49 protein-coding genes, 8 tRNA genes and 1 pseudogene (2 of these 58 cut by a window edge) are annotated in these 57,671 nt (G+C 52.2%); 42 read left to right on the top strand and 16 right to left on the bottom strand.

Features of this window, described 5'->3' with window-relative positions; translation table 11 throughout:
- A protein-coding gene (locus E1N14_RS14980; RefSeq protein ID WP_025889111.1) for a GGDEF domain-containing protein crosses the window boundary here: on the bottom strand, positions 1-854 show its 5' portion. Its footprint begins 703 nt before the window's first position; 854 of the gene's 1,557 nt are visible here — the first part of the coding sequence; the start codon lies at positions 852-854; the stop codon falls past the left edge of the window.
- Between the two features lie 160 nt (positions 855-1,014).
- Complete coding sequence (locus E1N14_RS14975; protein ID WP_062793950.1) at positions 1,015-3,162, bottom strand: tetratricopeptide repeat protein; 2,148 nt, start codon at positions 3,160-3,162, stop codon at positions 1,015-1,017.
- Between the two features lie 128 nt (positions 3,163-3,290).
- On the opposite strand from E1N14_RS14975, the gene E1N14_RS14970 reads away from it, so the two are divergent.
- A complete protein-coding gene (locus tag E1N14_RS14970) occupies positions 3,291-5,105 on the top strand; it encodes a M61 family metallopeptidase (protein WP_025011998.1) in 1,815 nt (604 codons plus the stop codon).
- Positions 5,106-5,165: 60 nt separating this feature from the next.
- On the opposite strand, the gene E1N14_RS14965 is transcribed toward E1N14_RS14970, so the two are convergent.
- The gene (locus E1N14_RS14965) at positions 5,166-6,353 is read right to left on the bottom strand and encodes an MFS transporter (RefSeq protein ID WP_051547198.1); all 1,188 of its coding nucleotides are present in this window, start codon (positions 6,351-6,353) and stop codon (positions 5,166-5,168) included.
- 94 nt (positions 6,354-6,447) lie between these two features.
- Here E1N14_RS14965 and E1N14_RS14960 point away from each other — a divergent pair, with 94 nt between their 5' ends.
- Positions 6,448-7,335, top strand: a complete 888-nt coding sequence (locus E1N14_RS14960) for a LysR family transcriptional regulator (RefSeq protein ID WP_025012000.1) — start codon at positions 6,448-6,450, stop codon at positions 7,333-7,335.
- Positions 7,336-7,385: 50 nt separating this feature from the next.
- On the opposite strand, the gene rdgC is transcribed toward E1N14_RS14960, so the two are convergent.
- A complete protein-coding gene (gene rdgC / locus E1N14_RS14955) occupies positions 7,386-8,297 on the bottom strand; it encodes a recombination-associated protein RdgC (RefSeq protein ID WP_025012001.1) in 912 nt (303 codons plus the stop codon).
- A 292-nt stretch (positions 8,298-8,589) separates the two neighbouring features.
- Here rdgC and E1N14_RS14950 point away from each other — a divergent pair, with 292 nt between their 5' ends.
- The 5 genes from E1N14_RS14950 to E1N14_RS14930 all read left to right on the top strand — a co-directional run bounded on the left by E1N14_RS14950 (position 8,590) and on the right by E1N14_RS14930 (position 14,054).
- A complete protein-coding gene (locus E1N14_RS14950) occupies positions 8,590-9,522 on the top strand; it encodes a porin (protein ID WP_025012002.1) in 933 nt (310 codons plus the stop codon).
- Positions 9,523-9,684: 162 nt separating this feature from the next.
- Positions 9,685-10,131, top strand: coding sequence for an IS200/IS605 family transposase (tnpA, locus tag E1N14_RS14945; protein WP_025012174.1), 447 nt, complete (start codon positions 9,685-9,687; stop codon positions 10,129-10,131).
- A 524-nt stretch (positions 10,132-10,655) separates the two neighbouring features.
- Positions 10,656-11,345, top strand: coding sequence for a phosphate regulon transcriptional regulator PhoB (phoB, locus tag E1N14_RS14940; RefSeq protein ID WP_025011640.1), 690 nt, complete (start codon positions 10,656-10,658; stop codon positions 11,343-11,345).
- Between the two features lie 74 nt (positions 11,346-11,419).
- Positions 11,420-12,721, top strand: a complete 1,302-nt coding sequence (phoR, locus tag E1N14_RS14935) for a phosphate regulon sensor histidine kinase PhoR (protein ID WP_025011641.1) — start codon at positions 11,420-11,422, stop codon at positions 12,719-12,721.
- A gap of 361 nt (positions 12,722-13,082) precedes the next feature.
- Positions 13,083-14,054 (top strand): PstS family phosphate ABC transporter substrate-binding protein, encoded by a 972-nt coding sequence (locus tag E1N14_RS14930; protein WP_025011642.1) that lies wholly within the window; start codon positions 13,083-13,085, stop codon positions 14,052-14,054.
- 48 nt (positions 14,055-14,102) lie between these two features.
- Here the strand turns inward: E1N14_RS14930 and E1N14_RS14925 are convergent, their stop codons facing one another.
- On the bottom strand, positions 14,103-15,005 hold the full coding sequence (locus tag E1N14_RS14925) for a LysR family transcriptional regulator (RefSeq protein ID WP_025011643.1): 903 nt from the start codon (positions 15,003-15,005) through the stop codon (positions 14,103-14,105).
- Between the two features lie 224 nt (positions 15,006-15,229).
- Here E1N14_RS14925 and E1N14_RS14920 point away from each other — a divergent pair, with 224 nt between their 5' ends.
- From E1N14_RS14920 to E1N14_RS14910, 3 genes are all read left to right on the top strand, one after another.
- Complete coding sequence (locus E1N14_RS14920) at positions 15,230-16,183, top strand: AEC family transporter (protein ID WP_025011644.1); 954 nt, start codon at positions 15,230-15,232, stop codon at positions 16,181-16,183.
- A gap of 92 nt (positions 16,184-16,275) precedes the next feature.
- A complete protein-coding gene (gene recN, locus E1N14_RS14915; protein WP_062793900.1) occupies positions 16,276-17,937 on the top strand; it encodes a DNA repair protein RecN in 1,662 nt (553 codons plus the stop codon).
- Positions 17,938-18,086: 149 nt separating this feature from the next.
- Entirely contained in the window at positions 18,087-18,404 is a 318-nt protein-coding gene (locus E1N14_RS14910; RefSeq protein ID WP_025011645.1) for a phage portal family protein, read from the top strand.
- A gap of 29 nt (positions 18,405-18,433) precedes the next feature.
- Here the strand turns inward: E1N14_RS14910 and E1N14_RS14905 are convergent, their stop codons facing one another.
- Positions 18,434-18,796, bottom strand: a complete 363-nt coding sequence (locus tag E1N14_RS14905; protein WP_025011646.1) for a hypothetical protein — start codon at positions 18,794-18,796, stop codon at positions 18,434-18,436.
- A gap of 203 nt (positions 18,797-18,999) precedes the next feature.
- Between E1N14_RS14905 and E1N14_RS14900 the strand changes: the two genes are divergently transcribed.
- A complete protein-coding gene (locus E1N14_RS14900) occupies positions 19,000-20,424 on the top strand; it encodes a bifunctional diguanylate cyclase/phosphodiesterase (RefSeq protein ID WP_025011647.1) in 1,425 nt (474 codons plus the stop codon).
- A gap of 185 nt (positions 20,425-20,609) precedes the next feature.
- Here the strand turns inward: E1N14_RS14900 and E1N14_RS14895 are convergent, their stop codons facing one another.
- The 7 genes from E1N14_RS14895 to barA form a co-directional block, all read right to left on the bottom strand.
- On the bottom strand, positions 20,610-20,885 hold the full coding sequence (locus E1N14_RS14895; protein ID WP_025011648.1) for a hypothetical protein: 276 nt from the start codon (positions 20,883-20,885) through the stop codon (positions 20,610-20,612).
- A gap of 209 nt (positions 20,886-21,094) precedes the next feature.
- A complete protein-coding gene (locus tag E1N14_RS14890) occupies positions 21,095-21,622 on the bottom strand; it encodes a hypothetical protein (RefSeq protein WP_025011649.1) in 528 nt (175 codons plus the stop codon).
- An 812-nt stretch (positions 21,623-22,434) separates the two neighbouring features.
- Complete coding sequence (locus tag E1N14_RS14885; RefSeq protein ID WP_025011651.1) at positions 22,435-22,815, bottom strand: DNA methyltransferase; 381 nt, start codon at positions 22,813-22,815, stop codon at positions 22,435-22,437.
- The gene (locus E1N14_RS14880; RefSeq protein WP_025011652.1) at positions 22,784-22,996 is read right to left on the bottom strand and encodes a hypothetical protein; all 213 of its coding nucleotides are present in this window, start codon (positions 22,994-22,996) and stop codon (positions 22,784-22,786) included. The genes E1N14_RS14885 and E1N14_RS14880 overlap by 32 nt, the downstream gene beginning before the upstream one ends.
- Positions 22,997-23,273: 277 nt before the next feature.
- Positions 23,274-23,648: a DUF3319 domain-containing protein gene (locus E1N14_RS22195; RefSeq protein WP_025011653.1), complete on the bottom strand. Its 375-nt coding sequence runs from the start codon at positions 23,646-23,648 to the stop codon at positions 23,274-23,276.
- Between the two features lies 1 nt (position 23,649).
- On the bottom strand, positions 23,650-24,249 hold the full coding sequence (locus E1N14_RS14870; protein ID WP_045283864.1) for a YjaG family protein: 600 nt from the start codon (positions 24,247-24,249) through the stop codon (positions 23,650-23,652).
- Complete coding sequence (barA, locus tag E1N14_RS14865) at positions 24,239-27,022, bottom strand: two-component sensor histidine kinase BarA (protein WP_025011654.1); 2,784 nt, start codon at positions 27,020-27,022, stop codon at positions 24,239-24,241. The genes E1N14_RS14870 and barA overlap by 11 nt, the downstream gene beginning before the upstream one ends.
- 99 nt (positions 27,023-27,121) lie before the next feature.
- Between barA and rlmD the strand changes: the two genes are divergently transcribed.
- From rlmD to rpoS, 13 genes and pseudogenes are all read left to right on the top strand, one after another.
- Complete coding sequence (gene rlmD, locus E1N14_RS14860) at positions 27,122-28,459, top strand: 23S rRNA (uracil(1939)-C(5))-methyltransferase RlmD (RefSeq protein WP_025011655.1); 1,338 nt, start codon at positions 27,122-27,124, stop codon at positions 28,457-28,459.
- A 126-nt stretch (positions 28,460-28,585) separates the two neighbouring features.
- Entirely contained in the window at positions 28,586-30,796 is a 2,211-nt protein-coding gene (gene relA, locus E1N14_RS14855; protein WP_044734857.1) for a GTP diphosphokinase, read from the top strand.
- 122 nt (positions 30,797-30,918) lie between these two features.
- On the top strand, positions 30,919-31,728 hold the full coding sequence (mazG, locus tag E1N14_RS14850; RefSeq protein WP_313906108.1) for a nucleoside triphosphate pyrophosphohydrolase: 810 nt from the start codon (positions 30,919-30,921) through the stop codon (positions 31,726-31,728).
- Between the two features lie 157 nt (positions 31,729-31,885).
- Positions 31,886-33,523 carry a CTP synthase gene (locus tag E1N14_RS14845; protein WP_028781516.1) on the top strand — a complete coding sequence of 546 codons (1,638 nt, stop codon included), beginning with the start codon at positions 31,886-31,888 and terminating at the stop codon, positions 33,521-33,523.
- A 147-nt stretch (positions 33,524-33,670) separates the two neighbouring features.
- Complete coding sequence (gene eno, locus E1N14_RS14840) at positions 33,671-34,966, top strand: phosphopyruvate hydratase (protein ID WP_025011657.1); 1,296 nt, start codon at positions 33,671-33,673, stop codon at positions 34,964-34,966.
- 99 nt (positions 34,967-35,065) lie between these two features.
- Positions 35,066-35,368 carry a cell division protein FtsB gene (ftsB, locus tag E1N14_RS14835; protein WP_025011658.1) on the top strand — a complete coding sequence of 101 codons (303 nt, stop codon included), beginning with the start codon at positions 35,066-35,068 and terminating at the stop codon, positions 35,366-35,368.
- Between the two features lie 28 nt (positions 35,369-35,396).
- A complete protein-coding gene (ispD, locus tag E1N14_RS14830; protein ID WP_051547152.1) occupies positions 35,397-36,149 on the top strand; it encodes a 2-C-methyl-D-erythritol 4-phosphate cytidylyltransferase in 753 nt (250 codons plus the stop codon).
- Between the two features lie 15 nt (positions 36,150-36,164).
- Positions 36,165-36,644: a 2-C-methyl-D-erythritol 2,4-cyclodiphosphate synthase gene (gene ispF, locus E1N14_RS14825; protein WP_062793898.1), complete on the top strand. Its 480-nt coding sequence runs from the start codon at positions 36,165-36,167 to the stop codon at positions 36,642-36,644.
- Between the two features lie 34 nt (positions 36,645-36,678).
- Positions 36,679-37,743 (top strand): tRNA pseudouridine(13) synthase TruD, encoded by a 1,065-nt coding sequence (gene truD, locus E1N14_RS14820; protein ID WP_025889137.1) that lies wholly within the window; start codon positions 36,679-36,681, stop codon positions 37,741-37,743.
- Positions 37,740-38,486, top strand: coding sequence for a 5'/3'-nucleotidase SurE (gene surE / locus E1N14_RS14815; RefSeq protein WP_044734853.1), 747 nt, complete (start codon positions 37,740-37,742; stop codon positions 38,484-38,486). Before truD ends, surE begins: the two co-directional genes overlap by 4 nt.
- A complete protein-coding gene (locus E1N14_RS14810) occupies positions 38,483-39,118 on the top strand; it encodes a protein-L-isoaspartate(D-aspartate) O-methyltransferase (protein WP_025011661.1) in 636 nt (211 codons plus the stop codon). Before surE ends, E1N14_RS14810 begins: the two co-directional genes overlap by 4 nt.
- A 54-nt stretch (positions 39,119-39,172) precedes the next feature.
- Complete coding sequence (locus tag E1N14_RS14805) at positions 39,173-40,084, top strand: peptidoglycan DD-metalloendopeptidase family protein (protein ID WP_062793901.1); 912 nt, start codon at positions 39,173-39,175, stop codon at positions 40,082-40,084.
- A 78-nt stretch (positions 40,085-40,162) separates the two neighbouring features.
- A pseudogene (rpoS, locus tag E1N14_RS14800) lies at positions 40,163-41,115 on the top strand (RNA polymerase sigma factor RpoS).
- A 94-nt stretch (positions 41,116-41,209) separates the two neighbouring features.
- Here rpoS and mutS read toward each other — a convergent pair.
- Positions 41,210-43,768, bottom strand: a complete 2,559-nt coding sequence (mutS, locus tag E1N14_RS14795; RefSeq protein WP_371874331.1) for a DNA mismatch repair protein MutS — start codon at positions 43,766-43,768, stop codon at positions 41,210-41,212.
- Positions 43,769-44,084: 316 nt separating this feature from the next.
- Here mutS and recA point away from each other — a divergent pair, with 316 nt between their 5' ends.
- From recA to E1N14_RS14715, 16 genes are all read left to right on the top strand, one after another.
- On the top strand, positions 44,085-45,149 hold the full coding sequence (gene recA / locus E1N14_RS14790; protein ID WP_025011663.1) for a recombinase RecA: 1,065 nt from the start codon (positions 44,085-44,087) through the stop codon (positions 45,147-45,149).
- A gap of 11 nt (positions 45,150-45,160) precedes the next feature.
- Positions 45,161-45,592: a regulatory protein RecX gene (locus E1N14_RS14785; protein WP_371872948.1), complete on the top strand. Its 432-nt coding sequence runs from the start codon at positions 45,161-45,163 to the stop codon at positions 45,590-45,592.
- A 463-nt stretch (positions 45,593-46,055) separates the two neighbouring features.
- A complete protein-coding gene (alaS, locus tag E1N14_RS14780; protein ID WP_025011665.1) occupies positions 46,056-48,680 on the top strand; it encodes an alanine--tRNA ligase in 2,625 nt (874 codons plus the stop codon).
- 22 nt (positions 48,681-48,702) lie between these two features.
- Complete coding sequence (locus tag E1N14_RS14775; protein WP_062793996.1) at positions 48,703-49,941, top strand: aspartate kinase; 1,239 nt, start codon at positions 48,703-48,705, stop codon at positions 49,939-49,941.
- 116 nt (positions 49,942-50,057) lie between these two features.
- Positions 50,058-50,255 (top strand): carbon storage regulator CsrA, encoded by a 198-nt coding sequence (gene csrA, locus E1N14_RS14770; RefSeq protein WP_025011666.1) that lies wholly within the window; start codon positions 50,058-50,060, stop codon positions 50,253-50,255.
- A 204-nt stretch (positions 50,256-50,459) separates the two neighbouring features.
- Positions 50,460-50,551, top strand: a tRNA-Ser gene (locus E1N14_RS14765).
- A gap of 18 nt (positions 50,552-50,569) precedes the next feature.
- Positions 50,570-50,646: transfer RNA gene (locus E1N14_RS14760), tRNA-Arg, on the top strand.
- Between the two features lie 31 nt (positions 50,647-50,677).
- Positions 50,678-50,754 (top strand) — tRNA-Arg (locus tag E1N14_RS14755).
- A 29-nt stretch (positions 50,755-50,783) separates the two neighbouring features.
- Positions 50,784-50,860: transfer RNA gene (locus tag E1N14_RS14750), tRNA-Arg, on the top strand.
- Positions 50,861-50,903: 43 nt separating this feature from the next.
- A tRNA-Arg gene (locus E1N14_RS14745) sits at positions 50,904-50,980 on the top strand.
- Between the two features lie 30 nt (positions 50,981-51,010).
- Positions 51,011-51,087 (top strand) — tRNA-Arg (locus tag E1N14_RS14740).
- A gap of 8 nt (positions 51,088-51,095) precedes the next feature.
- Positions 51,096-51,187 (top strand) — tRNA-Ser (locus tag E1N14_RS14735).
- Between the two features lie 46 nt (positions 51,188-51,233).
- Positions 51,234-51,310 (top strand) — tRNA-Arg (locus E1N14_RS14730).
- Between the two features lie 664 nt (positions 51,311-51,974).
- Positions 51,975-52,241, top strand: coding sequence for an OadG family transporter subunit (locus E1N14_RS14725; protein WP_025010953.1), 267 nt, complete (start codon positions 51,975-51,977; stop codon positions 52,239-52,241).
- A 26-nt stretch (positions 52,242-52,267) separates the two neighbouring features.
- On the top strand, positions 52,268-54,067 hold the full coding sequence (gene oadA / locus E1N14_RS14720) for a sodium-extruding oxaloacetate decarboxylase subunit alpha (RefSeq protein WP_025010952.1): 1,800 nt from the start codon (positions 52,268-52,270) through the stop codon (positions 54,065-54,067).
- A gap of 9 nt (positions 54,068-54,076) precedes the next feature.
- Complete coding sequence (locus tag E1N14_RS14715; RefSeq protein ID WP_025010951.1) at positions 54,077-55,210, top strand: sodium ion-translocating decarboxylase subunit beta; 1,134 nt, start codon at positions 54,077-54,079, stop codon at positions 55,208-55,210.
- A 172-nt stretch (positions 55,211-55,382) separates the two neighbouring features.
- Here E1N14_RS14715 and E1N14_RS14710 read toward each other — a convergent pair whose 3' ends face one another.
- Positions 55,383-55,550: a hypothetical protein gene (locus E1N14_RS14710; RefSeq protein ID WP_025010950.1), complete on the bottom strand. Its 168-nt coding sequence runs from the start codon at positions 55,548-55,550 to the stop codon at positions 55,383-55,385.
- Between the two features lie 49 nt (positions 55,551-55,599).
- A complete protein-coding gene (locus tag E1N14_RS14705; RefSeq protein WP_174539811.1) occupies positions 55,600-56,565 on the bottom strand; it encodes a PD-(D/E)XK nuclease superfamily protein in 966 nt (321 codons plus the stop codon).
- A 202-nt stretch (positions 56,566-56,767) separates the two neighbouring features.
- On the opposite strand from E1N14_RS14705, the gene E1N14_RS14700 reads away from it, so the two are divergent.
- Together E1N14_RS14700 and E1N14_RS14695 are read left to right on the top strand one after the other, a co-directional pair.
- Positions 56,768-57,193 carry a YqaA family protein gene (locus E1N14_RS14700; RefSeq protein ID WP_025010949.1) on the top strand — a complete coding sequence of 142 codons (426 nt, stop codon included), beginning with the start codon at positions 56,768-56,770 and terminating at the stop codon, positions 57,191-57,193.
- A gap of 38 nt (positions 57,194-57,231) precedes the next feature.
- Positions 57,232-57,671, top strand: partial view of a M16 family metallopeptidase gene (locus E1N14_RS14695; protein WP_025010948.1) — the start only. The gene runs 2,416 nt beyond the window's last position; only the first 440 of its 2,856 coding nucleotides appear in the window; it begins with the start codon at positions 57,232-57,234; its stop codon lies off the right edge, out of view.

The raw sequence follows: 57,671 nt of genomic DNA, 5'->3' as shown, positions 1-57,671 counted from the left end.
CCGACATTGTCTACCTGGGCGTTGAGTTCACGATTCAGTTGGCTCTTGAGCTGATGGCTGCGCTGGGATTGGTTATAAGAGTCGCTGACCACTTCACGCACGGCGCTAAGGGCGTCGTTGAGGGCAAACAGAAACTCCTGTGAGGCGGTTTTTTCGCGGGCTATGTTATCCAAAAGCAGCGAGAGTATGGTTTGATAGGCCTCCAGCAGGGCATCGATATCTATCTCGGCCGAGGCCAACTGCTCTTTGATTACCAACACCTGGTCACGCTGATCTTTGCGAAACTCTATGTTGGAAATCATCTGCGCCAGCTCGTGACCCAGTTGTCTGTGCTTGGGTAATACCGCGATGGGGGACTCAGATTCAAACTGGTTGTCCAGCAGCTGCTCGTAAAACCCCACCAGTTGCTCGACCTTGGGAATATAATCCCAGACGGTATGGAAAGGTTTGCCCAGCTCCTGCTTGAAATAGCTGACCTCTTTTTTGAGGCGCTCAGGCATGGAGTCGACTCGTTGCAGTTGGCGGCTGAACTTGCTCAGGCTGGAGCGGCCTTCTTCCAGTTGGCCCATCACATGATGGTATTGCCCCTTGAGCAGACGCTCTACCTCGACCAGATCCGGCAACACATCATCGATACGCTCGTAGGTTCCCAGGTTATGTCTGAGCTTGGCCAGTTTATTGTCCAGCTCCAGGTTTTGCCCCTTACAGGCCAGACTGAGGTGACCAATAAACTGCAGCAATGCCTGCAGCTTGGCATTTCTGTCCTCATTCATTTCATCCAACGCGGCTTTGGTGGAATGCAATTTCTGCTTGAGTACACCTAGTTGCGACACCGTTGCGTTTGAGTCCTTCATTCCTGTAATTTTCCTTCGATGCGCGATCGAATCTATAGTCGGGTCATGAGTGGCTCGAAAACCCCACGACTCCAGTTCCAGACACTTCTAAATGGTATCGCAATCCGGCAGGAGTGCAAATCTGCCATCCAGTTGTTGTGACAAAGTTTTGTCGTTCAGATCAAATTATTGACACAGGTTCGGCTCTGGACTGCTGTTGTGACTCCGGCCAGCAGATCTTATCTTTCTCACCATTGGTCTCCACTCTTATCAGGCCGCGGATAATACTCTTTTGCAATTGCAGATAGAGCGGGGCCGAGAAAATGGCGGCCGGGGTGAAGTCCAAAGTACTGAAACCGACATAACTGCCTTGGCTGTTTTTCAGGCTGATGGCACCAGCAAGGGCCAATTGCGCCGTTTCAAACAGGACTTCCACCGACAGCTTGATATCCGGGTTACCCAGGAGCGGCAGCGGAATATAACCCAGCGACGGTTTGAGCATCTGCCCCTGGAATTGCCAGGCACTGAGCCGGTGGTAAAGTTTGGCTGGGCCCGTGTCTTCGGCAAGGGTCAGGGCAAATAGGCCGGGTCTGAGCAGGAATACCTTGGCGCCGGTGAGGGCGGCAATCTCCTCGGCTTGCTGCACCAGTCTCGGCGCCGCGAGGCTGTTGCCCAAGGTGAAGTCAGAGTTGAATTCCTGCTCCAGAGACAATAGCGCCAGGCCTTTGGTTTTACTTGAAATACTGCCAAGCAAGGCGCGATAACCGGGCAGGCCGCTCATGGGCTCCAGTTGCATTTTCGCCTTTTGAGCCTGGTTCTTTTTCGCCATTTGTTTGCGCAATCTATACTGCTGCATCGCCAATGCCAGCAACAGCAGGCAGAGCCCCAGGCTGATTGCCAGCAGAATATTACGGGTATGCAGCGCGTCTTGTCTTTGCAGTTGATCTTGCCTGAGTTGGCCCACTTCCAGTTTCAGCTTCTGCTCTGTGACGGCGGATGAATTAACGTCCGAGGTGGTTTGCTGCTCTTTTTCCAACATGGCCTGTTGCAGTTGGATGCTTTCCTCTTGGCTTGCCAGTGCCTGCTGAAACTTACCCTGCGCCTTGTAGGCCGCGGTTTGGTAGCCAAGGGCTTCTATCTGCTCATCCGGCAATTCCAGCAACTTGGCCAGTCGCAAGGCTTCTATGGCGTGCTGCATGGTCAAGGGCCAATCCTCCATGGCCTGGCCCACCTCGGCTATCAGCATCTCGTTATAAACCAGGTAGTGGTTGCTCTTTCTGTCCTTGAATATTTCGTTGGCCTGGAACAGGTAGTCGAGCGCGACCTGATAGTCGTTCAAATGGAAATACGCCTCGCCCAGGTTGTGGAAGTTCAGCCCCTGGGCGATGAAGTTCTTCAGCTCGGCATCTATCTGCTGGGCATTGAGGTAGTAGTCAATCGCCTTGTTCCACTCGCCTGTGTTGCCATACACCATGGCGATAACCGTCATGGTATGGGACAGGAAAGAGCCGGAACCCATGGCTTTATAAGCGTCGGCGGCGCCGTGGGCGTATTCCAGCGCTTCATCCCACTGTTCCATGTCCCGGTATAGTTTGGCCAGGTTAAGCTGCAGCAGTGCCTTTTGATTGGGATGGTTGTAACGGCTGGCCAAACGGAAGGCCTCGGTATAGTGCTGCAGCGACTTGGTGCGCTGGCCGTTGATATTGTAATACTTGCCCAAAGCCGCTTCGGCATTGGCTATCAGGTAGTCATTGCGCAGCCGGTAGGCGGTATCTCTGAGCAGGTTGTAGGCGTTCAGAGACGGAATAGCCTGTTTGGCTATCAGGTTAACTGTACCCAGATCTTCGTAGATGACATACCTGAGCAGTTGGCTGCGTTTGTCCTGGGCATCGCCCAACTGCTCGAGCGCCTGCTGATTGAGGGCGACGGTTTGTTCATACTGTTGGTCGACCCGGCCGAGATAACGGCCTTCAAGATTATAGAGGGCGGCTTTTTCATAGTCGCTGCGGGCGATGATCTTCAACTGCTCAATGATATCTTGTGCCTGTTCCAGCCGCCCGGGAACCAGCACTTGGGCATCCAGATCCAGCCGAGCCAGCAGAATGAGTTTGTCCATCAGCTGATCCGGGGCAAAACCCACTTCCAATGCGCTGGACTGAAACTGTTCAAGCGAGGGATATTGCAACGACTCAGGCAGTGAACTGACCACAGTGCTGTGGAGCTGCCTGGGCTGCTCCCTGAAACTTATCTCTATATCATCCAGTTCGTCGGCGTGCGCCAGACCCATAAGCAGCATGGATGCGATGAACATAACCCTGAAAAAGTACATATATTTGCCTCTGTCCCATTCTGCGGGGACTTAATTGTTAGCTTTTATTAGCAACGGGTGAGGTGACCGCCCCGAATTGTTATACTCGGCCGATTTTATAACAACAATGACATAAGAAGGAATTACGAGTGAAATCCGCTGTTTTGTCAATCATATCTTACTCTTCCCTACTGACAACTCTGGGCATGGCATCTTCAGCCTGGGCTGACGTCGATTATCAGATAGATCTTAAAAGCCCGGAACATCATCTGGCTCAGGTCAAGGTCACCTTCCCGCAACATTCAGGGCAACAGCTCAAGGTCAATCTGCCGGTTTGGCGCACCGGCAAGTATCAGGTATTGCCGCTGGCGGACGGGGTTCGCCGTTTTCATGCCACGGACGAGCAGGGCAACAGCCTGCCTTGGAAGCGCAGTGCCAGCGGTGAATGGACTGTGGTTTTGTCCAAGCCAACAGCGGTCACCGTCAGCTATCAACTCTATGCCAACGAGTTGGGGCAAAGAGTCAGGCATATTGATGCCAGCCACGCTTTTCTGGATGCCAGCGGCGTATTCATGTACAGCCCCGAGTTTCGCCAAGAGCCGCTCAAGGTAACACTGGATGTGCCGGCCGACTGGCGCAGTTACTCAGGAATGGCAGCAGCGGATAAGCCCCATTCGTTTGTGGCCGCCAACTATGATGTATTGGTCGACTCGCCGATTGAAACCGGGCTCAGTCAGCACCGCGCCTTCAAGGCCGATGGCAAACAATATGAGCTGGTGGTCTGGGGTGAGGGTAACTATGATTTGGAGCAGATAGAAGCCGATCTCGGTAAGTTATCCGGTACGGCGGCGGCCATTTGGGATGACTATCCCTTTGAGCGTTATGTTTATATGGTGCACGCCACTTCGGGGGCCCGCGGCGCCACCGAGCATTTGAACTCAACCATTATCCAGCTGCCGAGATTCAACTTCCGTGAGCGCCAGGATTACCTGCGTTTTATCAGCACGGCTTCCCATGAGTTTATTCATACCTGGAACGTCAAGGCCTATCGCCCTGAGGGACTGGTGCCCTACGACTATCAGCAGGAGAATATGACCGAGCTTTTATGGATGGCGGAAGGCTCTACCAGTTATTTTCAAAACCAGTTGTTGCTGCGTGCCGGGATCATGACGCCGAAAGAGTTTATGGAGGACCTGGCCAAGCGGGTCAATGCCAATCAGCATAAACCGGGGCGGGAAATTCAGTCGGTGGCCGAGGCCAGTGCCGGTCAGTGGGTCAGCACAGGCGGCGATTACGCCATCAACCACAGTGTGAACATCTATTCCGAAGGTTATCTGACTTCGCTGGCACTGGACTTTTCACTGCTGCAGGACACAGATAAAGAGGTGTCCTACCGGGATGTGCACCGGAGTCTCTATCGTGAGCATAAGGTCCCCAAGGGATACAATGTCACGGATGTGAAACGTATTTTGAAAAACTTATCCGGCAAGGACTATGAGTCTTGGTGGCAGAGCCATGTCAATGCCCCCTTGGTGCTGGACTTTGACAAACTGCTGAGTCAGGCAGGGCTTAAGACCGCCTACGGCCAAGACAGTAAGGAGCAGGCCTTTGCCGGTATGACACTCATTTCCGGCTCTTTGGTGTTGCAAAGTGTTGAGCGCGGTGGTCCGGCTTGGCAGGCGGGCATAGTCGCCGGCGATCAGTTGCTGGCTATCAATGGCTTGAAAGTCAGCGCCGAAGGTTACGCCAAACGTTTGGCCGACTTTAACGCGGGTGATGAGTTGACTGTGACCCTGTTCCACGACGATAAGCTCATAGAGCGGCGTGTGACTCTGGCTTCAGAGCAATCCGGCAAGCTGCAAATTAAGCCTAAGGAAAGAGTGAGCCGCGCCCAGAAAGCCTTCTTCAAGGCCTGGCTCGGCATAGACTGGCCGTTTGACGCTCAGGGTAACTATAAGTCCTGAGTCTGATTGTCCCGAAAACGCCGGCGCATCTTCACTTGCGCCGGTGTTTTTTTATGGCGCTTATTTTATCTCAGCGCAGGGGACTTCTGCTCGGGAACTTGCTGACAGAAGCCGAGGCAGACCTAGGCTCAGTAATCCCAGTAGCGCAATCAGCATGGCAATCCATATGGGGGCATAGAGGTTGGCTCCCCGGGCGAGCGCATAGCCGCTGATAAAACTGCCTCCCATGACACCCAGGGTGATAACCGAAGTATGCACAGTATTAACCAGTGCCCGGCTGCCCTGGGGAAGCTGCATCAGACGGCTCACCATGGCGGGGTTCATGCTGACACCGCTGAAACCTATTCCCAGTACCGCCACCGCTGCCAATAGTGGGTACTCACTGCCTTGGGCCAGCAGCAACAGGAATAATGCCTGCAGCAGCAATCCCAGCGCCTGGAGTGTTAAGTCGTTGCGGCCACAGAAGCGGGACACCAAATGATTGCCCAGCAACATACTCAAGCCATAACCAAAGAGTAACAGGGTGATAGTCTGACTACTGAAACCCGCCAGCTCGGACAGAATGGGGACAAAATAGCTGAACGCAGCATAAGTGGTACCGATAATACAGAAACTGGTGGCATAGATGGCCCAGAGTCTGGCGCTGGCAAAAGCCTTGAGTTCCTCCTTGAGTGGCAGTGGCGGCTGGGAAGGCAGTGAAGGCAAGAAGCGAACACTGAGCAGCGCGGCCATTAAGCCGCAGAGCCAGACCAGAAAGAACCCAGTGCGCCAACCGAAATACTCGGCACTGAGGCTGGCCATAGGCAGGCCCAATATAGTGCCGAGCATGATCCCGGCCAAGAGCACTGCGATGGCGCGCATTTTTTGCGCTTCGGGTACCAGCTCGCCGACTCGGCCGACCGTGATCCCAAAGAAAGCGCCTGCGGCTGCGCCTATGATGATCCGGGTGACCACAAGCAGCCAATAGTCCTGCGCCATAATCGCAACCCCTTGGGCCAGTAAAAACAGACTGTAGAGAATGAGCAAGGCCTGTTTCGGCGGCCGGCCGGATAGGCAGAGGGTTAACACGGGACCGGCCAGCGCCATGGCGCCGGCGTAGAAGGAGACCAGATAACCCACTTCGGAAACCGACAGGGAAAGTGAGGCGGACAACTGTGGCATCATTCCGAGCACCTGCAGCTCGCAGCTGATAAGGCTGAATATACCCAGTGCCAGCAGATAGATAGAAAAAGGCAGTGACTTTGACATGATTTTTTAGCTGAAAGATTTAAGGTGGTTGCAGTATTACTTATGATTTAAGTTTGATAAATTTCATAAATTCCTTTTAGAAATGAATAAAGTCATGGATCTTAATGCGGTGCGTCAATTTATCAAGGTGGCGGAATGTCTGAGCTTTACCGAAGCCGCGGTGCAGTTGGGACTGACTCAGTCGGGACTGTCCCGGGCTGTTAGTCGCCTGGAGCAACAACTGGGAGTCAGACTACTGCACAGAAATACCCGCAGCCTGAGCCTCACCCCAGATGGACAACTGTTTCTCGCCCGCTGCGCGCCACTGGTTTCCGGGCTCGAAGAAGCCAGGATTTCGCTGCAGGAGAATCTTTGTCTGCCCAAGGGATTGCTGAAGATCAGCGCCCCATCGGCCTTTGGTCGAGTCGTGGTATTACCCATAGTGTCAGGCCTGTTGGCCCGTTACCCTGAGCTCAAGATAGAGATGGAACTGACCGACAGGTTGGTGGATCTGGTTGATGAAGGATTCGATGCCGTCATCCGCACAGGTGAAATCAAGGACTCACGCCTGATTGCCAGACCGCTGAAGGCACTTGAATGGGCGACCTTGGCTTCGCCCGAGTATCTTGCCTCTCATGGCGCACCCGATACGCCCGCCGCGCTGAGGCAGCATAACTGTTTGCGGGTGCGAAGTCCGCTGAGCGGTAAACCTGTCAGTTGGCGTTTCTGTGAGGCCGGCAATCAACTGGAGTATGATTTTGACGGCAACCTGATACTCGATCACGGTGACCCTTTGCTGGAAGCGGCCTGCCTGGACACGGGAGTGGTACAACTGATGCGTTATTTTGTTGATGATGCACTGCAGCAAGGCAAATTGCAGGAAATCCTCCCAACCTATGCACCTCGTCCTCATCCTCTTTTTCTGGTTTATCAACCCTCAAGGCAGCACTCTGCCAAACTCGAAGTGTTGCGGCAGGCACTGCTTGAGCAGTGGGGCGGTTAGCTGGAGACAGAAAAGGCGCCATCAGGCGCCTTTTTACTTGGAGATAGCGATTACAGGCTGTCTTCAACGCTGCCCAAGGCGTCGACCAGTGCCAGCATCAGCGCAACCAGTTCGCTGCTCATCAGCTCAAAGTCGGCGTCCAGTTTGGCCAGCGGATCCTCACCGGCAACATCATCGGTGGCGGCGCGGAACTCTTCCGAGAACTTGAGGCGACGCAGTCCGGCATCGGATTGCAGCACAAAGGCGATGGACTGACCGAAGTGCAGTGCCAGTTTATGCACCTGCTTGCCAGTTTCCAGGTGAGCCAGTACTTCCTCTTCGCCCAGATCCTGCTGCTTGAAGCGCACGGTTGCGCCATCATCGGCGGCAGACTTGAGCTCGGCTTCATCCTGAATGGTGAAGGGGGCAGGGGCATTGCCTTGCTTGAGCCATTCGGTCATTTGCACTTCAATCGGTGTCTTGGTACTCATTGGCACCACAGGCAAGCTGCCGAGCGCCTTACGCAGCAAGGCTAGCAGTTCTTCGGCCTTGGCAGCGCTGGAGCTGTCTACCAGGATCAGTTGCTCATCCAGCAGCAACAGTGCCTTGATTTGGCTGCGACGGGAGAAGGCTCTTGGCAACAGAGTGGTGGTGATTTCATCCTTGAGCGCATCTTTCTCTTTCTTGGTCAGCTTGCGGTTTTCTTCCTCTTCCAGCAGCGACACCTTTTCTTCCAGCGCTTCCTTGATGACCTGAGAAGGCAGCAGCTTCTCCTCTTTGGTGGCACAGATAAGGTGGCGGTTGTTGGCGCTGTGAACCAGGGTGTGCCCCAGTTTGCCCAAAGCCTTGGAAAAACCGAACTTGCTGATGTCCTGACTGGAGCAGGGAGAAAAGGTGAAGCCCTCAAGGGCCGTCTCCAGTGCCTCTATATCGGTGGAAAATGGTTTGTTGAAACGATATACGGTGAGATTTTTAAACCACATGACAGGCGCTCTTTGAAAAATAAAGCCGCAGTGTAAGGCATGAATTCCTCTAGGTAAACCCGCCCTGCTAGCACAGATTTTTTCGCTCTGGGCAGATTTAACCAAAATGTCATATAGCCCTTTGCTTGCCGCGAGGCCCCGTGGTGACGGGCTTTTACCGGTGGCTGGGTTGGTCTTTGATGCCAATGAAGCCAACAGGTTAAAAGATGAAATAAAACTGCAACAGACTCGTTGCACACTTTCGCTCGTTCCAAACCAATAACCAAGACGAAGAGAACGTCGAAAGGAATTAATGATGAACGCATTTTGCAAAACACTACTCGCTTCAGCTATCGCTTCAGTCTCTCTGGCCTCTGCCCATGCAGCCGAGCCGCTGACCGTTTACGGCAAGCTGAATGTTACTGTTCAGTCCAACGACGAGGCCGGTGCTGACGATTCTGAAACCACGGTTCAGAGCAATGCCTCTCGTTTTGGCGTGAAGGGCGAATTCGATCTGGGTAACAACCTGGCAGCATTCTACACAGTGGAATACGAAGTAGACACAGGCGATGATGCCAAAGACAACTTCCTGGCCCGTAACCAGTTTGTTGGTTTGAAGGGTAACTTCGGTGCTGTCTCTGTGGGTCGTAACGACACCATGCTGAAAGTGTCTCAAGGTAAAGTGGACCAGTTCAACGACCTGTCAGGCGACCTCAAGAGCCTGTTCAAGGGTGAAAACCGTATCGAGCAAACAGTGACTTACCTGTCGCCTTCATTCGGTGGTTTTAAAGTTGGTGCCACTTACGCTGCCGAAGCCGCCAAGTCACAAGGCGGTGAAGATGGTTTCTCTATTGCCGCCATGTACGGTGACAAGGATCTGAAAAAGAGCGCAGTATTCGCCTCTATTGCCTACGACTCTGAAGTTAAGGGCTACGATGTTCTGCGCGCCACAGTACAGGCCAAGCTGGCCAACTTCATCCTGGGCGGTATGTACCAGCAGGAAGAAAAGTCAGTGGACGGTGACAGCAAGAACGGTTACCTGCTGAGCGCGGCTTACAAGATTGACGCGGTGACCCTCAAAGGTCAGTGGCAGGACATGGAAGACAAGGGTGATTCCTGGTCTATCGGTGCCGACTACAAGCTGGGTAAGCCTACCAAGCTGTTTGCCTTCTACACCAATCGCTCCATGGAAGATATGGACGATGATGACAAGTACATAGGTGTTGGTCTGGAACACAAGTTCTAAACGACCACAGCTGCAGCAAAGGAGGCCTTGGGCCTCCTTTTTGTTGTCACCCTAAAACCACCTCCTATGGAGGTGGTGATCGTCAAGTCGGGGCTCAGCCCGAAGAGTGCCCATACTGCATACTGACTCGGTTTGTTACCAGCAAATCAAGGAGTAAGCAGTATGAGCCGATATGAAAGTGCATCGCACGTCTTCTATCGCTGTCAGTATCACATTGTATGGACGCCAAAGTATAGACACAGGATCTTGAAGGGCCGAGTTGGACAGGAGGTTTGTCGCAGTATTTATATCTATAGCGGCATGAAGAAGTGCCGGATAGTAGAGCTAAATGTCCAGATAGACCATGTTCACTTACTGGTGAGACTTCCGCCAAGCTTGAGTGTCTCGGAGTACGTAGGTTTTTTAAAGGGAAGAACTGCGATAAGACTGTTTAACAAATTCCCTTACTTACGAAAGCATAAATTATGGGGTAACCACTTTTGGCAAAGAGGCTACTTTGTAGATTCAGTGGGAGCAAACGAAGAGATCATTCGTAGATATGTAAGGTATCAACAGAAAGTAGAGGCAGAGGAATCAAACGGCCAGATCAAGCTTGGTTTGGATGGGTAATTCTTTTAGCCCCCTTCTAGGGGGCTGTTCAAAGCCACCTGCTATGCAGGTGGATTTTTTACTTGCACTGTTTGTAGGCAGGAGGCGTATTGAGGTAGCTCTTTGTCGCGCTGCTGTTGGTTCTTGCCTTCGGCCTTTGCGGATGAATCCAGCCAACTCAGCCGAACGGCTCTTGGGCGCGTTCCTGCAGTGTGAAAACAGTTGTCAGGAAATTGTGTCAGTGCCGTGTACCTGAAAGATAATTCGCGCCTGGCCTAACAGGGAGCCGCGGCAGCACTTGGTTAAGTTAAGGCTAACTTATTGTTTGTTGTAGACTTGTAATCTAAATTCAGCTGCAGTGAGATTGTTGCTCGTGGCGGTCAATAATGGCTCTTTGGTAAGCTTTTCATTCCAGTTTCAAGTGTTTAATCGGGAAAATTGTGACAAAATAGCGGCGTTAAAGGTGTCAGAGTCGGCCCTTTTCATAATTTTGTAATAAAACTGTCCAATAATGGCCACGTGGAAATTCACTGACAGAAACCGTTATGACTGCAAGGATTTTAATAGTAGAAGATGAGTTGGCTATCCGTGAGATGCTGACTTTTGTTATGGAACAACACGGGTACACCACCAGTGCCGCCGAGGACTTTGACTCTGCGCTGGCACTGCTCAAGGAACCTTATCCGGATCTTATTCTGCTGGACTGGATGTTTCCCGGTGGCAGCGGTATTCAGTTTGCCAAGCGATTGAAGCAAGATGAGTTTACCCGCCAGATCCCCATTATCATGCTCACCGCCCGCGGCGAGGAAGAGGACAAGGTCAAAGGCCTGGAAGTGGGCGCCGATGACTATATTACCAAGCCGTTTTCCCCCAAGGAGCTGGTGGCTCGCATCAAGGCGGTTCTCAGACGCGCCGCACCAACCCGCCTGGAAGAAACCATAGACGTGCAGGGCCTGACCCTGGATCCTGTCAGCCACAGGGTCACAGTGGGGGATTCTGTGCTGGAGATGGGGCCGACCGAGTTTCGTTTGCTGCACTTCTTTATGACTCACCCGGAACGGGTCTACAGCCGTGAGCAGCTGCTGGACAATGTCTGGGGCACCAATGTCTATGTCGAAGACAGAACCGTGGATGTGCATATTCGTCGCTTAAGGAAAGCCGTGGAGCTGTCCGGGCACGATAAACTGATCCAAACGGTTCGCGGCGCAGGTTACCGCTTCTCTACCCGTATCTAGCGGGGTAACAATGGGCATGGGCCGGGTTTTGCGTTATCTTGTGCAACCATCGGCCTTTTGCCTGGGCATTTTCTATGTTTGATTCCTATTCGGGTTATCGGCTGTTTTCCCGTTTGATGCTGTACCTGGCGGCTTGTTTGCTGCTTGGGTTGCTGCTTGGTCAGTTGCTCTTGGTACTGTGTCTGGGCGCTTTTCTATTATTGGGTTGGCACTATCGCCAGCTTATCCGGCTCAATTACTGGTTGTGGCGCGATCGCCGCTTAACGCCGCCGCAGGGCAGTGGCAGTTGGGAAGGGGTGTTCAACGGCATCTATCGCCTGCAGGGTAAAAATCGCAAGCGAGTGAGTCAGTTGGCCGGGCTGCTGGGAAGGTTTCGCCAGGGGGCCGAAGCACTTCCCGATGCGGCCGTGGTACTCGATTCAGAGCACAATATTCTCTGGTGTAACAAGTTGGCGCAGCTGCTGCTTGGCTTTGTCTGGCCGCAGGATAATGGTCAGCGAATAGATAACCTTATCCGGCATCCCGACTTTTCGGCCTATTTGAAAAAGGGCCATTACAAGGAGCCGCTGGAGCTGCCGTCCCCGGTTTCGGATAAGCGTTTGCTGGAAGTGCGTTTGATGGCCTATGGCGACAGGCAGTTGTTGCTGATTGCCCGGGATATCACCCGGGTTAGGCAACTCGAGGGGATGCGCAAGGAGTTTGTTGCCAATGTCTCTCATGAGCTGAAGACACCGCTCACTGTGCTGCAGGGATATCTTGAGATGATGCAGAGCATGGCCGAACCCGACTCACCCAATGTCAAGGCGCTGGAGCTGATGCAGCAGCAGACAGGCAGGATGCAGTCCATGGTGGAGCAGCTGTTGGCGTTGTCGCGGATTGAAGATGCCGCCGATATCAACCTGGAACACACAGTGGATATGCAGCAGTTGATGACCACCTTAAAAGAGGAGGGCGAAGCGCTCTCCCGTGGTCGCTACCAACTGAGCTTCTATGCCGAACCAGGGCTCAATACCCATGGCAATGAGTTGCAGCTGCGCAGTGCCTGCTCCAACCTGTTGTCCAACGCCATACGCTATACAGAGCCGGGTGGCACTATTGAGGTGCGCTGGCAACGGGTGGCAACCGGCGCCATGTTCAGTGTTAAAGACAGTGGTGAAGGTATTGCACCGCAGCATATCAGTCGCCTGACCGAACGCTTCTATCGGGTTGACAGTGCCCGCTCGCGGCAAACCGGTGGCAGTGGTCTGGGGCTGGCGATAGTGAAACACGCCCTCAGTCATCACCACAGCGAACTCAAGGTGGCCAGTGAGCTTGGCAAGGGCAGTACCTTCAGCTTTGTGATCCCGCAGCATCTGCTGGAGCAGCAAGCTTCCTGACGCGTTTGACTGTATTAACCCTATTAAGGAGCCTTTGGCTCCTTTTTGCTGTCTAGCGGGAAGAGGTAGGCTTTGTACACTCTTTTTCAAGCCTGTGGCAAATGGCAATCTCACGGTCATGATTAGGCAAAGGCTTTAGGAAACTGTCGGGGCGACATTGTCAATCGAGGGTCCTTTATGCCGAAATGGCTTCAAGGCGTGGCTGGCAGTTATTTTCAGTCTGTTATTTTCGATACCCAGTTACAGCGTATTTATTTTGGCTTGTCATGCAACTGTCATTTTTAAGTCATAGACTTGTCATTGTGGCAATTGATACTGGCTGCGTTTTAGAAACCAAGTTCGGTAAAAACTGGAGCAAATAATGAAATTGAAACAGCTTGTCGGCGCGGTAACCCTTACGGCCGCTGGTGTATTCTCTGCAGCATCTATGGCTGCTATCGATCAGTCACTGCCAACCTACGAGAAAACAAGTGGTGTTTCCGGTAACTTGTCTTCCGTCGGCTCTGACACTCTGGCCAACATGATGACTCTGTGGGCGGAAGAATTCAAACAGATGTACCCTAACGTCAACATCCAGATCCAGGCTGCCGGTTCTTCAACTGCGCCTCCAGCTCTGACCGAAGGGACTTCTCAGTTCGGCCCAATGAGCCGCAAGATGAAGCCAAACGAAGAAGAAGCGTTTGAAAAGCACTATGGTTACAAGCCTACTGCGATTCGTGTAGCCATCGATGCCCTGGCGGTTTTTGTTCACAAGGACAACCCAATCAAGGGCCTGAGCATAGAGCAGGTTGATGCTATCTTCTCCTCTACCCACAAGTGTGGTGGCAGCGATATCACTCGCTGGGGTGATGCCGGTCTGGACGGAAGCTGGTCTGCCAAAGACATTCAGCTGTACGGCCGTAACTCAGTATCCGGTACTTACGGTTACTTCAAGAAGAAAGCGCTGTGTAAGGGTGACTTCAAAGCTAACGTGAACGAGCAGCCAGGCAGCGCCTCAGTGGTTCAGTCTGTATCTCAGTCGCTGAACGCTATCGGTTACTCAGGCATAGGTTACAAGACAGCCGGTGTTAAAGCCGTGGCTCTGTCCAAGAAGGGCGACGACTATATCGCTGCAACCCCAGACAATGCTGCCAGCGGTACTTACCCACTGTCACGCTACCTCTACGTTTACATCAACAAGCACCCAAACAAAGAGCTGTCACCCATGCAGCGCGAGTTTGTCCGCTATGTCCTGTCCAAGCAGGGTCAGCAGGTGGTTGAGAAAGACGGTTATGTTGCACTGCCAAGAAGTGTGATTGCCAAAGACCTGGAGAAGGCTGGTATCCGTCTGTAAGACATACTCCCTTCGAAGAAAAGCCCGCATCGCGGGCTTTTTTGTGTTTCAGTCCATGGAAAACAGCGCCGGGGCGCGCTGCTGCATGAACTCGATAAAGAGTTTTACCTTGAGTGGTTGCTGGCTGCGTTGATGATAGAGCAGGGAGATACGCCGTTTTTCTCCTTTCCACTCCGGCAGCAATACCTGCAGCCGGCCGTCTTTCAACTCCTGTTTGCAAAATAGCTCTGGGCCGTAAAGAATGCCGCCGTCATTTAAGGTTGCGCGGATGGCACCGTGGAGATCCGTCAGGGTCAGGTTGGCCGGGCCATCATAATAGAAGGCATCGCCATCGGGATGGCGCAGCGACCAGTTGAACAGAGGCCAGACCTTGATCACCTTATGTTGACTGAGCTGCTGCGGATGATTGAATACCGGCGCCTTTCGAAGATACCCGGGGGAAGCCACCAGGCGATAATCCAATACCCCGAGAGAGCAGGAGACCCAGGAGGAGTCCGGCTGGGTGCCGCCGACTATGGCAACATCTATGCCTTTGTCGATGAGATCCACCACCTCATTGCTTTGGGCGATATGCAGCTTGATATCCGGGTAGCACTCGCAAAATTCGTTCAGTGTCTCGATGAATATCATAGAGATTATCGAGATGGGGGCGGCAATTCTCAGGGTGCCTTCGGGTTTGTCGGCGCAGGTGCCGCTGGCCAGGGCATCAAACTGGGCTATCAGTTGCTGATAGCGTTGGAACAACTCCAGTCCCTCTTCGGTCAACCTCAGTTTGCGGGTGGTACGCATCAGCAGTTGTTTATCCAGCACAGACTCCAGCTTGGCCAATTTGCGGCTGACGGTGGCCACCGGCATATCCAACACTTTGGCGGCCTGGGAGAAACTGCCGGCATTGACCAGATGTACAAACAAGTAGAGCAGTTGCAGTTCGGGGGCCTGATTGTCACTCATTGCGGTTCCTCAATGTGCCAAGGATATGTTTAAAACGCTTGTCTGCCGGTTTCTACGACCATAGCGCAATGGCTGGCGGATAACGACTATGGTATCTTGCCGGCGTCTCTGCCGAACTTACTTAGCTGTACTGATAAGGGGCAGGCAAGATACAAAATTCCCCCGCCATTTTCGCAGATCCCCGGCGGGAGTACGACAGCCAAAGTCAGCAAAATGGAAGAAGTATGACTGGAATCATTACTCCGCTGATCTCTGTGTTTGGCATTATGCTCGCAGGTTCACTGGTACAGAAAAGCAAAATCCTGCCGGATGGTACGGATGCGGCGCTCAATCAATATGTTTACTACATAGCTTTTCCGGCCGTTATGATGATAGTGCTGGCAAGAACTTCTTTCGAGGAGATCTTCCAGTGGCATTTCATCGTCGGTTTCAGCGTGGCAATGATGCTGACCTACCTGCTGGTGTTGCTGATTTCCGGCTGTTTCAGGGCGGGTCAAGGGGTAGGGGCAATTCGCGCCTTGAATGCCACCTTTGGCAATACCGCCTTTATCGGTATCCCCATGATGATGATAGTCTACCCGGGAAACCAGCTGGCGCTGGCCGCGGCGGCCATTGCCAGCCTGTTGTCTGTGGTGATGTTTGCCGTGGCACTGGTGTCGCTGGAGCTTGCCAGAGATACAGAAAATAAGGCGCATCCTTTGCTGATAATTGTTGAAGCGCTGGCGAAAAACCCGATTGTTATCGGCAGCGCCCTGGGCGTTGCCGTCTCGGCGTCCGGTATGGCTCTGCCGGATGGGATAGAGATGATGATAAGCCAGATAGGCGCCACCTCCAGTCCCTGCGCCCTGTTTGCCATAGGTATGGTGTTGGCCAAGGCGACCCGGGTTCGCGGCGCCACCCGCTTACCTGGGCCTTGGCAGTTGGCCGAGCTCTTTGGCATCAACGCCTGCAAGCTGCTACTGCAACCTCTGCTGGCTTATCTATTATTGAAAGCCATGGGGATCAGCGGCACCAATCTGCAGATGGGGGTTATTCTTGCGGCCCTGCCTACGGCAGCGAGTGTATACTTACTGGCGCAGCGTTATGACACCAAGGCCGGGGTCAGTGCCCAGGGGATATTAGTGGGCACGCTGATCACCTTTATCAGTTTGCCTTTGATAGCGGCATGGGCCGTCTAGGGAAGAACACAGGGAATAATTAATCGACAGATATTTACTGTATAAAAAATCAGTATATACTGTTTATCAATACAGTGTTTTGGGAATTCATTATGCTTTGCCAACTCAGCATCAATAACTTTGCCATAGTGCGTTTTCTGGAGCTGGACTTCCGTCCGGGAATGACCAGTATTACCGGCGAGACCGGGGCGGGTAAATCCATTGCCATCGATGCCCTGGGGCTTTGTCTCGGTAACCGGGCCGATGCCGCCAGTGTGCGCCCCGGTGCCAGCAAGACAGAAGTCAGTGCCCGTTTCTCTCTGGCGGATGTCCCTCTGGCCAAGCGTTGGCTGGAAGATAATGATCTTGAACTCGAAGATGAATGTATTCTCCGGCGCACCATTGGCAGCGATGGCCGCTCCCGCGCCTATATCAATGGTAACCCTGTGCCGCTGACTCAGCTCAAGGCCTTGGGGCCCTTGCTGGTGGGGATCCACGGCCAGCATGCCCATCACGCCATGCTCAAGACAGAGCAGCAACTTTACCTGCTGGACAGCTATGCCAATCATAAGCTGTTGCTCGATGGTGTCAGCAGTGCCTATCAGCGTTATCGCCAAATCGAGCAGGAACTGCGGCAACTGGTGTTGTCGCAGCAGGAGAGAATCGCCCGCAAGCAGTTACTCAGCTATCAGGTGGAAGAGCTCAACGACTTTGCCCTCGGGGAGCATGAATTTGCCGAGATAGAGCAGGAGCACAAGCGTCTGGCCAACAGTACGGCGCTGATCGAGTCCTGTCAGTTGGCCTTGATGCTGCTCAGTGAGGGCGAAGAGGCCAACATAGAGTCATTGCTGAACCGGGCCGTGCATATCAGTGCCGAGCTGGAGGGTGTCGATTCTGAGCTGGCCAATGTCGGCAGCATGCTCAACGATGCCCTGATCCAGGTGCAGGAAAGCAGTAGCGAACTGCAGCGCTATCTGGACAAACTCGAGTTGGACCCTGAACACTTTGCCATGCTGGAGGCGCGACTTTCCAAGGCGATGCAATTGGCGCGCAAGCATCAGGTGATGCCCTCAGAGTTGTATCAACACCATCAGCAGTTGCTGACCGAACTGGGTAGCCTCGACTCAGATGAGCAGAAGCTCGAAGAGATAGAGCAGCAATTGGAAGCCAGCAAACAGAATTATCTGACCCAGGCGCAGAAACTCAGTCAGAGCCGCAGCCGCTATGCCAAAGAGTTGGACAAGTTGGTCACGGCTTCCATCCATGAACTCAATATGCCCAAGGGCAAGTTCAGCATAGCGGTGGAGTTCAGCCCTGAGCAGATGTCGGTCAACGGCAGTGACAGGGTTGAGTTTCTGGTGACCACTAACCCGGGGCAGCCACTGCAGAGTCTGGCCAAGGTGGCCTCTGGGGGCGAGCTTTCCCGTATCGGCCTGGGTATTCAGGTAATAACCGCCCGTAAGGTGGCAACCCCGACACTGATTTTTGACGAGGTGGACGTGGGGATTTCCGGACCAACGGCCGCCGTGGTGGGCCGCATGTTGCGCACCCTGGGAGAATCGACTCAGGTGTTGTGTGTGACTCATCTGCCGCAGGTGGCAGGTAACGGCCATCAGCATATGTTTGTTGCCAAACATGCCAAGGGCAGTGGTACTGAAACCTCTATGGTGGCACTGGATAAAGAGCAGCGGGTACAGGAGCTGGCTCGGCTGCTTGGCGGCGATACCATCACCAGCAATACCCTGGCCAACGCCCGTGAGCTGCTGAGTAGTTAAGCTCAAGGCAGTTAACAAGTCAGTTAATCCAAGAACGGCGCCCACATGGGCTACCTGTTGTACGTGTCAGATCCCAAGCTCAGTGATCCGGACAAAAAGGCGATAGGAAGCGCCCTGGCTCGCAGCAAGGGGCGGGTAACTTTCGTAATATGTTTATCAACATTCCGGATGGCAAAGAGAAGGGGATCCAGGTGATCCCCATCGGCGACTTTTCTTCCAAAGATCAATTTGTCAGCGCCAAGAACATCAGCGCCCAGGATGTGTTGACGGCCAACCGCTTTCCGGCCGGGATGGCGGGGATTATTCCCCAGGGCGCGGCAGGACTTGGGGATCCCCTCAAAACCAACGATGTCTATCAGAGCAATGAAGTGCTGCCACTGGCGCGTGATATTGTGGAGTTCATCAACAGTGACCCCGAGCTGGCTAAGCTAGGATCACTGAGTGTGCGTGAACCCGGTCAAGTATGACAAAGCCACACGGCAGGGAAGCGGTGGCTTCACAAGGAGAGTACTTTGGATCTGTTTCTAGGCCATTGATATATCTTTATAAGCTCAATCATTACTGAACAATTGTTTGGTTCAAAGGTGTTTGATGCCGTTGTAATTACCTCGGTTAGTGTTGGGGTGTTAAACTCGGTTAGGTCATTGATTTTACGGATCGCAATGTCCATAGGGATAATGTCTCTGTTTTCCCAAGCCTTGTGAAAAAAGTCATAAACTTCACTGTCAACGGTATCCATTGCACTAAGACGCTTGTCGATTAACTCAGCATATTGAAGCAACAGTTCATATATTGGTGTTTTTGCTAAGTGAGCGTGCAAGGCTTCTGCCGCTTGAACATCATCTCTATCGTAAGACATGGTGGTTACCTTGAGATTTGTAGTCGATAGCTATCATTCTAGCTACTGTTTTCAGCATGCAGATCTTTTTTGACATAGAGCGCATTGGTCTGATAACCAAGCATGATAAATATTCGTCACTTAAGAGCTCGTGTGGGATGGTTTGAGAAAACGCCTATTTTATGGTTATAGTAGGGCTAATCGTAGGTATTCAAGGAGCATGTATGAAAGGAAGCACAATAGCAGATACTGCTAAAGCTCTATCCTCAGAATGTGGAATGAGCGTTAGCACGATTTCCCCACTACTATTGACCGAAGTATTCGACAATGTTGAAGAGTCTGTTGTTGTAACTGATACTGCACGCCGAATTATCTATGTTAACTCAGCAACAGAGCGTCTATTTGGGTACAAAAAAAGTGAGTTGTACGGCAAGGAAACGAAAGTCTTTTACGCAAAGGAAGAAGACTTCTCAATACAGGGGAAAAAACGCTTTAATGTTGCCAGTAAAGCTGCTGCTGAGAATTATCGGGTTCCCTATCTTCGTGCTGATGGCGAGTCTTTCCTTGGGTTAACTACAGGCGCCGTCATGCGTTCCAAAGATGGTGATGTTGTCGGATTTATCGGAATTATCAGGCCGGCACGATCTGCAGACCAATCATTGGATACCTTACAAAAGATCCACAACATCACTGCTGATGTTGTATTGAATCAAGATCAAAAGATTCATGAATTACTTAAAGTAGGTCTTGAGCACTTTGGTTTGGAAATCGCGATTATTTCTCATATCATTAAAAAAGACTATATAGTTGAATATTGTGTTGACCTCAATGAAGGTCTAGAAGAATCAACAGTATTCAATATTGATGGGACTTATTGTGTTCATACACTAAAAGAAAATAAAACGGTTGGGTTTCACTATGTGAGAGAAAGCAGAATTAAACATCATCCGTGTTATGAGAGTTTTAAACTGGAATCATATATAGGAACCCCTATATATTTAGATGGTGGGCTGTATGGTACGTTGAATTTTTCAAGTGTTTCTCCAACAGATCCATTTTCCAAAGACGATTACATTTTAATGGAGTCGCTCGCCGATACCATTGGCTATCTTCTCTTTAAGAAAAAGTTGGAAGAGGAGCTTGCCGCTTTGGCGAGAACTGATGAATTGACAGGGTTACCAAACCGGCGGGCAACATTAGAACGTTTAAGTGAAAGTATAGAGCTCTCTCTTCGTTCTGGCATTGGTTTATGTGTCCTTTCTATCGATCTGGATCACTTCAAAAGTATTAATGATACTTATGGGCATGCTGCCGGTGATGCGGCACTCGTTAAATTTGCATGTGTTGCTTCGGGGATGGGACGCAAGTCTGATTTTTGTGGTCGTCTTGGAGGTGAAGAATTCCTCTTTGTTCTTCCTGGTATAGAATTGAAATCTGGTCTTGAGTTTGGTAATAGGTTAAGGGAACGTCTCAAGTCTGAGCCATTAACTCTAGATACTGGAGAAGTCATTACCATAAAGATAAGTGCGGGACTGGCAAAGTTTGAAACCAAAGAGTCAATAGATAGTTTTCTTGCTAGAGCAGATGAAGCTATGTACGCAGCTAAACAAGGAGGAAGGGACCGTGTTTGTGCACATGGCCCAACGTAGCTTGAATTAAGTAACTCCTTATCGGTTTCCCAGCTCTCACATGGACTCCTAAGTTGATTAGCGCCATCTCTGCATAGTGGCTGCGAGTTTTGTCACTTTCTTCGTTGTAACGGGCGCTATGGTGCCAAATGACCAAGTTGTGTTTAATGCCATCCTCAAAGGCCTGCTTGCCCTTGAGAATGTCATCAGCTTATGAGGCAATCACCGATTAACTGCCATTTGCCATTTTGGGCTTCTTCCTGTGACAACAACACTTTATCATGGGTCTCGAATGCCTTTTGCTTAAAATTAGTCTTCTGATTAATCATTTTCTTTTCGCCGGATACAGTTAAGGTTTGTCGAGCCTCACCATCACAAATCAGATTGAGTTTCTTGCCAATAACATCAAATACATTCTCATAACCTGAGCAAGCCAAGATTGTAACTCCTTCCGATAGTTCAAATTTTTCCTGTATATTCATTTATCTGTCCTTGATAAAAAATTTCCTGACTTGCAAGATATCCTATGAATGTAATACTTTTCTGTGAGGCAGTTCTCGTAATAATCTCGGATTGTTCAGCTTTGCTTGTGACTGAGAATGCTAAGAATTGTTTGGTGCTTAAAATTCCAAGGGGATAAAGTTAAGTGCTTTATTATTCGTTTCCAAAGGCTGCATTCATGATTTTATAGCTATCGAACAACAATTTTATCAATTCTATGAGTGTCTATATACATCTTATCCTTCTGATATACAAGATTGTCAACGTTTAACTCGTAAGTTGTAAATCTATCGCCTAGCATCTCTGTTTGAAATACTCTTTGAGACATTCTTCGTAAGAAGTGGTACTCTGGGCGTGTGTGTAATAAATGTATGTAAATGATCTTGTGTCCATAATCTTTGGTCCAATATATCAATGAGTTAAATACGTCTTTTCCAATACCCCAGCAAGTATTATCAAGCACTATTGCGATCTCAAATCCTAACTCTGATGATTGAATACCGCACCAACCAACTAAAATTCCATCAGTTTCGATGGCTCTAACGATACAACCATCGATTTTATCTTCATTTAGCTTTTCATCAATCCAACTCCTAACTGATGAAGAATCAAATTCATCATGGGTTATAAGATGATTACGAGTACTTACTTTGTTTAATATTGGTATAAATTCCTCTGGATTAATTTTATCGAGAGAAATGAAGTTAATACTGCTCATTAATTACTCCATATAGTATTACTTATAGTGTCATCTGAAGTCTTCACTAAACAGCATTGGCTAAGTAATGCATTAAAGTTGCGATTTGACGAGTCTCTCTTGTTTGCTTTTAATTCGTAATTTGTGGCGTGACTTGATTAGGTTTTTTGCATATAAGTCCTGCCTTAACCATGCTATTTCGGTCATGAATACTGGACAGGAAACTAATAACAGCATCCATAAAGGGTATTCTAACAGGACAGTTAATGGTCCCATTGTGACAAGAACAAGAAGTAATGCACAGGTTCCCATAAATACCAAGAAATATGCATGAGCCTTCATTGATTGAAAAGAGACCTCATCGGGGTTTCTTCTAGCCGACTTCAACTTTCGTAACTCTTTTAACCTACTGCCTCTCAGCAGTGATTTGACACGTGGAGGCAGGTGCTTAAAAACGTACTGAAGAGCAAAAGTTAATACCACACTTGCTATAACAGCTGGCTCTGTAAATGCTTTCATTATTTCGTACATGATTTCCTTTCATTAGCAATGGTCGGTAGTGAGTTGGTCCAGCCACGCGATAGTGATGCTGCCTATGATTGATGGTTGCACTTTCCTAAGAACTCTACCAGCTATCACTACATAAAACGAGCGCGAAAAATTGCACTGATATTCGTATTTTGCTGAAAGATGGAAGTAGTCACCATGTATCAAGCTATAAACCTCCCGCTCATCTGAATTGTTACTTGTTGCTACTGTTTGCCACCTGCGGCCATTAAGGGGATAAGGGAGAGTGCAAGCTAATCCTGTCGTTCACTATCTCCCCCAGGTATTTACTCCATTGTTGCCCTAACTTGGTTGAATATCCCTTCATCCAACTCGATACCGATGAAGTGTCGGCCTAGTGCCTTGCAGGCTTTTCCGGTAGAGCCTGAACCCATGAAGCAATCCAAGACAACGTCTCCGGGGCGACTGCTGGCGTTAATGATGTGCTCGAGCATGGCTGCGGGTTTTTCACAGGGATGCTTGCCTGGGTAGTAGGGCACAGCTGGGTAGTGCCAAACATCGGTAAACGGTACATCTTTGGATACCGTGAATGGCCGGCGCAAGTGCTGGTACTGTGCTTTCAAGTCGTCAAATTCTTGTGCCAAACCTTGGTATTGGCGCTGCAGCGCCACAAATTCAGTCTCCAGCCTCAGTTTCCAGCGTATCATAGTCCTGTTCCAGCGCCTTTTGAGTAAACAAGGCCTGCAGCTTTTGATACTGCTCTGCATTGGGTAACTGCCACTGCGAAGCGGTAAACCAATGGCTGGCCATCTGGGTTCCGGTGGCTTGATTGATCTCTTTGTTGGTGACGCCGGTGCGGGCTTTTTCTTCTTTGAAGTAATCAATCAAGGGGCAAACACATGCTGGCGCAGCGCTTTGCACTTTTCGTAGTAGCCACTGCTGCCCTTGGCAAAGCCTTCAGCACCCTAGTGCTCGCACATAATGATCCGCTCAGTTGCTCGGTGGTTGATTGCAGCCCTGGGTTGAGTGTGTTGATGTGACCAGGTTGCCACGAACGTATGACCACAGTAGGGAACCGTGCAGGTGCAGTACATCTTGGCATAATATGGGATCGCATCCTTGGTGCTTTGGATAATGGCGTGACGGACGATTTTCCCCGTCTTTGCTATGACTTGCGGCCTTTGGGTGAAGTGCTTTTTCGCTGTGAGCCTTTATCGGCGCTTTTTCCCCCTGCGCCGCCTTTTCCCGCCTTTCTCTCTTTGGTTTTTCCTTCAGCGGCTTTTCCATCAGTAGCTTGGCGGGAAGCCGTTTGAGCCTTTTGGCTCCCGGTCTGCAGTGGTTTATTGGCGGTTGTTTCGGTGTCTGTTGCGTCAGCAATTTTCGGCTGTGGCAATATCCCCAACTCTTCAAAGAAATTGATCTGCCTTCTCAGCTCAAATAAAGAGCCGGTACGGCTGGTCTGGCCTATGGTCAGGGTCCAGCTGTCTGTGAGGCCGTCGGTATTGCTGAGGATATAGCCACGATAAACAAGCTTACGCATCTTATTGAGCGCTGATCCCTATGTTAGATACGCCGCTCATGACGATTTCCTTGCGCAGTGCTTTGACAAACTCCGCCGTTATCTGCGGGTTTTCCTCGATTATTTCCAGCAAGGATCCCTGCAATTCGCGCTCTTCCTGCATCACTTCGTGGTTGAATACAAACTCGTCCAATGCTTCACCATCCAATTCGGGATCGGCTATGGCTTCGATATAGTGGGCCACGGTACCGGATGACAGCTTGGAGATATTGGTGATGTCGTCTTCCACCTTGCTTTCCAGTGCGCCCAGCAGTGAACTGAGTGCCACAGCGGCATCCATCGCCGGGTAGGCTCCATAGGCGTCGAATTGGGTCGGCTCCGGGGTGTTTTCTTCCAGTTTTGCCATCTGCAGTTCAAGGTTCAGCTTGAGTTTGCGGTCATATAAAGACTGCCACAACAGGTTGAGTACCGTATCCAATACCTGGGGATCGCCGAATTCACACACCTCGGAAAATAGTTGGTAGTTGGGGTACATACGCTGGCACAGCGCCACGGCAAAGAGTTTCTTTTGTGGCAGTTCCAGCGCCTTTAGGCGTTTAAAGAAGCCCGGTTTAGTTGTCATCGGTTAAATCCATCGAAAGTTGGGATATCACTTGTTTTGCCGCAGATTCTACCTTAGTTAACTCATCAAGTAACTCCAGTATTTCCGGCTCCAGCTCGGCAATGCTGCTGCCTTGTTTGAGACCGCCTTCCACGGTTTGACAGAGTTTTTGCAACGTCGGTACGCCGCAGTAGCAACAGGCACCGTGCAGTTTGTGGACACTGGCCTGCATTTTGGCGGCGTCATCCTGCTCCAGCGATTCCTGGATGTTGCTGGTGGTGTCCGGCATGGAGTCAATTAGCATTCTGAGCATATCCAGCGCCAGATCCTGTTTCTGATTGGCCTGGGTAAGACACAGCTCCCAGTTGAGGGTGTGCTGGTCAAAATGGGTAAACTTGGGCCGGGTAATCCAGCGGCTGATCACTCCTTTCAGTGCGGCTTCATCTATGGGCTTGGGCAGGTAGCCATCCATGCCGCTATTGAGGATCCGCTCGCGCTCCTCATTGATGGCGTGGGCGGTTACCGCAATGATGGGGGTATTGCGGTTCAACGAGTCCTGACGAATGAGCCGGGTGGCGGTAATGCCATCGGTTCCCGGCATCTGGATATCCATAAAAATCAAATCAAAGCTGCGCTGTTTGGCCAGATTCACCGCTTGCTCGCCATTACTGGCGGTGGTCACCCCTGTAACCAATTCATCGAGCAGGGTGTCAATCAGCTTGAGATTGGCCGGGTTGTCATCCACCGCCAGCACATTGAGTTTGTGGCGCTGCTGCGGCTCAACCAGCTTGGGCAGGGCGGGCTTGAGTTCAGATTCCTGTGGCAGATAAATCATGTTGCGTGCCATCAGGTATTCGCTGGCAGGAATGCTCAGAACAAGGTCTACCACAGGGCGAATATAGCGCTCCAGTGCCTCTTGATCATGGCAGTCGAACAGCGCAATAAGGGCCTCGGTCACTTGTCTGGCACTCTTGAGCACTGCCTGCAACTGAGTCGGGCCATCGAAACCATGACAGCCGAGCAGCACATAGTGGAAATGCGCCTTGTCTTGAGCAAGCTCGGCTTCCAATTGCGGCACAGTGTGAACACTGTTGACCTGCATCTGCCATTGTTGCAGACGGCGGTTGAGCACAGAGCGGGTCAAGGGCCTGGGTTCAAACAGTAATACCGTCTTGCCTCTGAGCTGCTCCAGTGGCAGCGGTTCACCTATCGGGAACTGGCTGGTCATCAGTGGCAGGGTAAACCAGAAGGTGGAGCCTTTACCCACCCGGGAGCTAAAGCCTATCTGGCCGCCCATCTGGTTAATGAGGCGTTTGGTGATCACCAGCCCAAGGCCGGTACCGCCGAAGCGGCGTGAGATAGATGAATCGGCCTGGCCGAACGCCTGAAACAGCAACTCCTGCTGGCTTTCTTCAATGCCAATACCTGTATCTGACACCTCACAGTGAAGCAGCAACTTGTCTTCCTTGATGTTGCTGATATCCACCTTCAACAGCACGCTGCCCTGATCGGTAAACTTGATGGCATTGCCCACCAGATTGGTGATGATCTGACCCACCCGCATGGCATCGCCGCTGACGGCATCCGGCACTTCCGGGGCCACATCCACCACAAGTTCCAGCCCCTTCTCGTGGGCAGAACCGGCCAGCAGCATCATGGTGTCATCCAGGGTTTCCCTGAGGGCAAACGGCATGGTTTCCAGCACCATTTTGCCGGCTTCCAACTTGGAGAAGTCGAGGATGTCGTTAATGATACTCAGCAGGTTGGTGGCACTGCGTTCAATGGTGCGAATATATTCCATCTGGCTGGCGTGCAGCGGCGTTTTCAATAGTTGACGGGCAAAACCTATCACGCCATTGAGCGGCGTTCTCAGTTCGTGGGACATGTTGGCCAAAAATTCAGATTTTATTCGGCTGGCTTCTAGTGCCCGTTTCTTGGCCAAGTCCAGTTCAACGTTCTGAATTTCAATCTGCTCCAGGGTTTCCCTGAGATCCGAGGTCGCCTGATCGATATTCTGCTGCATCTCGTCATGGTATTCCGACAAGGAGCCCGCCATGGCGTTAATCCCCCGTTTGAGCAGATCCAGCTCACCGATGAGATTGCCCTCCAGCCGGGTATCCAGCTTGCCCTCGCGGATTTTGGCCACCACCCGCACCATGTCTGTGATTGGCTGAGTCACATTCTTTACCAAACGGAAGGTGAACAGCAGATTCAGCTGCACCCCGATAAGCACTATGATAAAAGCCGCCACCGCGGCTCTGTGCTGTTCCAGCAGCGCCTTTTCCTTGTTTAGCAGCAAAGAGATATAACCCAGAGGTTTCTCATTGAAGCCGGGAGCATCGTCTACCGCCAACAGACTGCCGGCGGCGAAAATAGGCGCTCTCAGCACCAGACTGTCGCCTACCTGATCGTACTCGGTGCGGGCCAGATCCGAGATGGCACCCTTGTAGCGCATAATCTCAAAGTCTTTGTGATAGTGGGAGGTGACAAACAGTTGATTGTCGGCATCGAAGATGGCGATGGATTTCACCAAGGTCGACTTGTTGAGCTGAGCCGCGGCGAGTAGGCGTTTGGTGGCCTCGCGGTTATTGGCGGCCAGGCCTACCTCACTGGCGATAGCCAGCGGCTCTATGATATTGCTGCCCTGTTCTATGAGCGTATCTTCAAGCTCATAAAAGCGATTTATGGTAAAGTAACTGCCCAGAAGAATACCGACCAAAATGGTAGGAGCCAGGGCCAATACCAGCACCCAGGATCTGAGGCTGTACTTGGTCATGTTATTCGCACTGTTCATGGGCGGTATAGGTATTCCAGATAGTTTGTTTTACGGCTATAGATAGACTGCCAGATATCCCGGCGTCTTTGCCAGTTTTTTATTGTTTCAGGGGCCTAGATGGCACAATTTTTTAGAGAAAAACCAAACAGATCCAAGAAAGTCTCCGCAAAACTGTCACTCACGGCTTCCGGATTGGATCATCAGGGTGCCGGGATCGGTCAATATCAGGGCAAAGTGGTGTTTATTCCCGGCTTGTTACCCGGTGAGAGCGCCGAGGTGCAGCTCACCGAACAAAAAAAGAACTATGCCAGGGGCAAACTCATCCGCATCACCCAAACATCGCCGGAGCGGGTTGAACCCCAATGCCCCCATTATGCGCTTTGCGGCGGCTGCGATCTGCAACACTTGTCAGATTTGAGCCAGCGGCAGCACAAGCGCCGGGCCCTGGCCGAGTTGTTTGCCAAACTCTCTGGCCTATCCGAGCTGCCGGAGATAGGCGAGCTGGCTTCCGCCCCTTGGCATTATAGACGCAAGGCCAGACTGGCGACCTGGTATGACAAACAAAGTCGCGAATTCACCCTGGGGTTCAGGGCCAAGTCCAGCAGCAAGGTAGTTGCCATTGGCGAATGTCCTGTATTGGCGGCTTCGTTGTCGGAACTGATAAAGCCGTTGGCAGCGCAACTGGCTCACCTGCAGGGCGTGGCTCAGCTTGGTCATGTGGAGCTGATTGAAACCGAAGCCGGTCGTTTTGTGGTGCTGAGAATTACCCGGCCACTGGTGAATAAAGACAAGGAAAAGCTCAAGGCTTTTGCCGGGCAGCAAGGATTACAGTTGGTGCTGCAGGACAATCAGGGCGAGTGTGAGTACCTTACGGGCAATCAGCCAAGCTACCGCTTATCCGGCGCCAATGGCCGTGAGCTGACGCTTAAGTTTAATCCGGGGAATTTTATTCAGGTCAATGGTGAAGTAAACCGCGCCATGGTGGCCAAGGCCATAGATTGGCTGCAACCCAAAGCCGGCGAGCACATACTGGACCTCTTCTGCGGCATGGGTAACTTCAGTCTACCGTTGGCGGCCACCGGCGCTAGGGTCACAGGTGTCGAGGGCGTGCCTGCCATGGTTGAGCAGGCCAGACAAAATGCCAAACAGGCCGGGCTTGAAGGGTTGCAGTTCTTTTGCGCCGATCTCAGCGCCGACCTCTCGGCCGAGCCCTGGCTTGGTAAGGTGGATAAACTGCTGCTGGATCCCGCCCGGGCCGGTGCCTATGAGACGCTTTCTTATCTGAAAAACATCGCGCCCGAGCGAGTGGTGTATGTCTCCTGTAATCCGGCGAGCCTGGCGCGGGACAGCGTCTTGTTGCTTGAGCAAGGCTATCGCCTGGAGCGCCTCAGTGTGTTGGACATGTTTCCCCAGACCCATCACACCGAAGCCATGGCCTTGTTTGTGCGGAATTGATGCTTTTATTGTCTATCGAGTCAATTTTATCAATAAAGGTACTCACGGGGGTTTGACATCCCATCGGGTATGCTCAAGATAGGGAGTCTTGTTGAGTCTGTTAATCGGACACTAAAGGAAGGTGAGATGGTATCTGTTCGCGAAGCACACTTTAAGGATCCTGATTTCAATCTGGATGAGTGGGTTAATCGTTATGTGGCCGACTCCGCCGATGCCGGGCGTTTGTTGGAGCTGATAGCCAAGGTGGAAGCACTGCCTATGGGTAAGTGCAAGCGTCCCAAAGCCGAGCTGCAGGCCAAGGCGCGGGAGATGATAGAGATCCTCGCGCCGCTCAACATGGATATCGAAACTCTGCAGGCTGCCATCTTATTTGTGTTTTTCGAGGTGGGCATAGTCGATGAAGCCAAGCTCACCGAAGACTTTGGCCCCGAGTTGGCAACCTTGGTCAACAGCGTCAAGACCATGGATGCCATAGGCGCACTCAAGGTGGGCAATGACAGCCGCAGCAGCGAACCGCAAATCGACAATATCCGTAAGATGTTGCTGGCCATGGTGGAAGATGTACGCGCCGTGGTGATCAAACTGGCCGAGCGGGTATGCCTGCTGCGGGCCGTGAAAAACGACGATGAAGAAACCCGGGTATTGTTGGCCCGGGAAATTGCCGACATCTACGCGCCGCTGGCCAACCGTTTGGGCATAGGTCAGCTCAAGTGGGAGCTGGAGGATATCTCGTTTCGTTATCTGCATCCCGAGACCTATAAAGAGATTGCCAAGCAGCTGGACGGCAAGCGCCTGGACCGTGAAGTCTTTATCGACAACTTTGTCAATCAGTTGCAAACGCGGCTGGATGAAGAAGGCATTCGTGCCAAGGTCTATGGCCGCCCCAAACATATCTACTCCATCTGGCGCAAGATGCGCGGCAAGCAGCTTAAATTTGACGAGCTGTTTGACGTGCGTGCAGTGCGAATCGTCACCGACCGGCTGCAGGACTGCTACGGTGCGCTCGGTGTAGTGCATACCCTTTGGCACCATATTCCCAGAGAGTTTGACGACTATATTGCCAACCCCAAACCCAACGGCTATCAGTCGATTCACACTGTGGTGGTGGGGCCGGAGGGCAAAACAGTCGAAATCCAAATTCGTACCCAGCAGATGCATGAAGATGCCGAGCTCGGGGTGGCGGCTCACTGGAAATATAAAGAGGGCAATCACTCCGGCAAACAGAGTGGCTACGAAGAGAAGATCAACTGGCTGCGCAAGATTTTGCAGTGGCAGGAAGATGTGGTCGAGAGCGGCAACCTGGTGGAGGAGATCCGGGCCCAGGTCTTCGAAGACAGAGTTTATGTGTTTACCCCGTCCGGTGAAGTGGTGGACTTGCCAGCCGGCTCAACCGTGCTGGACTTTGCCTACTATATCCACTCCCAGGTGGGCCACAAGTGTATTGGCGCCAAGGTCGATGGCCGCATAGTGCCGTTCACCTACCAGGTGGAAACCGGTGAGCGCATCGAGATCATCACCTCCAAGCATCCCAATCCGAAGCGGGATTGGCTTAACCCCAACCTGGGTTATATCAAGACCTCCAGAGCCCGCAGCAAGATCCAACACTGGTTCAAGCAGCAGGACAGGGACAAGAACCTAGTGGCCGGACGCGAGATGTTGGAAGCCGAACTGGCGCGGGTGGGGCTGACACTCAAGGATGTCGGTAGCGCCATTGAGCGCTTCAACATGACCAACATGGACGACCTGTTGGCGGCCATAGGTGGCGGCGATGTGCGCCTCAACCAAGTGGTCAATCATGTACAGAGCCGGCTCAGGACTCAGGAGCCTTCTGACGAAGAGGCGGTGGAAGAGCTGGTCAAGAAAGGTCAGCAGAAACCCATAGGCGCCAATCGCGGCCAGATAGAGGTCAATGGTGTCGGTAATCTGATGAGCCATCTGGCGCGCTGCTGTCAGCCGGTGCCCGGTGATGAAATTTTCGGTTTTATTACCAAGGGGCGCGGTATTTCGGTGCACAGAGCCGATTGTGAGCAGGTCAAGGAACTGATGCGCGCCCATCCCGAGCGGGTAGTGGATGTGGTCTGGGGCGAAAACTACTCCGGCGGCTACAAAATCCGTATTCGAGTGGTGGCCAATGACAGAACCGGTCTGCTGCGGGATCTCACCTCTGTGCTGGCGGCGGAAAAGTCCAATGTGCTGGCGATGAGTTCCTCATCGGATCTCAAGAACCAGACTGCGGCCATTGAACTTGAGATGGAGCTTTATAACCTCGACGGTTTATCCCGGGTTATCTCCAAGCTGACCCAGATAGACGGGGTAATAGAAGCCCGCAGGCTCTGATGCCGGATTGGTATGCGAGTGACACGAAAAACAGGACGCATAGGTTGCGTCCTGCTGTTTTTTAAGACTTATCAAAGAGTCGTTGGATTGGTAAGCGTATTAGCAACAAAGGAGTAACGGCGGTGGCGGCAGATATCAATGCATTGCTTGAGATTATGGCAAAGCTCAGGGACCCTGAGCTGGGTTGCCCATGGGACAGGGCGCAGGATTTTGACTCCATAGTGCCCTACACCCTGGAAGAAGCCTATGAAGTGGCCGACGCCATAGAGAGCCGCGACTGGCAGGAGTTACCTTCTGAGCTTGGCGATCTGCTGTTTCAGGTGGTGTTCTATTGTCAGCTTGGCAAGGAAAAGGGCTGGTTTGATTTCGCCACTGTGCTTGAGCGGATATGTAATAAGCTTATCAATCGTCATCCCCATGTGTTTGCCGCCGATACCGACTTGAGTTTTGACTCGGCACCGGATGCCAAGAACAACTGGGAACGTATCAAGGCGGCCGAGCGCGCCGGGCGCGAGCTGCACTCAGTGCTGGACGATATTCCCAAGGCGCTGCCGGCGTTGGCGCGGGCGGGTAAGATCCAAAAGCGGGTCGCCCGGGTAGGGTTTGATTGGCCTGAGCTTGAGCCCGTGGTCGACAAGGTACACGAAGAGATTGAAGAAGTGTTGCACGAAGCGCGTCAAGCCATGCCGGATAAGGCCAGGGTTGAGGACGAAGTGGGCGACTTGCTGTTTGCTGCGGTGAATCTGGCGCGCCACTTGGGGGTGGACCCCGAGCAGGCCCTCAGAGGGGCCAACAACAAGTTTGAGCGGCGTTTTCGCGCCGTCGAGCAAAAAGCCAATGCCAGCGGCAAGCCGTTTGAAGAACATGATCTGCAGGCACTGGATGCTTATTGGGATCAGGTCAAGCGTGAAGAGCGCGGTGAAATCCAGTAGAAGGCGAAGCCTGGATTAAAATTGCGCGAATGAGATCAGAGCGTAAAAATTATCGTCATTCCTGTTTGGTAAATGGCAGGGGCTTTGATATACTGTCGCCCCGTCCTGGTGCTTTCATTCGAGCACCTATTTATCATTCTTTTTTCTCAGGTTCAGCATGACTACAAGGTATATCTTCGTTACTGGTGGCGTTGTTTCATCACTAGGTAAAGGCATTGCAGCAGCATCGCTCGCGGCAATTTTAGAGGCCAGAGGCCTGAATGTAACCATCATGAAGCTGGATCCTTACATCAACGTTGATCCGGGAACCATGAGCCCAACCCAACACGGGGAAGTATTTGTCACTGAGGACGGCGCAGAGACAGATCTGGACTTGGGCCACTATGAGCGTTTCATCCGTACCAAGATGAACCGCCGCAACAACTTCACTACAGGTCGTATCTACGAGGAAGTGCTGCGCAAGGAGCGTCGTGGTGACTACCTGGGTGCAACTATTCAGGTTATTCCGCACATCACCAACGCCATCAAGGAAAAAGTCCTCGAAGGCGGTGAAGGCCATGATGTCGCCATCGTTGAAATCGGTGGTACTGTGGGTGATATCGAATCTCTGCCCTTCCTCGAGTCTATCCGTCAGTTGGGTGTTGAACTGGGCCGCGATCGCAGTTTGTTTATGCATCTGACTCTGGTGCCTTTTATCGGCCCGGCTCAGGAAGTGAAAACCAAGCCGACTCAGCATTCAGTTAAAGAGCTGCGTTCTATCGGTATTGCGCCGGATATTCTGGTTTGCCGTGGCGACCGCGCTATTCCAGCCACAGAGCGAGCCAAAATCTCCCTGTTCTGTAATGTTGAAGAGCGGGCGGTTATCTCCCTCAAAGACGTGGATTCCATCTACAAGATCCCGGCGCTGCTGCGCTCACAAGGGCTGGATGAGCTGGTTGTCAAGCGCTTTGGCCTGAGCTGCCCTGAAGCCGATCTGTCCGAATGGGAAAACGTGGTTTATCAGGAAGCCAATCCAAACAATGAAGTGACCATAGGTATGGTCGGCAAGTATATTGAGCTGCCGGATGCCTACAAGTCAGTCAACGAAGCGCTGAAACATGCCGGCCTCAAAAACCGGGTTTCGGTGAACATCAAGTATATCGACTCCCAGACTGTTGAAGTCAAAGGCGTTGAAGTGCTGGAAGGTCTGGATGGCATTCTGGTTCCCGGCGGCTTTGGTGAGCGTGGTGTTGAAGGTAAGATCCTTGCCGCTCAATACGCCCGTGAAAACGAACTGCCATACTTTGGTATCTGTCTGGGTATGCAGGTTGCCCTGATTGAATTCGCCCGTCATGTCGCCGGCATGGAAGGTGCCCACTCTACCGAATTCAACAAGGAAACCCCGTTCCCTGTTGTGGGCCTGATCACCGAATGGATCGATGAAGAAGGCAATCTGGAGCAGCGTGACGAGGCCTCAGATCTTGGCGGTACCATGCGTCTTGGCGCTCAGCTGTGCCATCTAATTGAAGGCACCAAGGCCGCTGCGGCTTATAAGAGCAACACCTGTATCGAGCGTCACCGCCATCGTTACGAAGTGAACAACGCCTTCCGTGAGCGTCTGGAAAAAGCCGGCCTGGTATTCAGTGGCTTGTCTTCGGATCGCAAGCTGGTAGAGATGATCGAGATACCTGGTCACCCTTGGTTTGTTGCCGGTCAGTTCCATCCGGAATTCACCTCCACACCTCGCGACGGTCACCCTCTGTTTGAAGGTTTTGTCGCCGCCGCCAGTACTTACCAAAAGCGTAATCTGGGTTAAACTAGAAGAGCCGGACTGCTATGGCAGCTCCGGCTTTTTCATCCCCGGTGCGCCGGGAAGTGTGAAGTGAAAGTCCAATACCCATATGAGAGACGCTGAACGCTCAGATGGGTATGGGTTTTTTCTTTAACTTTAATCGAGGACATTATGGCTAAGATCATTAACGTCATTGGACGCGAAATCATGGATTCTCGCGGTAACCCCACTGTAGAAGCTGAAGTGCATCTGGAAGGTGGTTTCATCGGTATGGCAGCAGCCCCATCAGGCGCTTCTACCGGTAGCCGTGAAGCGCTGGAACTGCGCGATGGCGACAAGGCCCGCTATCTGGGTAAAGGTGTGCTCAAGGCTGTTGACAATGTCAACGGTCCTATCCGTGAAGCCCTGCTGGGTAAAGATGCCACGGCTCAAGCTGAGCTGGATGGCATCATGATCGCGCTGGACGGCACCGAAAACAAAGACAAGCTGGGCGCCAATGCCATTCTGGCTGTGTCTTTGGCTGCTGCCAAGGCCGCTGCTGCCTTCAAAGGTATGCCACTTTACGCTCACATCGCTGAACTGAACGGGACTCCTGGCCAGTACAGCATGCCGGTTCCTATGATGAACATCTTGAACGGTGGTGAGCATGCCGACAACAACGTCGACATTCAGGAATTCATGGTACAGCCAGTCGGTGCCAAGAGTTTCCGTGAAGCCCTGCGTATGGGCGCTGAAATCTTCCACAACCTGAAGAAGGTGCTCAAGTCCAAGGGCCTGAACACTGCCGTGGGTGACGAAGGTGGTTTTGCGCCTAACCTGTCATCCAACGCCGATGCCCTGGCGGTTATCAAAGAAGCCGTTGAAGCTGCTGGCTACAAACTCGGCACAGATGTGACTCTGGCGCTGGATTGTGCGGCTTCCGAGTTCTACAAAGACGGTAAGTATGACCTGGCCGGTGAAGGCAAGGTATTCGATTCCAACGGTTTCTCTGACTTCCTCAAGTCGCTGACCGAGCAGTATCCTATCGTTTCTATCGAAGATGGCTTGGATGAGTCTGATTGGGATGGCTGGGCTTACCAGACCAAGATCCTTGGTGACAAGATCCAGCTGGTGGGTGATGACCTGTTCGTGACCAACACCAAGATCCTGTCTCGCGGTATCGAGCAGGGTGTTGCCAACTCGATTCTGATCAAGTTCAACCAGATAGGTTCTCTGACCGAGACTCTGGCCGCTATCCGCATGGCCAAGGAAGCCGGTTACACCGCCGTTATCTCTCACCGCTCAGGTGAAACGGAAGATGCGACCATTGCCGACTTGGCAGTAGGTACCGCAGCCGGCCAGATCAAGACCGGCTCTCTGTGCCGCTCTGACCGTGTTGCCAAGTACAACCAGCTGCTGCGTATTGAAGAGCAACTGGGCGCCAAGGCAGCCTACCGTGGCCTGAGTGAGATCAAAGGTCAGGCGTAATTTTCGCCCCCAGCTACAAAAGGCCGCCACTTGGTGGCCTTTTTTGTTGTACTATCAACACTAATCGTATTTTTTAGGGCATGAGCTGAATTTATCACCATGAAACGACTGCTTTTTGTCATCGCCTTGTTGCTGGGGCTACTGCAATATCGTCTTTGGCTGGGAGAAAACAGTCTGCCGGAGTACTTCCATCTTGAGCAGCAGATAGCGGCTCAAAATGACAGCAATGCCAGGCTCGAAGAGCGTAACCAGGTATTGAAAGAGGAGATCCGCGATCTGCGCAGCGGTACCGAAGCCCTGGAAGAGCGTGCCCGCAATGAGCTGGGGTTAATCAAGAAGGGTGAAACCTTTTATCGGGTTGTTGGTGGTGAGCAGCGTTCCATGTCTTTGGCCAGTCAGTAACGGCCCAATTTCAACATAATGGATATCCATGAGCGAATCTATTTCCTCCCGGACTACAGCGGCCGGGATCCCCAGTGATGAACAAGTGATTGCCATAGTACCGGCAGCGGGAATAGGCAGTCGCATGGGCGCCGACTGTCCCAAGCAGTATCTGCCACTCGCCGGCTCCTGTATTTTGGAGCAAACCCTCAAGGGGTTGCTGAGCCACAATGGCATCTCAAGGGTGATAGTGGCGCTGAACCCGGAAGATAGCTTCTTTGGCAAACTGGCGGTGGCCAGTCATCCCAAGTTGGAGACTGTCACCGGCGGTAAAGAGCGGGCCGATTCTGTGTTGGCGGCGCTTGAGAACCTGGTAGCCGACAAGCAATTGCCCGCCAATACCTGGGCTCTGGTACACGATGCCGCCAGACCCTGCCTGACCCATGGCGATATTGATAAGCTGCTTGCTTCACGAAAACAACATCCTCAGGGGGCGATACTGGCTGCGCCGGTGCGCGATACCATGAAACGCAGCGGCGTTGATGGCTGCATCAGTGAAACGGTTGCCAGAGAAGCGCTCTGGCATGCGCTAACGCCGCAGCTGTTTCCACTGCTCACTTTGACTGATGCGCTGAAAGCGGCGCTGGCCGCCGGTGTGCTGGTGACAGATGAAGCCTCGGCGATGGAGTGGCGCGGAGTACACCCGGCACTTATCAGCGGCCGCAGTGACAATATCAAGGTAACCCATCCGGACGACTTGCCGCTGGCAGCGCTTTATCTGGCGCATCAGCGGGGCAACTGAATACAGGAACAAGCAATGAATATACGTATTGGACACGGTTTTGATGTACATAAATTCGGTGGTGAGCCGCCCTTGGTCCTCGGTGGGGTGAAAGTGCCGTACCACACAGGCCTGTTGGCGCACTCGGATGGTGATGTGGTATTGCACGCGATTTCAGATGCGATACTCGGCGCCATGGCACTTGGTGACATAGGTAAACACTTTCCCGATACAGATGCCGAATTCAAGGGAGCCGACAGCCGGGTGCTGCTGCGTCATTGTTACCGCTTGGCACTGGACAAAGGCTTTCGTCTCGGCAACCTGGATGTGACTATTATTGCCCAGGCGCCCAAGATGGCGCCTCATATTGAAGCCATTCGGCAGATGTTGGCCGAAGATCTGCACACAGATCTCGATTCCATCAACGTCAAGGCGACCACTACAGAAAAACTCGGCTTTACCGGCCGAGGTGAAGGCATTGCGGTAGAAGCCGTGGTGCTGATGTTCGGTATGTAATACCGACTCATTTACAGGAAAAGATTCAAATAAGATGAATTCATTACACTTTCTCTATGGCAAGCCTCTCTCCAAAGGCGATATGCGCACCAGCAACAGCGATTTTCAAGTGCAGGAAATACTGCCTTTTCTGCCCTCGGGCGAGGGTGAGCACCATCTGCTGCATATTCGTAAAGATGGCCTGAATACGGTTCAGGTGGCCGAGATGCTGGCCAAATTGGCCAAGGTTCATCCCAAAGAGGTGACCTTTGCCGGCCAGAAGGATAAGAATGCCATCACAGAGCAGTGGTTCGGCGTACGAATTCCGGGTAAGGAAACACCGGATTGGCTGAGTCTCAACAGTGAGTCCATTACGGTATTGAGTGCGGCGCGTCATAACAAGAAGTTGCGCATTGGCGCGCTTTCCGGTAACCGTTTCAAGCTGGTTCTGCGCCAGATAACTCAGCCGGAAGATGTATTGCAGCGGCTGGAGTCGATTGCCGAGGGGGGCGTACCCAACTATTTCGGTGAACAGCGCTTTGGCCACAACGGCCGCAACATAGAAATGGCGCGGCAGATGCTGCAGGGGCGCAAGGTGAAAGACAGAAACAAGCGCTCCATCTACCTGTCGGCGCTGCGCTCATTATTGTTCAATCAACTGGTCTCTCAGCGCCTGGCGACCCATGGGCTTGAGTGTCTCGACGGTGATTGTGTCATGCTGGCCGGCAGCCGCAGTTTCTTTGTTGCCGAGCGCTGGGATGAGGTGTTGCAACAAAGGCTGGCAGAGAAAGATATTTTGCTGTCGGCGCCCATGTGGGGTAGGGGGCAGCCACTCAGCAGTGCCGATGCCTTGGCCTTTGAGGCTCAGGTACTGGCCGAATACAGCGCCGATTGTGAAGGCCTGGAAAAAGCTGGGCTCGAGCAGGAAAGGCGACCACTGTTGCTGCGCCCCGAAGGGATGAAGTACCAGTTTATCGAGCCGGACACACTGGAGCTGGAGTTCAGCCTTCCTGCGGGCAGCTTTGCAACCTCTGTGCTGCGGGAACTGCTCGACTATGATGATGTGACCGAACGTCTGTGGCGTGAGCGCCAGGCAGCTCAGGAAGGAAACCCTGCATGAAAATCTTGGTCAGCAACGATGATGGGGTAACGGCTCCTGGGATCCGCGCCCTATCGGAAGCCTTGTCCGCCGTTGCCGAAGTGCTCACTGTGGCGCCGGATCGCAACTGTTCCGGTGCCAGTAACTCTTTAACCTTGACGAATCCCTTAAGGATTAATAAGTTAGACAATGGCTACATCTCGGTAAATGGCACGCCAACCGATTGCGTTCATCTGGCGATTCGCGAACTCTATGAAGGCGAACCCGACATGGTGGTCTCGGGTATCAATGCCGGTGCCAATATGGGAGACGATACCCTCTACTCAGGCACAGTGGCGGCGGCGATGGAAGGGCGTTTTCTGGGGTTGCCGGCAGTGGCCGTATCCCTGGTGGGCCGTGAGCTTACGCATTATGACAGTGCGGCGGCCTATGCGGTGAAGATCATCATGGGGCTTAAGAAGCATCCTATTGCCTCGGATCAGATCCTCAATATCAATGTGCCGGATCTGCCTCTCGATGAAATCAAGGGGATACGGGTTACTCGGCTCGGCGCCCGCCATAAGGCCGAAGGTATGGTCAGAGCCAGAGATCCTCACGGCCGCGAGGTGTTTTGGTTGGGGCCACCCGGGATTGAACTGGATGTGGGTGAAGACACAGACTTTTATGCCGTGTCTCAGGGATATGTATCCATCACCCCATTAACTGTAGATTTAACCGCCTATCGGCAGCTTTCACAATTGCAACACTGGATAGAAAAACTATGACCCGGGTAGCCTCCACATCGGCACTGAACTTAACCAGAAAACTGCAGGAAGCAGGGATCCGTCACCCGGGTCTGTTGCAGGTGGTGGCCAAAACCCCCAGAGAGTTGTTTCTTGATGGTGCCTTGGCGCACAAGGCTTATGAAAACACCGCCCTACCCATAGGCTCGGGCCAAACCATATCCCAGCCTTACATTGTGGCGAGAATGACGGAGTTATTGTTGGAGCATAATCCTGCCAAGGTGCTTGAAATAGGTACCGGCTCAGGATATCAGGCGGCGGTGCTGGCGCAGTTGGTGCCAGAGCTTTGCACGGTTGAGCGGATTAAAAGCCTGCAAATTCAGGCTCGCCAACGCCTCAAACGCTTGGATCTGCACAACGTGGCCTTCAAATACGGTGATGGCTGGCAAGGTTGGCCCAACAGGGCGCCCTTCGATGCCATCATGGTGACAGCGGCGGCCTCTGACATTCCCACAGCCTTGCTGGAACAGTTGGCAGAGGGGGGCGTACTGGTGATCCCCGTTGGTGATGAGAGCCAACAGTTGCTGAAGATCTGCCGGGAGAGGGGACAGTTTATTTCCCAAGTGGTCGAAGCGGTAAAATTTGTTCCCTTAATCAGTGGCGGTTTGGCCTGATAGTCATTAAAGCATGCAGGAGTATTCTTGAGCCCATTGCATTCCAGCCAGTTTCTGCATAAAAAGGCGTCATTTCTTTGTCGCCTTGGCTCAGTGCTATTGGTCACTCTGGTTTCTGGATGCAGTTTTCAGGCTCACAGGCCGGCTCCGGTCGAATCCATTTATGGCGTAAAACGGCCGGCGATCGAAAGAGGCTCTATTCGCTCTGATACCTATAAGGTGAAAAAGGGCGATACCCTCTACTCCATCGCTTGGGGGGCCGGTAAAGACTATGCACAAATAGCCAAGTTAAATCAGCTAGATAAGTCTTATACCATCTACCCTGGCCAAGTGCTCATTCTCGATAGTAAAAAAAATGTTAAATCGAATTCGCAGCCGAGTTCGAGTAAAAACTCCAAATCCAAACCTCAAAAACCAAAAGATAAGATCTATAAAAAACAGACTGTTAAGCAGAAGCAAGCCGTCGCTCAAGCCAAGCAAAATAAGCCGAAAAAAACACTTGATCCCAAACCAAAGTCTGCTTACCCTGTATCCAATGGTAAACAGAATGTTAACCATGTTGTCCACAAGCCGAGTTCGACTCTGCCGGACAAAGTCAGTCGCTGGATATGGCCAGTCAATGGTCGGGTGATTGGCGCCTTCTCTGCCAAAGAGCAGGGAAACAAAGGAATCAAGATAGCCGGCAACCGAGGCGATATTATTAAAGCCACTGCCGATGGTCGGGTAGTCTATGCGGGTAATGCTTTGCGGGGTTATGGAAACCTCGTCATTATCAAGCATAGTGATGACTATCTCAGTGCTTACGCCCACGCCGATAAGATCTTGGTCAAGGAAAAGCAGCATGTGTCCGCCGGGCAAACTGTTGCGAAGATGGGAAGTACAGGCACCAACCAGGTCATGCTGCACTTTGAGATCCGCTACCATGGTCAGTCTGTTAATCCACTTAATTATTTACCCAAACGCTGATTGTTTGGGAGCCAAAGTTGGCATATGGAGGATAAAAAGCGATGTAAATTAGTTTGTTAAGGTTTGGGAGAGAATATTATGAGCCGCAAAAATGCTAGCGCACCCGTGGAAGAGCTTGTAGATTTATCCGTAAACGACACGGAAGTGGCGTCGAAGAAGGAAGAAGCTCTGGCCGAAATGGTTCAGGATGACCTGCAAAAGAACTTAGACGCGACCCAACTTTATCTGAGTGAAATCGGATTTTCCCCCTTGCTGAGTGCAGAAGAAGAAGTCTTTTTCTCGCGCAAGGCCCTCAAAGGTTGTGAAAAATCACGCAACCGCATGATCGAAAGTAATTTACGCCTCGTGGTTAAAATAGCCCGCCGTTACAACAACCGCGGCTTGGCACTCTTGGATCTGATTGAAGAAGGCAATCTTGGTCTGATCCGTGCCGTAGAGAAGTTTGACCCCGAGCGCGGATTCCGTTTCTCCACTTATGCCACCTGGTGGATCCGCCAGACCATAGAGCGAGCCATAATGAATCAGACCCGCACCATACGTCTGCCTATTCATGTGGTGAAAGAGCTCAATGTGTATCTGCGTACAGCCCGGGAGTTGGCTCATAAGCTGGATCACGAACCCACAGCCGAAGAGATAGCCGAAAAGAACTGCCGAGCAGTGATGTCAGCAAGATGCTGAAGCTGAATGAGAGGATCACCTCGGTCGACACCCCGATAGGCGGTGACAACGACAAGGCTCTACTCGATGTGTTGGCGGATGATGATGAGATGACGCCGGATGCCCAGGTGCAGGAAGAAGACATTTCCAATTCAGTGGTTAAGTGGCTCAATGAGCTCAATACCAAGCAAAGAGAAGTGCTTGCCAGACGCTTTGGCCTACTGGGATATGAACCTTCTACTCTGGAAGATGTGGGCTCGGAAATTGGCCTGACCCGTGAAAGAGTGCGGCAAATTCAGGTGGAGGCATTGAAACGCCTGCGCGACATACTCTCCTCTCAGGGGTTGTCGGTAGAGGCCCTGTTCAAGGCCTAAAGCAACTTACCATCCTTTGTAATAAAAAGAAGGGACGCATTGCGCCCCTTCTTTCTTGTATTTACAAGCCACAGCGATAGCTGGAGTAGCGGACTTAGTTTGCCAACGCCTTGAGTTTATAGATTAGGTCCAGCGCCTCTCTTGGGCTGAGTTCATCCGGGTTCAGCCTGCCAAGCAGAAGTTCAAGCTCAGATGGCGGCGTTTCCAGTTGCAGTGTGGCCTGCGCCGGGACATTGGAGTCTTGACCGTGATCGCGACTTTCAAGTTGTTGCAGTTTCAATTTTGCGGCCTTGATCACTGAGGCCGGAACACCGGCCAGTGAAGCAACCTGCAAACCATAGCTCTTGCTGGCGGCCCCCTCCTGCACTGCGTGCATAAAGACTATGCTGTCGCCATGCTCCATGGCATCCAGATGTACATTGGCAACTTGGGGCATCAATTCTGCCAACTGAGTCAGCTCGAAGTAATGGGTGGCAAACAGTGTCATGGCGCCGAGTCGCTGAGCCAGATACTCTGCCGCCGACCAGGCAAGTGACAAGCCGTCATAGGTGGAGGTGCCGCGGCCAATCTCATCCATCAGCACCAGACTCTCTGCGGTCGCATTGTGGAGAATATTGGCCGTTTCTGTCATTTCCACCATAAAGGTGGAGCGGCCCGAGGCCAGATCGTCCGAGGCGCCGATACGGGTGAAGATCCTGTCAACAGGCCCTAGAATCGCCTTATCTGCCGGCACAAAGCTGCCGATATGCGCCATCAGGGTGATCAGTGCCACCTGACGCATGTAAGTGGACTTACCGCCCATATTGGGGCCTGTGACCACCAACATTTTACGCTCAGGGCTAAGAGTTACCGGGTTGGCGATAAAGGGAGCCTGGCTGACCCGCTCAACTACTGGGTGACGCCCGGCTTCAATATGTATGCCCGGCTTATCGCTCAATTCCGGCTGGTTGTAGTTGAGGCTGTCGGCCCGCTCGGCAAAGTTGCTCAGTACATCCAACTCGGCCGCCGCCATGGCAAAGGCCTGCAACTCGCTGAGCTTGGGTAGCAGGAGATCGAACAGCTCGTCCCAAAGCTGTTTTTCCAGTGCCAGCGCCTTGCCCTGACTGGAGAGCACTTTCTCTTCATACTCTTTCAGCTCGGGGATGATATAGCGCTCGGTGTTTTTCAATGTCTGGCGTCTTTGGTAGCTCAGAGGCACCAGCGCCGACTGGCCGCGGGAAACTTCGATATAGTAGCCGTGTACCCGGTTGAAACCGACTTTCAGGGTGGCTATTCCCGTTTGCTCTTTTTCCCTGACTTCCAACTGTTGCAGATAGTCACTGGCGCCTTCACTGAGGCGGCGCCATTCATCCAGTTCGGCATGATAACCATCGCGGATCACGCCGCCATCACGAATGAGTACCGGTGGGTTGTCGACAATGGCCCGCTCCAGCAGCGCGAGTTCTTCAGGGAATTCACTGAGCTGGCGTTTCAAACGGCCAAGCTCGGGGCTTTGCGTATTTGCCAATAGTTGCTGCAGTTGCGGCAACAGCGCCAGCGCTTGCCGCAGACGGGCAAAGTCTCTCGGGCGGGCGCTTCTCAGAGCCAGGCGCGCCATGATCCGCTCCACATCACCGAGCGCCTTGAGGTCATCATGCAACGGTTCGAACAGGCCGCTGGCAATCAACTCCGCCACAGCAGTTTGTCGCAGGCCTATCTGTTGATGATCTCTGAGTGGCTGATGGATCCAGCGCTGTAACATCCTACTGCCCATGGGGGTAGCGGTTGCATCCAGCACCGAAGCCAAAGTATTGTCCCGGCCACCGGCAAGGTTCACCGTCAGTTCCAGATTCCGACGGGTGGCGGCATCCAACACTATGCTGTCGCTCTGGTTAAAGCGGGTAATGGCATTGATATGGGGCAGGGCGGTGCGCTGGGTATCTTTGACATACTGCATCAGGCAGCCGGCGGCCTGCAGTGACAGCCTGGCGTCTGTTATGCCAAAACCACGCAGATCTTTGGTGCCAAACTGATCCAGCAACAATCGCATGCTGGTATCCAAGTCAAACTCCCACTCGGGACGACGGCGTTTGCCCTTGATGCCGGCGATCAGGCTTTGTTGGGAAAAGTCTTCGCTGTAGAGCAGCTCGGCCGGTTTGGTGCGTTGCAGCTCTGCCTCCAATGATTCAAGGGTGGCCAGCTCGGCAATCACAAAACGGCCGGAGGCCACATCCAAGGTGGCGTAGCCAAAACCGTTCTTGCCTTCGTAGACGGCGGCCAGCAAGTTATCCTGACGTTCTTGCAGCAGCGCTTCATCGGTGAGGGTTCCGGGAGTCACTATGCGCACCACTTTGCGCTCGACCGGCCCTTTGGACGTGGCCGGGTCACCAATCTGCTCACAGATGGCAACCGACTCACCGAGCTGCACCAGCTTGGCGAGATAACCTTCCACCGCATGATAGGGAATACCCGCCATAGGAATAGGATCGCCGCCACTCTTGCCCCTGGCCGTCAGTGAAATACCCAAGAGCTCGGAGGCTTTTTTGGCATCATCGTAAAACAGTTCGTAAAAGTCCCCCATGCGATAAAACAGCAGCATTTCGGCATGCTGCGCCTTCATCGACAGATACTGGCGCATCATAGGGGTGTGTTTTTCCAAATCAGGGTTATCCATAGGCGTGATCACTGCATTCATGGGAGCTTTCAGATGTTTCCTTGACTGTTTTTCCAAGAGCGGTTGCCCTTTCGACAATGGCGCCAATAGTATCAGTTATTCATCACTGAACCAGTCGTGGGCGGGTAAATTTTATGCTTTCGGTCACAAGTGATTGATCCGCAAGCGGCCTTTAAATAAATTATCACCAGCACTTGATACTGTATGATTGTACAGTATACTAGGTGGCAGATTGGTATTGACGCCAAAGCTCTTAAAAGGAGCGGCAACATAGATTTCAGGCGGCGCATTGCGCCGCAATCAAGAGGGAACAGGAATGAAAATAGATCCAAACAAAGAGAAGGCGCTGAACGCAGTTCTGGGACAGATAGAGAAGCAGTTCGGTAAAGGTTCTATCATGAAACTGGGTGAAGACAGAACCATGGATGTCGAAACCATCTCTACCGGTTCGCTTTCTCTGGACGTGGCTCTGGGGGCCGGCGGTCTGCCAATGGGCCGTATCGTTGAGATCTATGGTCCTGAATCTTCTGGTAAAACAACCCTGACACTGGAAGTGATTGCTGCGGCGCAGCGTGAAGGCAAAGTGTGTGCTTTTATCGATGCCGAACACGCACTGGATCCTATCTACGCCAAGAAGCTGGGCGTGGATATCGATAACCTCCTGTGTTCTCAGCCAGATACAGGTGAACAGGCGCTGGAGATCTGTGATGCGCTGACTCGCAGTGGCGCCGTCGATGTCATCATTGTTGACTCAGTGGCGGCGCTGACGCCCAAGGCTGAAATCGAAGGTGAAATCGGTGATTCCCACATGGGTCTGGCGGCCCGTATGATGAGCCAGGCAATGCGCAAGCTGGCCGGTAACCTCAAGCAGTCCAACACTCTGCTTATCTTCATCAACCAGATCCGGATGAAGATAGGGGTCATGTTCGGTAACCCTGAAACCACCACTGGTGGTAACGCCCTTAAGTTCTACGCTTCCGTTCGTCTCGATATTCGCCGTACCGGCGCTATCAAAGAGGGTGACGAGGTTGTTGGTAACGAAACTCGGGTTAAAGTGGTTAAGAACAAGATTGCCGCCCCCTTCAAACAAGCCGATTTCCAAATTCTCTATGGTCAGGGGATCAACCGTACCGGTGAGTTGGTTGACCTGGGCGTAGCCCACAAGCTGGTGGAAAAATCCGGCGCCTGGTACAGCTACAAAGGTGACAAGATAGGTCAAGGCCGCGCCAATGCCGGTAAGTTCCTCAAGGAAAATCCCGAAGTGGCAGCCGAAATCGAAGCGGCACTGCGCGCTAAACTGCTCAGCAAAGCTGAAGCGGCTCCTGCCAGCGCCGAGACAGGTGAAGGCAATGTCGATCTGGAAACCGGAGAAGTCTTCTGAGCCAGTCGGTAATGGATGTTGCGGTCGCGCTATTGGCGCGCCGCGACTATGGCCGCGAGCAACTCAAGAGCCGCTTGCTGGACAAGGGCTTTGAGTCGCCGGAAGTTGAACAGACTTTGGATGCTCTGGAAGCCAAAGGTTTTATCGATGATCAGCGTTTCGCTGCAGCCTTGCTGCGCAGCCATATTGCCAAGGCCCACGGCCCGGGGAAAGTGCGTCAGGCACTGATGCAAAAGGGCTTAAATAAACAATGTATTGAGCAGGTTTTGGATGCCAGTGATTGTGACTGGTTTGCCTTGGCCCGTACGCGCGCGCTGAAGAAATTCGGTGATAGTCCCGCAGATGATATGAAAGAAAAAGCTCGTCGAATTCGTCACTTGATGGGGCAGGGCTTTAGTTATGATCAAGTGGCATATGCCCTTGAATATGACCCTTACGACTGACTTTTCCCTCTATCACAATTGCCCCTTCACAACTAAGCTTACCGCTGCTAAAGCATCCCAAACTGACCTTGTTTTACAAAACCCCAGCATTTACTTTCCTTGAGTTGCAGTCGTTGTTTGCACGCCAAAGTAACACTCAGCTGTTAACACTCCGTTCTGGCGCTTTTAGCTGACTTTATCTGTCCCGTTAAAACTTGCCGTAGCCTTCAGGGCTCCATCCCCTGAGTGATTCCGCGCCTGTGGCAAATGGTATTTGCTGACTCAGGTTATTGGGTTTCGGCTTATGCCGCTAACGCTCTCTGTACCTTGGCTGTATCAGGCGTCATACCCTGCGCAATCTAATTGGTATTCTGGCGCTGCATGCTTATAATGCTTGGCAAAAGAGCGCTTGAGTGGCCGGGCGACGCACGCCTTTAGACCACTTTTTATACATTATTCAGGCTTAAGCAACTCAGGACGATTTATGTACCAAACCACAGCAGCACTCAGAAGTGCTTTCCTGGAGTTTTTCCGCAAGAATGGCCATCAGGTAGTCGACAGCAGTTCACTGGTGCCAGGCAATGACCCCACTTTGTTGTTCACCAACGCCGGGATGAACCAGTTTAAAGACGTATTCCTCGGTATGGACAAGCGCAGCTATAGCCGCGCTACCACTTCGCAGCGTTGTGTTCGCGCCGGTGGTAAACATAACGACCTGGATAACGTGGGTTATACGGCCCGTCACCACACCTTCTTTGAGATGCTGGGTAACTTTAGCTTCGGTGATTACTTCAAAGAAGATGCCATTCGCTTTGCCTGGACCTTCTTGACTGAAGAGCTCAAGCTGCCCAAGGAACGTCTGTGCGTTACCGTTTATCAATCTGATGATGAAGCCTTTGATATCTGGAACAAGCAGATAGGGGTTCCCGCCGAGGACATTATCCGTATCGGCGACAACAAGGGCGCACCTTATGCTTCAGATAACTTCTGGCAGATGGGCGATACAGGTCCTTGTGGACCTTGTACCGAAATATTCTATGATCACGGTGCTCACATTCCTGGTGGCCGTCCAGGTACACCGGAAGAGGATGGTGACAGATTCATTGAGATCTGGAACATAGTCTTCATGCAGTACAACCGTCAGGCCGATGGTGTGATGGAGCCTCTGCCCAAGCCTTCAGTCGATACAGGTATGGGTATAGAGCGTATTGCCGCCATTATGCAAGGCGTGCATTCCAACTATGAAATTGACGTGTTCCGCACTCTGATTGCCAAAACGGCCGAGATCATCGGCGTGACAGATCTGGAAAACAAATCCCTGCGGGTTATCGCCGACCACATTCGCTCTTGCGCCTTCCTTATTGCCGATGGTGTGATGCCGTCCAATGAAGGCCGGGGTTATGTACTGCGGCGTATTATCCGCCGCGCCGTGCGTCACGGTAACAAACTGGGCGCCACAGACACCTTCTTCTACAAGCTGGTACCTACACTTATTGACGTGATGGGCGATGCTGCCAAGGGCCTTAAGGCGACTCAGAGCATAGTGGAAAAGGCGCTGAAAGCCGAAGAAGAACAGTTTGCCCGTACACTTGAGCGTGGTCTGGGTATTTTGGATGCTGCTTTGTCTGAGCTTAAAGGCGATACCTTGGATGGTGGAACCGTATTCAAGCTCTACGATACCTATGGTTTCCCTATGGATTTGACCGCCGATGTTTGCCGCGAGCGTAATATCAAGGTCGATGAAGATGGTTTTGATGCGGCGATGGCCGAGCAGCGTAGCCGGGCTCAGGCCGCCGGTCAGTTTGGTGCCGATTACAACGCCGGGCTGAAGATTGATGCCGACAGTGAGTTCTGCGGTTACAGTGAACTCAGCGGCAATGGCAAGGTTATCGGCATCTATGTCGATGGTCAGGCGGTCGACACTCTGGATGCCGGTCAGCAAGCGGTTATTGTGCTGGACAAGACTCCATTTTATGGCGAGTCAGGCGGCCAGGTAGGCGATAAGGGCCAACTGACAGCCGAAGGTTTGCTGTTTGAGGTGAGCGACACCCAAAAGTATGCCCAGGCCACAGGTCATATCGGCCAACTGAGCCAAGGCAAACTGACTCTGGGTCAGGAGTTGCTTGCGCAAGTCGATAAGAAACTGCGCCATCGCACCCAACTGAACCACTCAGTGACTCACCTGCTGCACGCCGCGCTGCGTCAAGTATTGGGTGAGCATGTGACCCAGAAAGGTTCATTGGTGGAGCCCGAGCGTCTGCGTTTCGACTTCTCTCACTTTGAAGCGGTTAAGCCTGAAGAGCTCAAGGCGGTTGAGGAGATGGTCAATACCCAGATCCGTCGTAACCACGAGCTGAAAACGGCTGAGATGGACATAGAGCAGGCCAAAGCCAAGGGCGCCATGGCCTTGTTCGGTGAAAAATACGACGCCCAGGTTCGGGTTGTGACCATGGGAGACTTTTCTATTGAGCTTTGTGGTGGTACCCATGTGGGCCGCACCGGTGACATAGGTCTGTTCAAGATCACTTCCGAAGGCGGTATCGCCGCCGGTATTCGCCGTATTGAAGCAGTCACAGGTGCTGCTGCCATGGCCTTCGTCGCCGAGCAACAGCAAGAGTTGAGTGATGCTGCTAACTTGCTGAAAGCAGACAGTTACTCAGTGGTAGCCAAGCTTAAGGCGCAGTTGGAGCGTAGCCGCCAACTGGAAAAAGAGATTGCTCAACTCAAAGACAAACTGGCCGCCGCGGCCAGTGCCGATATGATTTCCGATGCGCAAGAGATTGCCGGAGTCAAGGTGTTGGTGAAACAGGTCGAAGGCATTGACCCTGGCTCTCTGCGTGGTCTGCAGGACGAGCTCAAGCAGAAGCTGCAATCTGGCATAGTGGTGCTGGGTCTGGCTCATGGAGACAAAGTAAACCTTATCGCCGGGGTGACTAAAGACTTGACCGCTAAGGTGAAGGCCGGTGAATTGGTGGCCATGGTGGCTGCGCAGGTTGGTGGCAAGGGCGGTGGCCGTCCCGATATGGCTCAGGCTGGTGGTAGTGAAGTTGCCAACTTGCCTCAGGCATTGGCATCGGTAACGCCTTGGCTGACTGAACGTCTGGCATAATTTCGCCACCAACGAGGTCTATGTGACACAAGAAGTACGTTCAGGCAGTAACGAGCGACTGTATGTCAAAAAGTTCGGCGGCACCTCGGTAGGCTCGATTGAGCGTATCGAGGTGATTGCCGAGCAGATTGCCAAAGCTCAATTGAGCGGCGAGCATCAGGTGTTGGTGCTCTCTGCCATGGCTGGTGAAACCAACCGTTTGTTTGCACTGGCGGGGCAGATTGACCCCGATGCATCGGCGCGGGAGATGGACATGCTGGTCTCCACCGGCGAGCAGGTGAGTATTGCGCTGATGGCGATGGCGTTGGCAAAACGTGGCGTCAAGGCCAAGTCGCTCAATGCCGCCCAGGTGCAAATCCACACCAATAGCCAGTTTGGCCGTGCCAGTATCGAACGAGTTGACGTTCAGTATCTGCTGGAATTGCTGGCCCAGGGAATTATCCCGATAGTGGCCGGCTTCCAGGGTCGGGATCAATTCGGGGAAGTGACCACTCTTGGGCGCGGAGGCTCGGATACCACTGCTGTGGCATTGGCTGCCGCGCTCAAGGCGCAGGAATGTCAAATTTTTACCGATGTGGCTGGTGTCTATACCACAGATCCCAATATTGAACCGAGCGCACAAAAGCTTGATGCCATCAGTTTCGAAGAGATGCTGGAGATGGCTCGGTTGGGAGCCAAGGTGTTGCACCCGGATTCCGTGTCTTATGCCGAGCGCTTTCGGGTTCCCTTGCGGGTGCTTTCCAGCTTTGAACCTGGCAGTGGCACCCTGATCCGTTTCGATGCCTGTGAAGACAAGAGTAATCAAGTAGCGGGTATCGCTTGCAGTAAAGGGCAGGCGATGCTGAGTCTAAGTCGCACCGACGATTCACCGGACCCCTTTGCGGCAGTATTTTCACTGCTGGCCGAAAATGGTGTGGAAGTGGATCTGGTGACCAAGGCGGGTACAGATGACAGCGTCAGCTTTACCTTGGATGCCAGCAGGCTCCCTTGGGCGTTAAAGGCGCTCGATGAACCGGAACTTGGAACATCGTTTGGCCTATTGGTGTTTGAAAAAGCCCTGGCAAAGGTGTCTGTAATAGGTGCCGGCGTGCATCGCAGGGCCGAGGCAACCGCCAAGGTGTTTGATATCTTGGGGAATGAAGGAATTCATGTTAAGTTGATGGCAACATCAGAGATAAAGCTGTCAGTGGTAATAGATGAATCGGATTTACACAGGGCAGTTCGGGTGTTACATCACGCTTTTGAACTAAATAAGGTGTAATTAAACAACGGATTTAGTATTGAATACTATTAATTTGTACTAAGCTCACCTTATAATAATGGTTACGACGGATGAGCGCCGTGTGTAGAAGATATGGAAACTAGAGGAGCAATCGAATGCTGATTTTGACTCGTCGTGTTGGCGAAACACTGATGATTGGTGACGAGGTCACAGTGACAGTGCTGGGTGTGAAGGGGAATCAGGTACGTATAGGTGTGAATGCACCCAAAGAAGTTTCTGTGCACCGTGAAGAGATTTATCAGCGTATTCAGTCTGAGAAAACAGGAACACCTTCTGAAGGTGGTAACTTCTGAGGCGACATAAAGTGAACCTCCGTCAGGAATAGAAGAGTCAGTTTTTAAACTGGCTTTTTTATTTTCTGGAGCCGGAAAACCCTTGATAGCACAGGATTTGCGCGTTATTTAGGTCAGGTGATTAAAAACAGGACAAACGGAAAAGGTTTCGGAAAAAGGGTTTGACTTATTTTCTTCAAACAGTAATATGTGCGCCAAGAAAACGGAGAGGTGGCCGAGTGGCCGAAGGCGCTCCCCTGCTAAGGGAGTATGGGCTTTATCTCCCATCGAGGGTTCGAATCCCTCCTTCTCCGCCATTTCTTAACGTAAAATATGCGCATGTAGCTCAGCTGGATAGAGTACCTGGCTACGAACCAGGCGGTCGGAGGTTCGACTCCTTCCATGCGCACCATTTTCCGTTTTAGCAGTAAAGAATACAATTCGCGCATGTAGCTCAGCTGGATAGAGTACCTGGCTACGAACCAGGCGGTCGGAGGTTCGACTCCTTCCATGCGCGCCACTTCTGCTTTAGTTTTCCAAGATGATCAAGCGCATGTAGCTCAGCTGGATAGAGTACCTGGCTACGAACCAGGCGGTCGGAGGTTCGACTCCTTCCATGCGCACCATCTGGAACCTTAAAGGCTGCTAAGAAAAATTGATTATCTGAAAGCGCATGTAGCTCAGCTGGATAGAGTACCTGGCTACGAACCAGGCGGTCGGAGGTTCGACTCCTTCCATGCGCACCAGATATCAAGTAAAGTACGCAATAAATTTAAGCGCATGTAGCTCAGCTGGATAGAGTACCTGGCTACGAACCAGGCGGTCGGAGGTTCGACTCCTTCCATGCGCACCAATTTATGCGGAGAGGTGGCCGAGTGGCCGAAGGCGCTCCCCTGCTAAGGGAGTATGGGCTTTATCTCCCATCGAGGGTTCGAATCCCTCCTTCTCCGCCATTCTTTACTATACTCTGAGAGCTAAGCTTTCTGAGTTCCGGATTAAGCGCATGTAGCTCAGCTGGATAGAGTACCTGGCTACGAACCAGGCGGTCGGAGGTTCGACTCCTTCCATGCGCGCCAAATAGCAAAGAAGTAAGACGCCCCGCAATAGCGGGGCGTTTTGCTATCTGTTTCTTACTCGCCTGCAATTTCCTAGCTATCCACAGTGCCTTATCCGTAAGCTTGATACAGAGACACAGGCCCACTGAAAGTCCGGGATGTAACAAGTTCTGGATAGAGAACCTATTTTCATCATCAAGTACCATGCTTTGCTCTTCATATGACCTTTCCCCCGAATTTAAGACAATTTTATCGCTTATGGCGAACACATCCGGGAAAGGCTTTAAAACCATTTGTATTCACAAGTCCCCTATGTTGAAACTTGCCACCCTTGCCGGCATTCGCGATATCATCTTCCCTTCATTTTGGTTTGAGTTTTAGTTTTTCATCAAAAATATTAAATAAATATTTATGAATCATCATTCCCTATGAGGTTTTATTGATTTGTTTTGGTATGACCAATTTACATTGAGGAAGGTTTTTTGTTATAGATTGGTTATCGCTTTTGACCTAAGTCACATGGTTAGGTGCAACTTGGCCTGTTAGGCTAAAACAAGCAGTGATTGAAAATCGCATTTTTTCGCATATTTACCATTATTGTCCGGCTGGGGTGCCATGTTCTGTCATCTCAGACCAGACTTAGACATGGAAAGGCCTGCCGCGCCATTAACAAAATGAGGAAGATATGATGTCGCTTTCTGAGCAACTCGTGGAAGCTGTGGGGATTATGCTGCTCGGTATGGGGCTGGTTTATCTGTTCTTGGGGCTGCTGATCTTGGGGATCCGGATATCGGCCCATTATCTGGCACCTAAACCCAGCTTGGAGGATAAGAACCAAACTCAGGAAAGGGCCAAGGCACAATCCGCAGTCGTCGCCCAGGCAGGCGCACCAACGCCGCAACAGCTGGCAGCCATTAGCTGTGCCATTCACCAATACCGCAAACAGGCTTAAATGCCGCAATCTGATGGATAAAAAAGATGAGTAAAGCTTTAGCATTAACCGACGTTGTCCTGCGGGATGCCCACCAGTCATTGTTGGCAACCAGAATGCGTATCGAAGATATGTTGCCGATTGCATCCAAGTTGGACAGTGTCGGCTTTTGGTCCCTGGAGTCCTGGGGCGGTGCAACCTTTGATGCCTGTATCCGTTATCTGGGTGAAGACCCATGGGAGCGGATCCGGGCGCTGAAACAAGCCATGCCCAACACCCGGCAGCAGATGTTATTGAGGGGCCAGAACTTGCTGGGTTATCGCCATTACAGTGACGACTTGGTGACCCGGTTTGTAGAGCGCGCCCATGACAGCGGGGTCGATGTATTCCGGGTGTTCGATGCCATGAATGATGTGCGCAACTTGCAAGCCGCGCTGAAAGCCGTGATTGATGTTGGCGCTCATGCCCAGGGCACAATTTCTTACACCACAAGCCCCGTACATACACTGCAAACCTGGTTGACCATGGCCAAGCAATTGGAAGATATGGGCTGCCATTCACTCTGTATCAAGGATATGGCCGGTTTGCTCAAGCCGATGGAGGCATTTGAGCTAATAAGCCGCTTGAAGTCGGAAACTGATCTACTGATCACCATGCAGTGCCATGCCACTACAGGGTTATCAACCGCAACCTATCAAAAGGCGATTGAGGCCGGCATTGATGTTCTGGATACTGCCATTTCTTCCATGAGCCAAACCTATGGTCACAGTGCCACCGAAACCTTGGTTGCCATGGTTGAAGATACCGATAGGGCGACAGGCTATGACTTGGCACTGCTGGAGGAGATAGCCGCCTATTTCCGTGAGGTCAGAAAAAAATATGCCCGTTTCGAAGGGGCACTAAAAGGCATAGATTCACGCATTCTGCGGGCTCAAGTGCCGGGTGGCATGCTGACCAATATGGAAAACCAGCTCAGAGAGCAAGGCGCCGAGGACAAGCTGGATCTGGTGCTCGAGGAGATCCCAAGGGTGCGGGAAGATCTGGGTTTTATTCCTCTGGTGACCCCCACCTCCCAGATTGTCGGTACTCAGGCGGTAATCAATGTGCTCATGGGCGAGCGCTATAAGTCGCTGACCAAGGAGACGGAAGGTGTACTCAAGGGCGAATATGGCGCCACCCCGGCCAAGGTGAACAGTGAATTGCAACAGCGGGTGTTGCAGGGGGCCGAGCCTGTCAGTTGCCGCCCGGCCGATCTGCTCGCGCCCGAGCTTGAACATCTGCGGGCCGAACTGGCCGAAAAAGCGTTGGCGCAAGGTCTGAGTCTCAGCGAAGAGCGCGACGATGATGTGCTGACTTATGCGCTGTTCCCGCAAATCGGCCTGCAGTTTATTAAGAACCGTGGCAATCCAGCGGCATTTGAACCCAAGCCAGAATTGGAAGCTCCTCTGTCACAAACAACTCAAACCAAGGCTGCCACCGGTGGGCGTCAGCCGGAGGTTTATACCGTGGATGTGCAGGGCCAGCGCTTTGTGGTGCAGGTCAGTGAGGGCGGTGATATCAGTCAGGTAGCGCCTTTGCCGGTGGCAGAGCCGCAGGCTGCCCCTGTGCAGGCCCCTGCTGTTGCCTCTGGCCCGGAACTGGAGATGAGCGCGCCGCTTTCCGGCAATATTTTCAAGGTACAGGTGGCTGCCGGAGACAGCGTTCGCGCCGGTGATGTAGTTATCATACTCGAGGCGATGAAGATGGAAACTGAGATCCGGGCTCAGGCCGATGGTGTAGTCAGCCGCATCCTGATCAAGGAAGGTGATGCCGTCAGCGTCGGTACCAAGTTGCTGGCACTGGCCTAAGGAGCGATGATGGACGGTTTACTCGCTTTTTGGTCTGAGACGGGAATAGCGCATTTTACCTGGCCACAGGCCTTGATGATGTTGGTCGGTGCCTTGCTGTTGTATCTGGCAATAGTACGCAAGTTTGAGCCTTTGCTGCTGCTTCCCATCGGCTTCGGCGCCATTCTGGCCAATATCCCCAATGCAGGTTTTACCGAGGAAGGTGGGCTGCTCTACTATGTTTATCACGTGGGCATAGATACCGGGGTTTTTCCGCTGCTGATCTTTATGGGGGTCGGTGCCATGACAGACTTCGGCGCCCTGATTGCCAACCCCAAGACGTTATTGCTGGGCGCGGCCGCTCAGTTCGGGATCTTCGCTACCCTGATTGGTGCGATAGCCCTGAACCTGGTGCCCGGATTTGAGTTCAGTATGCAAGATGCCGGAGCCATCGCCATCATAGGCGGCGCCGATGGTCCCACGGCCATTTTCCTCGCCTCCAAACTGGCGCCTGATTTGCTGGGAGCCATTGCGGTGGCGGCATACTCCTACATGGCCTTGGTGCCGCTCATTCAGCCTCCTATCATGCGGGCCTTGACCACGGAGGCCGAGCGGCAGATCAAGATGGAACAGCTGCGGGAAGTCAGCAAGAAGGAGAAGATCATCTTCCCCCTTATGGTACTGGGAATGACCATATTGTTTTTGCCGACGGCGACCCCCTTGGTGGGCATGTTCTGTCTCGGAAACCTGATGCGCGAATCCGGGGTGGTGGATAGACTTTCCAACACGGCGCAGAACGAACTTATCAATATCGTCACTATCTTCCTCGGATTGGCGGTTGGTTCCAAGCTCTCGGCCGAGCAGTTTCTTCGGGTCGAGACGCTGGGGATCTTGCTGCTCGGGGCGGTGGCCTTCAGCATTGGCACCGCTGCCGGGGTCTTGATGGCCAAACTCATGTGTAAACTCAGTGGTGGCAAGGTCAACCCCTTGATTGGTGCCGCCGGGGTCTCGGCCGTTCCCATGGCCGCCAGGGTGGTGAATAAGGTTGGGCTAGAGGCCAATCAGCAAAACTTCCTGTTGATGCACGCCATGGGCCCCAATGTGGCCGGTGTGCTGGGCAGTGCGGTCGCTGCCGGTATTCTGCTGGCGGTATTGGGGAACTGAGCGCTTTGCGCGCTGAATAGCTGAGTGCCATGACGTTAAAAATAACCGGCGTAGCCAGTGTGCCGCGCCGGTTATCGGTTTTAAGGCTCGCTGGAGGGCAAACCGCAACGCGCGGGTTTTGGTACACTCTGAGTCGATTCAAGCATTCATTTCAAAGGCTTATATCAAAAGCTTAGGCCGTCAGCCAGATGGCCAGTGACAGCAGGGCAATCAAGGCACCACTGACGCCTATTATCCAAATAAAACCGCGTTTCCCCTGTGCCAAAGGGACGTTATTGAAGTGTAAAAATGCTATCCAGAACAGGGACAGGATAATAGGCAGAAACAAAAGACGGGCCATGATTGCTCACTATTCAAAGAGATATGGCTTAATCATAGACCGGGGTTCTTCAAGAGTACCAGTCAGATGCTTGAATATTGCTCGCTGCAATGCCTTTATCCGCCAGCACCTGAATTAACATCTGTCTCAGTTTCTTGGCTTGGGCAATGGATTGTTGCACTTGCGGTTGGACATCTTCGAATTTGTCTTTAAAAGGGTCAATGGGCGGCGTAGGCAGTTCCATCACGACAGACTTGCCGGAGCGTTTGATCATGAGTCCTGTGCTTGCATAAGCACCGAAGGCTTGCGTGAGTATATCAAGCTGCTCGGCTGCTCCCAGAAACATGATTTTGACCAGGCTTCCTGCCAATTGATGAACGATGCGGATTTGCTTATTGGGCAGTAGCGGGTAGAAATGCAGCCAGGAATGTCCGGCGGCGCGGTTTTTGGGTGTTTCCGGGTTCAACTCCGGGTGATGTCTTTTCGCAAACTCAAGATAACACCTGGCAAACTCTGTGACTTCGGGGCTAATGCTGGGAAGGTATCCACGTCTTTGCTTGCTGATGCTCTCGGCCATAAGCCGTGCCCGGTACCATGCCCCTTGGGCGACAAAGTACGCCATGAGTTCCTCATAGGCGATGGTTTTATCATAGGGCTCATTGTTGGATGCCAGGTATTTTTGCGGAGCCAACAGACAGGTGCGAAAATCGACCCAATAGCCCTGTTCTATCCCATGTTCGCCGCGGTAGCGATACCTTAACCCTTGTTGCTGTTGTGGCGTTGCATCTATCTTGTTTTCGATAAGAATGGCTTGATGGGAGCCGTCATTGGCCTTGAAAATCACCACGAGATCCGACTCACCGTATTGATTGTGAATGACAGAATGCCAGGCGCCGACAAACTCTACGGCGTGGGGGAATTCATATACCCGGGAAACCAACCAATTGCAGAAGGCCATTGAAGTGTGGCACTCCTCCAGCAACATCAAATCAATATCCCGCTCCTGAACAGATTGAATAAAGTTCAGCTCCTGCATTTATGACTCCTTTCCTTGTCCATCTTAGGGCTGGTTTTAACCCCTGGTTTTGTGGCTTTCTATCGCGATTGTATGATTTAAACTCTTGAGACTTAGCTGGGCAATGACATTGTTTTCTTATATCTTTCAGCGCTAAAAACTATTTATCTTTGAACTTGCCTGGATGGACATTTGATTCAGGCAGTATGCAGGAAAGTATCTTATGTGGGAACTCTGGCTGATGTTCAGCGGCGCTTTTTTGGCGGCGACATTGCTGCCTGGAGGCTCGGAAGTCTTGTTGCTGGCTTTGCTGGACAAGCAGCCGGAGATGGCATTGTCACTGCTGCTTAGCGCCACTATAGGTAACACCTTGGGGGCCTTGAGCAGCTATCTACTTGGGCTTTTGGGGCGCAAGGCGGTCACGCCCGAGCAACTCGACAGCGGTCGTCACAAGCAGGCGCTGGCGCTGCTCAACCGCTACGGCTATTGGGCCTTGTTACTTTCCTGGGTGCCACTGATCGGCGATATTCTGTGCCTTTTAGCAGGTTGGATGAAACTTCCTCTTACAAAATCCACTCTGATGATTTTGACAGGCAAGGGGCTGCGCTATTTGATTATTGTGTTGTTGGCTTTAGAGTGGCTGCAATGAGTTATTGGGTTTCAGTCTCTGGTTGAAGGAGTAACGTTTTGAAGAAATGGTTATTGGCGGCGGCAATTTCAGCCGCATTGGCGGGTTGCTCAGTGCAGACCGACACAGGATTGGCTGAGGTTTCCTCGGTACAACTGCCGGCAGGAGTGACTCTCATCGAGTCGGTCACCCCCAAGGCCGGTGAAGTCGGTATCCCTTACAGCAAGTATCGCTTGGCCAACGGCCTGACAGTGATACTGCATCAGGACAATTCTGATCCTCTGGTACATGTGGATGTAACTTATCATGTGGGCTCGGCCAGAGAGCAGGCGGGGCGCAGTGGTTTTGCCCATCTGTTTGAACACATGATGTTCCAGGGCTCCGAGCATGTGGCCGATGAACAGCATTTCAAGATAGTCACCGAAGCCGGCGGCACCTTGAATGGCACCACCAACACTGATCGCACCAACTATTTCGAAACTGTTCCCAGTAATCAGTT

Source organism: Shewanella algae, assembly GCF_009183365.2.
GTDB classification, from domain to species: domain Bacteria; phylum Pseudomonadota; class Gammaproteobacteria; order Enterobacterales; family Shewanellaceae; genus Shewanella; species Shewanella algae.
Note: the sequence above shows the minus strand (reverse complement) of the source record. Positions and strands in the feature narration are given on the sequence as shown.

Coding starts and splice junctions, on each gene's coding strand:
- truD (WP_025889137.1), top strand. CDS start 36,679: ATGAATTCATTACACTTTCTCTATGGCAAGCCTCTCTCCAAAGGCGAT.
- E1N14_RS14890 (WP_025011649.1), bottom strand. CDS start 21,622: ATGAGCAGTATTAACTTCATTTCTCTCGATAAAATTAATCCAGAGGAA.
- eno (WP_025011657.1), top strand. CDS start 33,671: ATGGCTAAGATCATTAACGTCATTGGACGCGAAATCATGGATTCTCGC.
- E1N14_RS14785 (WP_371872948.1), top strand. CDS start 45,161: ATGGATGTTGCGGTCGCGCTATTGGCGCGCCGCGACTATGGCCGCGAG.
- oadA (WP_025010952.1), top strand. CDS start 52,268: ATGAGTAAAGCTTTAGCATTAACCGACGTTGTCCTGCGGGATGCCCAC.
- recA (WP_025011663.1), top strand. CDS start 44,085: ATGAAAATAGATCCAAACAAAGAGAAGGCGCTGAACGCAGTTCTGGGA.
- E1N14_RS14710 (WP_025010950.1), bottom strand. CDS start 55,550: ATGGCCCGTCTTTTGTTTCTGCCTATTATCCTGTCCCTGTTCTGGATA.
- E1N14_RS14870 (WP_045283864.1), bottom strand. CDS start 24,249: ATGACAACTAAACCGGGCTTCTTTAAACGCCTAAAGGCGCTGGAACTG.
- E1N14_RS14900 (WP_025011647.1), top strand. CDS start 19,000: ATGAAAGGAAGCACAATAGCAGATACTGCTAAAGCTCTATCCTCAGAA.
- rlmD (WP_025011655.1), top strand. CDS start 27,122: ATGGCACAATTTTTTAGAGAAAAACCAAACAGATCCAAGAAAGTCTCC.
- E1N14_RS14975 (WP_062793950.1), bottom strand. CDS start 3,162: ATGTACTTTTTCAGGGTTATGTTCATCGCATCCATGCTGCTTATGGGT.
- E1N14_RS14950 (WP_025012002.1), top strand. CDS start 8,590: ATGATGAACGCATTTTGCAAAACACTACTCGCTTCAGCTATCGCTTCA.
- csrA (WP_025011666.1), top strand. CDS start 50,058: ATGCTGATTTTGACTCGTCGTGTTGGCGAAACACTGATGATTGGTGAC.
- E1N14_RS14725 (WP_025010953.1), top strand. CDS start 51,975: ATGATGTCGCTTTCTGAGCAACTCGTGGAAGCTGTGGGGATTATGCTG.
- E1N14_RS14925 (WP_025011643.1), bottom strand. CDS start 15,005: ATGAGTGACAATCAGGCCCCCGAACTGCAACTGCTCTACTTGTTTGTA.
- phoB (WP_025011640.1), top strand. CDS start 10,656: ATGACTGCAAGGATTTTAATAGTAGAAGATGAGTTGGCTATCCGTGAG.
- barA (WP_025011654.1), bottom strand. CDS start 27,022: ATGAACAGTGCGAATAACATGACCAAGTACAGCCTCAGATCCTGGGTG.
- E1N14_RS14895 (WP_025011648.1), bottom strand. CDS start 20,885: ATGAATATACAGGAAAAATTTGAACTATCGGAAGGAGTTACAATCTTG.
- E1N14_RS14905 (WP_025011646.1), bottom strand. CDS start 18,796: ATGTCTTACGATAGAGATGATGTTCAAGCGGCAGAAGCCTTGCACGCT.
- E1N14_RS14960 (WP_025012000.1), top strand. CDS start 6,448: ATGGATCTTAATGCGGTGCGTCAATTTATCAAGGTGGCGGAATGTCTG.
- surE (WP_044734853.1), top strand. CDS start 37,740: ATGAAAATCTTGGTCAGCAACGATGATGGGGTAACGGCTCCTGGGATC.
- tnpA (WP_025012174.1), top strand. CDS start 9,685: ATGAGCCGATATGAAAGTGCATCGCACGTCTTCTATCGCTGTCAGTAT.
- E1N14_RS14930 (WP_025011642.1), top strand. CDS start 13,083: ATGAAATTGAAACAGCTTGTCGGCGCGGTAACCCTTACGGCCGCTGGT.
- E1N14_RS14965 (WP_051547198.1), bottom strand. CDS start 6,353: ATGTCAAAGTCACTGCCTTTTTCTATCTATCTGCTGGCACTGGGTATA.
- rdgC (WP_025012001.1), bottom strand. CDS start 8,297: ATGTGGTTTAAAAATCTCACCGTATATCGTTTCAACAAACCATTTTCC.
- ispF (WP_062793898.1), top strand. CDS start 36,165: ATGAATATACGTATTGGACACGGTTTTGATGTACATAAATTCGGTGGT.
- E1N14_RS14810 (WP_025011661.1), top strand. CDS start 38,483: ATGACCCGGGTAGCCTCCACATCGGCACTGAACTTAACCAGAAAACTG.
- ftsB (WP_025011658.1), top strand. CDS start 35,066: ATGAAACGACTGCTTTTTGTCATCGCCTTGTTGCTGGGGCTACTGCAA.
- E1N14_RS14715 (WP_025010951.1), top strand. CDS start 54,077: ATGGACGGTTTACTCGCTTTTTGGTCTGAGACGGGAATAGCGCATTTT.
- E1N14_RS14920 (WP_025011644.1), top strand. CDS start 15,230: ATGACTGGAATCATTACTCCGCTGATCTCTGTGTTTGGCATTATGCTC.
- alaS (WP_025011665.1), top strand. CDS start 46,056: ATGTACCAAACCACAGCAGCACTCAGAAGTGCTTTCCTGGAGTTTTTC.
- E1N14_RS22195 (WP_025011653.1), bottom strand. CDS start 23,648: ATGCGTAAGCTTGTTTATCGTGGCTATATCCTCAGCAATACCGACGGC.
- phoR (WP_025011641.1), top strand. CDS start 11,420: ATGTTTGATTCCTATTCGGGTTATCGGCTGTTTTCCCGTTTGATGCTG.
- ispD (WP_051547152.1), top strand. CDS start 35,397: ATGAGCGAATCTATTTCCTCCCGGACTACAGCGGCCGGGATCCCCAGT.
- E1N14_RS14845 (WP_028781516.1), top strand. CDS start 31,886: ATGACTACAAGGTATATCTTCGTTACTGGTGGCGTTGTTTCATCACTA.
- E1N14_RS14910 (WP_025011645.1), top strand. CDS start 18,087: ATGTTTATCAACATTCCGGATGGCAAAGAGAAGGGGATCCAGGTGATC.
- mutS (WP_371874331.1), bottom strand. CDS start 43,768: ATGGATAACCCTGATTTGGAAAAACACACCCCTATGATGCGCCAGTAT.
- E1N14_RS14700 (WP_025010949.1), top strand. CDS start 56,768: ATGTGGGAACTCTGGCTGATGTTCAGCGGCGCTTTTTTGGCGGCGACA.
- recN (WP_062793900.1), top strand. CDS start 16,276: ATGCTTTGCCAACTCAGCATCAATAACTTTGCCATAGTGCGTTTTCTG.
- E1N14_RS14885 (WP_025011651.1), bottom strand. CDS start 22,815: ATGATACGCTGGAAACTGAGGCTGGAGACTGAATTTGTGGCGCTGCAG.
- E1N14_RS14705 (WP_174539811.1), bottom strand. CDS start 56,565: ATGCAGGAGCTGAACTTTATTCAATCTGTTCAGGAGCGGGATATTGAT.
- relA (WP_044734857.1), top strand. CDS start 28,586: ATGGTATCTGTTCGCGAAGCACACTTTAAGGATCCTGATTTCAATCTG.